General features: G+C 65.3%; 51 protein-coding genes and 1 pseudogene (1 of these 52 only partly in view). 12 read left to right on the top strand and 40 right to left on the bottom strand.

The genetic code is table 11. The features are described from left to right. Together AOZ53_RS04525 and AOZ53_RS04520 are read right to left on the bottom strand one after the other, a co-directional pair. Positions 1-671, bottom strand: partial view of an Ldh family oxidoreductase gene (locus AOZ53_RS04525; protein WP_054487190.1) — the 5' portion only. Its footprint begins 376 nt before the window's first position; 671 of the gene's 1,047 nt are visible here — the first part of the coding sequence; the start codon lies at positions 669-671; its stop codon lies off the left edge, out of view. A 33-nt stretch (positions 672-704) separates the two neighbouring features. Beyond that, positions 705-1,697 carry a Bug family tripartite tricarboxylate transporter substrate binding protein gene (locus AOZ53_RS04520; RefSeq protein WP_054486985.1) on the bottom strand — a complete coding sequence of 331 codons (993 nt, stop codon included), beginning with the start codon at positions 1,695-1,697 and terminating at the stop codon, positions 705-707. A 108-nt stretch (positions 1,698-1,805) separates the two neighbouring features. On the opposite strand from AOZ53_RS04520, the gene AOZ53_RS04515 reads away from it, so the two are divergent. Next, positions 1,806-2,705 carry a LysR family transcriptional regulator gene (locus AOZ53_RS04515; RefSeq protein WP_049054069.1) on the top strand — a complete coding sequence of 300 codons (900 nt, stop codon included), beginning with the start codon at positions 1,806-1,808 and terminating at the stop codon, positions 2,703-2,705. Positions 2,706-2,843: 138 nt separating this feature from the next. On the opposite strand, the gene AOZ53_RS33240 is transcribed toward AOZ53_RS04515, so the two are convergent. The 13 genes from AOZ53_RS33240 to AOZ53_RS04450 form a co-directional block, all read right to left on the bottom strand. Continuing rightward, positions 2,844-4,013 (bottom strand): CMD domain protein, encoded by a 1,170-nt coding sequence (locus tag AOZ53_RS33240; RefSeq protein WP_082385501.1) that lies wholly within the window; start codon positions 4,011-4,013, stop codon positions 2,844-2,846. 24 nt (positions 4,014-4,037) lie between these two features. Beyond that, positions 4,038-5,396: an acyl-CoA thioester hydrolase/BAAT C-terminal domain-containing protein gene (locus tag AOZ53_RS04505; RefSeq protein WP_054486983.1), complete on the bottom strand. Its 1,359-nt coding sequence runs from the start codon at positions 5,394-5,396 to the stop codon at positions 4,038-4,040. 10 nt (positions 5,397-5,406) lie between these two features. After that, the gene (locus tag AOZ53_RS04500) at positions 5,407-6,978 is read right to left on the bottom strand and encodes an ABC transporter substrate-binding protein (RefSeq protein ID WP_054486982.1); all 1,572 of its coding nucleotides are present in this window, start codon (positions 6,976-6,978) and stop codon (positions 5,407-5,409) included. 31 nt (positions 6,979-7,009) lie between these two features. Beyond that, positions 7,010-8,158, bottom strand: a complete 1,149-nt coding sequence (locus AOZ53_RS04495; protein ID WP_231690557.1) for an ABC transporter ATP-binding protein — start codon at positions 8,156-8,158, stop codon at positions 7,010-7,012. Further along, positions 8,155-9,177 (bottom strand): ABC transporter ATP-binding protein, encoded by a 1,023-nt coding sequence (locus AOZ53_RS04490; protein ID WP_054429738.1) that lies wholly within the window; start codon positions 9,175-9,177, stop codon positions 8,155-8,157. Before AOZ53_RS04490 ends, AOZ53_RS04495 begins: the two co-directional genes overlap by 4 nt. Then, a complete protein-coding gene (locus AOZ53_RS04485; RefSeq protein ID WP_054429737.1) occupies positions 9,174-10,076 on the bottom strand; it encodes an ABC transporter permease in 903 nt (300 codons plus the stop codon). Before AOZ53_RS04485 ends, AOZ53_RS04490 begins: the two co-directional genes overlap by 4 nt. 29 nt (positions 10,077-10,105) lie before the next feature. Continuing rightward, the gene (locus AOZ53_RS04480; RefSeq protein ID WP_054415963.1) at positions 10,106-11,080 is read right to left on the bottom strand and encodes an ABC transporter permease; all 975 of its coding nucleotides are present in this window, start codon (positions 11,078-11,080) and stop codon (positions 10,106-10,108) included. Continuing rightward, positions 11,077-12,552 carry a flavin-containing monooxygenase gene (locus tag AOZ53_RS04475; protein ID WP_054429736.1) on the bottom strand — a complete coding sequence of 492 codons (1,476 nt, stop codon included), beginning with the start codon at positions 12,550-12,552 and terminating at the stop codon, positions 11,077-11,079. The genes AOZ53_RS04480 and AOZ53_RS04475 overlap by 4 nt, the downstream gene beginning before the upstream one ends. Then, the gene (locus tag AOZ53_RS04470) at positions 12,549-13,517 is read right to left on the bottom strand and encodes a LysR family transcriptional regulator (protein ID WP_054429735.1); all 969 of its coding nucleotides are present in this window, start codon (positions 13,515-13,517) and stop codon (positions 12,549-12,551) included. Before AOZ53_RS04470 ends, AOZ53_RS04475 begins: the two co-directional genes overlap by 4 nt. Positions 13,518-13,805: 288 nt before the next feature. Continuing rightward, complete coding sequence (locus AOZ53_RS04465) at positions 13,806-14,159, bottom strand: hypothetical protein (RefSeq protein WP_054429734.1); 354 nt, start codon at positions 14,157-14,159, stop codon at positions 13,806-13,808. A gap of 154 nt (positions 14,160-14,313) precedes the next feature. Next, positions 14,314-15,039: an anti-sigma factor gene (locus AOZ53_RS04460; protein WP_054429733.1), complete on the bottom strand. Its 726-nt coding sequence runs from the start codon at positions 15,037-15,039 to the stop codon at positions 14,314-14,316. Next, positions 15,036-15,605 (bottom strand): sigma-70 family RNA polymerase sigma factor, encoded by a 570-nt coding sequence (locus AOZ53_RS04455; protein ID WP_054429732.1) that lies wholly within the window; start codon positions 15,603-15,605, stop codon positions 15,036-15,038. Before AOZ53_RS04455 ends, AOZ53_RS04460 begins: the two co-directional genes overlap by 4 nt. Before the next feature lie 98 nt (positions 15,606-15,703). Then, positions 15,704-16,252, bottom strand: a complete 549-nt coding sequence (locus tag AOZ53_RS04450) for a DUF3455 domain-containing protein (protein WP_054486980.1) — start codon at positions 16,250-16,252, stop codon at positions 15,704-15,706. 180 nt (positions 16,253-16,432) lie between these two features. Here AOZ53_RS04450 and AOZ53_RS04445 point away from each other — a divergent pair, with 180 nt between their 5' ends. After that, positions 16,433-17,134, top strand: a complete 702-nt coding sequence (locus AOZ53_RS04445; RefSeq protein WP_054486978.1) for a hypothetical protein — start codon at positions 16,433-16,435, stop codon at positions 17,132-17,134. A gap of 15 nt (positions 17,135-17,149) precedes the next feature. Here AOZ53_RS04445 and AOZ53_RS04440 read toward each other — a convergent pair whose 3' ends face one another. From AOZ53_RS04440 to AOZ53_RS04420, 5 genes are all read right to left on the bottom strand, one after another. After that, the gene (locus AOZ53_RS04440; RefSeq protein ID WP_231690556.1) at positions 17,150-17,476 is read right to left on the bottom strand and encodes a 7(1) septoil knot domain-containing protein; all 327 of its coding nucleotides are present in this window, start codon (positions 17,474-17,476) and stop codon (positions 17,150-17,152) included. A gap of 59 nt (positions 17,477-17,535) precedes the next feature. Further along, positions 17,536-18,042: a GNAT family N-acetyltransferase gene (locus AOZ53_RS04435; RefSeq protein WP_054479815.1), complete on the bottom strand. Its 507-nt coding sequence runs from the start codon at positions 18,040-18,042 to the stop codon at positions 17,536-17,538. Between the two features lie 61 nt (positions 18,043-18,103). Then, on the bottom strand, positions 18,104-19,627 hold the full coding sequence (locus tag AOZ53_RS04430; protein ID WP_054479812.1) for an amidase: 1,524 nt from the start codon (positions 19,625-19,627) through the stop codon (positions 18,104-18,106). Between the two features lie 11 nt (positions 19,628-19,638). Beyond that, positions 19,639-20,625, bottom strand: coding sequence for a Bug family tripartite tricarboxylate transporter substrate binding protein (locus AOZ53_RS04425; RefSeq protein WP_054479810.1), 987 nt, complete (start codon positions 20,623-20,625; stop codon positions 19,639-19,641). After that, on the bottom strand, positions 20,622-22,010 hold the full coding sequence (locus AOZ53_RS04420; RefSeq protein ID WP_054486975.1) for a D-serine ammonia-lyase: 1,389 nt from the start codon (positions 22,008-22,010) through the stop codon (positions 20,622-20,624). Before AOZ53_RS04420 ends, AOZ53_RS04425 begins: the two co-directional genes overlap by 4 nt. 121 nt (positions 22,011-22,131) lie before the next feature. On the opposite strand from AOZ53_RS04420, the gene AOZ53_RS04415 reads away from it, so the two are divergent. Further along, positions 22,132-23,061, top strand: coding sequence for a LysR family transcriptional regulator (locus tag AOZ53_RS04415; RefSeq protein ID WP_054479657.1), 930 nt, complete (start codon positions 22,132-22,134; stop codon positions 23,059-23,061). On the opposite strand, the gene AOZ53_RS04410 is transcribed toward AOZ53_RS04415, so the two are convergent. The 3 genes from AOZ53_RS04410 to AOZ53_RS04400 form a co-directional block, all read right to left on the bottom strand. Then, a complete protein-coding gene (locus tag AOZ53_RS04410) occupies positions 23,058-23,336 on the bottom strand; it encodes a hypothetical protein (RefSeq protein ID WP_082385499.1) in 279 nt (92 codons plus the stop codon). The two genes, AOZ53_RS04415 and AOZ53_RS04410, sit on opposite strands and share 4 nt — an antisense overlap. A 192-nt stretch (positions 23,337-23,528) precedes the next feature. Next, positions 23,529-23,738 carry a DUF7661 family protein gene (locus AOZ53_RS04405; RefSeq protein ID WP_054479655.1) on the bottom strand — a complete coding sequence of 70 codons (210 nt, stop codon included), beginning with the start codon at positions 23,736-23,738 and terminating at the stop codon, positions 23,529-23,531. Positions 23,739-23,805: 67 nt separating this feature from the next. Then, positions 23,806-24,222, bottom strand: coding sequence for a GNAT family N-acetyltransferase (locus AOZ53_RS04400; RefSeq protein WP_054429723.1), 417 nt, complete (start codon positions 24,220-24,222; stop codon positions 23,806-23,808). A 60-nt stretch (positions 24,223-24,282) separates the two neighbouring features. On the opposite strand from AOZ53_RS04400, the gene AOZ53_RS04395 reads away from it, so the two are divergent. Further along, entirely contained in the window at positions 24,283-24,522 is a 240-nt protein-coding gene (locus AOZ53_RS04395) for a hypothetical protein (protein ID WP_054429722.1), read from the top strand. Positions 24,523-24,729: 207 nt separating this feature from the next. Here AOZ53_RS04395 and AOZ53_RS04390 read toward each other — a convergent pair whose 3' ends face one another. Together AOZ53_RS04390 and AOZ53_RS04385 are read right to left on the bottom strand one after the other, a co-directional pair. Further along, positions 24,730-25,695 carry a 2-hydroxyacid dehydrogenase gene (locus AOZ53_RS04390; protein ID WP_054486973.1) on the bottom strand — a complete coding sequence of 322 codons (966 nt, stop codon included), beginning with the start codon at positions 25,693-25,695 and terminating at the stop codon, positions 24,730-24,732. 104 nt (positions 25,696-25,799) lie between these two features. Beyond that, positions 25,800-26,795 (bottom strand): tripartite tricarboxylate transporter substrate binding protein, encoded by a 996-nt coding sequence (locus tag AOZ53_RS04385; RefSeq protein ID WP_054486971.1) that lies wholly within the window; start codon positions 26,793-26,795, stop codon positions 25,800-25,802. A gap of 171 nt (positions 26,796-26,966) precedes the next feature. Here AOZ53_RS04385 and AOZ53_RS04380 point away from each other — a divergent pair, with 171 nt between their 5' ends. Beyond that, a complete protein-coding gene (locus AOZ53_RS04380) occupies positions 26,967-27,860 on the top strand; it encodes a LysR family transcriptional regulator (protein WP_054429719.1) in 894 nt (297 codons plus the stop codon). A 51-nt stretch (positions 27,861-27,911) separates the two neighbouring features. On the opposite strand, the gene AOZ53_RS04375 is transcribed toward AOZ53_RS04380, so the two are convergent. Then, on the bottom strand, positions 27,912-28,295 hold the full coding sequence (locus tag AOZ53_RS04375) for a DCC1-like thiol-disulfide oxidoreductase family protein (protein WP_054429718.1): 384 nt from the start codon (positions 28,293-28,295) through the stop codon (positions 27,912-27,914). A 75-nt stretch (positions 28,296-28,370) separates the two neighbouring features. Further along, positions 28,371-28,982, bottom strand: a complete 612-nt coding sequence (locus tag AOZ53_RS04370; protein ID WP_054479649.1) for a DUF2239 family protein — start codon at positions 28,980-28,982, stop codon at positions 28,371-28,373. A 224-nt stretch (positions 28,983-29,206) separates the two neighbouring features. On the opposite strand from AOZ53_RS04370, the gene guaB reads away from it, so the two are divergent. The 3 genes and pseudogenes from guaB to AOZ53_RS33235 form a co-directional block, all read left to right on the top strand. Continuing rightward, positions 29,207-30,667 (top strand): IMP dehydrogenase, encoded by a 1,461-nt coding sequence (gene guaB, locus AOZ53_RS04365; protein ID WP_049073345.1) that lies wholly within the window; start codon positions 29,207-29,209, stop codon positions 30,665-30,667. A gap of 120 nt (positions 30,668-30,787) precedes the next feature. Next, positions 30,788-32,380: a glutamine-hydrolyzing GMP synthase gene (guaA, locus tag AOZ53_RS04360; RefSeq protein WP_054486970.1), complete on the top strand. Its 1,593-nt coding sequence runs from the start codon at positions 30,788-30,790 to the stop codon at positions 32,378-32,380. Positions 32,381-32,544: 164 nt separating this feature from the next. Next, positions 32,545-32,871: pseudogene (locus AOZ53_RS33235) on the top strand (integrase); the annotation flags it as partial. A 5-nt stretch (positions 32,872-32,876) separates the two neighbouring features. On the opposite strand, the gene AOZ53_RS04355 reads toward AOZ53_RS33235, so the two are convergent. The 3 genes from AOZ53_RS04355 to AOZ53_RS04345 all read right to left on the bottom strand — a co-directional run bounded on the left by AOZ53_RS04355 (position 32,877) and on the right by AOZ53_RS04345 (position 38,676). Further along, positions 32,877-34,874, bottom strand: coding sequence for a UvrD-helicase domain-containing protein (locus AOZ53_RS04355; protein ID WP_054486968.1), 1,998 nt, complete (start codon positions 34,872-34,874; stop codon positions 32,877-32,879). Positions 34,875-34,879: 5 nt separating this feature from the next. Beyond that, positions 34,880-36,913: an ATP-dependent nuclease gene (locus tag AOZ53_RS04350; protein ID WP_054486966.1), complete on the bottom strand. Its 2,034-nt coding sequence runs from the start codon at positions 36,911-36,913 to the stop codon at positions 34,880-34,882. A gap of 338 nt (positions 36,914-37,251) precedes the next feature. After that, positions 37,252-38,676, bottom strand: a complete 1,425-nt coding sequence (locus AOZ53_RS04345; protein ID WP_054486964.1) for a hypothetical protein — start codon at positions 38,674-38,676, stop codon at positions 37,252-37,254. A gap of 292 nt (positions 38,677-38,968) precedes the next feature. Between AOZ53_RS04345 and AOZ53_RS34065 the strand changes: the two genes are divergently transcribed. Both AOZ53_RS34065 and AOZ53_RS04340 read left to right on the top strand, forming a co-directional pair. Further along, positions 38,969-39,172 (top strand): hypothetical protein, encoded by a 204-nt coding sequence (locus AOZ53_RS34065; protein WP_156333245.1) that lies wholly within the window; start codon positions 38,969-38,971, stop codon positions 39,170-39,172. After that, positions 39,169-40,698 (top strand): hypothetical protein, encoded by a 1,530-nt coding sequence (locus tag AOZ53_RS04340; RefSeq protein WP_156333243.1) that lies wholly within the window; start codon positions 39,169-39,171, stop codon positions 40,696-40,698. The genes AOZ53_RS34065 and AOZ53_RS04340 overlap by 4 nt, the downstream gene beginning before the upstream one ends. Positions 40,699-40,940: 242 nt before the next feature. Here AOZ53_RS04340 and AOZ53_RS04335 read toward each other — a convergent pair whose 3' ends face one another. The 4 genes from AOZ53_RS04335 to AOZ53_RS04320 all read right to left on the bottom strand — a co-directional run bounded on the left by AOZ53_RS04335 (position 40,941) and on the right by AOZ53_RS04320 (position 47,951). Continuing rightward, positions 40,941-42,458: a hypothetical protein gene (locus tag AOZ53_RS04335; protein WP_156333241.1), complete on the bottom strand. Its 1,518-nt coding sequence runs from the start codon at positions 42,456-42,458 to the stop codon at positions 40,941-40,943. Positions 42,459-42,658: 200 nt separating this feature from the next. Beyond that, positions 42,659-44,788, bottom strand: coding sequence for a TonB-dependent receptor (locus tag AOZ53_RS04330; RefSeq protein WP_054486959.1), 2,130 nt, complete (start codon positions 44,786-44,788; stop codon positions 42,659-42,661). Further along, on the bottom strand, positions 44,785-46,032 hold the full coding sequence (locus tag AOZ53_RS04325; RefSeq protein ID WP_054486957.1) for an MFS transporter: 1,248 nt from the start codon (positions 46,030-46,032) through the stop codon (positions 44,785-44,787). Before AOZ53_RS04325 ends, AOZ53_RS04330 begins: the two co-directional genes overlap by 4 nt. Beyond that, positions 46,029-47,951 (bottom strand): IucA/IucC family protein, encoded by a 1,923-nt coding sequence (locus AOZ53_RS04320; RefSeq protein ID WP_054486954.1) that lies wholly within the window; start codon positions 47,949-47,951, stop codon positions 46,029-46,031. Before AOZ53_RS04320 ends, AOZ53_RS04325 begins: the two co-directional genes overlap by 4 nt. Positions 47,952-48,271: 320 nt before the next feature. Here AOZ53_RS04320 and AOZ53_RS04315 point away from each other — a divergent pair, with 320 nt between their 5' ends. Continuing rightward, positions 48,272-48,880, top strand: coding sequence for a pentapeptide repeat-containing protein (locus AOZ53_RS04315; RefSeq protein WP_231690555.1), 609 nt, complete (start codon positions 48,272-48,274; stop codon positions 48,878-48,880). Between the two features lie 33 nt (positions 48,881-48,913). Here AOZ53_RS04315 and AOZ53_RS04310 read toward each other — a convergent pair whose 3' ends face one another. The 3 genes from AOZ53_RS04310 to AOZ53_RS34060 form a co-directional block, all read right to left on the bottom strand. After that, positions 48,914-49,474 carry an NADPH-dependent FMN reductase gene (locus AOZ53_RS04310; RefSeq protein ID WP_054434478.1) on the bottom strand — a complete coding sequence of 187 codons (561 nt, stop codon included), beginning with the start codon at positions 49,472-49,474 and terminating at the stop codon, positions 48,914-48,916. Positions 49,475-49,812: 338 nt separating this feature from the next. Next, on the bottom strand, positions 49,813-50,541 hold the full coding sequence (locus AOZ53_RS04305; protein ID WP_156333240.1) for a hypothetical protein: 729 nt from the start codon (positions 50,539-50,541) through the stop codon (positions 49,813-49,815). 173 nt (positions 50,542-50,714) lie between these two features. Beyond that, a complete protein-coding gene (locus AOZ53_RS34060) occupies positions 50,715-51,344 on the bottom strand; it encodes a hypothetical protein (protein WP_156333238.1) in 630 nt (209 codons plus the stop codon). A 530-nt stretch (positions 51,345-51,874) separates the two neighbouring features. Between AOZ53_RS34060 and AOZ53_RS04300 the strand changes: the two genes are divergently transcribed. After that, entirely contained in the window at positions 51,875-53,011 is a 1,137-nt protein-coding gene (locus AOZ53_RS04300) for a hypothetical protein (protein WP_054486950.1), read from the top strand. A 29-nt stretch (positions 53,012-53,040) separates the two neighbouring features. Here AOZ53_RS04300 and AOZ53_RS04295 read toward each other — a convergent pair whose 3' ends face one another. From AOZ53_RS04295 to AOZ53_RS34620, 3 genes are all read right to left on the bottom strand, one after another. After that, positions 53,041-54,024 (bottom strand): zinc-dependent alcohol dehydrogenase family protein, encoded by a 984-nt coding sequence (locus tag AOZ53_RS04295; protein ID WP_054486948.1) that lies wholly within the window; start codon positions 54,022-54,024, stop codon positions 53,041-53,043. Between the two features lie 193 nt (positions 54,025-54,217). Continuing rightward, positions 54,218-54,520, bottom strand: coding sequence for an ArsR/SmtB family transcription factor (locus AOZ53_RS04290; RefSeq protein WP_054434467.1), 303 nt, complete (start codon positions 54,518-54,520; stop codon positions 54,218-54,220). Positions 54,521-54,586: 66 nt separating this feature from the next. Further along, positions 54,587-55,327, bottom strand: a 741-nt coding sequence (locus AOZ53_RS34620) for an SMP-30/gluconolactonase/LRE family protein (RefSeq protein WP_054461241.1), incomplete at its 5' end; no start/stop codon positions are given.

The following is a 55,327-nucleotide window of genomic DNA, read 5'->3' as shown; positions in this document are numbered from 1 at the left end:
TCCAGCGCCTGCCTGGGATCGGTGGTGGGTTGGCCCTGGGCGTCGGTGGCCCAGGTGTCGGGGATGGCCTGGCCGGCCTTCAGGGCGTTGCGGATCTTGGCGCGGGCGACCACGCTCATGGCCATGTCGAGCAGGAAGTGGGCGCCGTCCGGGTTCGGCACGGCGAAGCCGATGGGGCTGTTGCCGACGCGCGCGTCGGTGCCGCCCCAGGGGGCGATGGTGGTGGTGGCGTTGCTGCCGATGATGCTGGCGTAGCCGGCCTCGGCGGCGATCAGGCCGTAGGGCGAGATCGGGCCGAAATGGTTGCTCTGGCGGGCGAACGCCAGGCCCACGCCGCATTCGCTGGCGGCCTGCATGGCGGCGCGCAGCGCGTGCATGCCGACCAGCGGGCCGACGCCGTTGTCGCCGTCGACCAGGCGCAGCGCGGGGGCGGGGCTGTCCACGCGGATGCGGGCCTGGCGGTTGATGCCGCCGACCTGCAGGCGCTCGCCATACGATTCGATGCGCGACAGGCCGTGGGTGGACAGGCCGAACAGATCGGCCAGCACCAGGATGTCGACCACGTCGACGGCGTCCTGGCGCGGCAGGCCCAGGCCTTCGAAGGCGCGCACGCCAAGCGCGCGCAGTTCGGTTTCCGGGACGAGGGAGGGGGAGCCAGCAGTGGCGGCCATGATCAGCAATCCTTGTGTGAAAAAAGAGGGGGCTTATTCGGCGGAAAGACGGGCGTCTTTCACCACCTGGCTCCAGCGGCGCTCTTCGGCGTCGATGAAGGCGGCGAATTCGGCCGGGCCGGCGCCGGAAGGCTCGGCGGCGTCATGGGCCAGGCGCTGGCGCACGGCGTCGGTCTGCAGGGCGCGCTGGGCGGCGGCCTGCAGGCGCGAGATCGCTTCCTGCGGCGTGCCGGCCGGGGCCAGCAGGCCGAACCACTGCGAGCTTTCGAAGCCGGGGTAGCCCTGCTCGGCCACGGTGGGCACGTCCGGCAGGATCGGCAGGCGCTGGGCCGAGCCGACGGCGACGATCTTGATCTTGCCGGCCTGCGCATGCGGCAGCAGGCCGGGGATGCCGGCCGCGGCGGCATCGATGTTGCCGGCCAGCAGGTCGGTGACCTGGGCGCCGGTGCCCTTGTACGGCACGTGCACCACGTCGATGGCGGCGGCGGTCTTGAGCATCTCGAAGGCCAGGTGGCCGGCGCTGCCGTTGCCGGCCGAGCCGTAGTTCAGGACGCCGGGCCTGGCGCGCGCCAGCGCCACGAATTCGGGCAGGGTGGCAGCGGGCACCTTGGCGCCCACGGCGAACACCATGGGCAGCTTGGCCAGCAGGATGATCGGGGCGAAGTCGCGGCGCGGGTCATACGACAGGTTGGGCATCATGGTCGGGTTCACCGCCAGGGTGCCGACGTGGCCCAGGATCAGCGTGTAGCCATCGGGCCGGGCGCGCGCCGCTTCCACCGTGGCGATGCTGCCCTGGCCGCCGCCCTTGTTCTCGACGATGACCTGCTGGCCCAGGTCGCGCGACATTTCCACCGCGACGGCGCGCGCCACCACGTCGGAACTGCCGCCCGGGCCGTAGGGCACCAGCAGGCGGATGGGGCGTTGCGGCCAGGCGTCGGCGTGGGCCGAGAAGGGGGCGGACGACAACAAGGGGGCGGCGGCCAGCGCCAGCGCGGTGCGCAGGCAGGCTCTCCGTAACGGCTTCATGGGCGGGTCTCCTGTTCGGGCCGCTATTGGTTGCGGCTGGGAGACATCGTGCCCCGCCCTCGGAATCGAGTAAAGTGCAAAAATTCGTTCAATTCTTGATGAAAACGCATGAATTTCGACCTTGCCGATTTGCGCGCCTTTCTGGCGGTGGCCGACCTGGGCAGTTTCCGCGCCGCGTCCGAGGCGCTGCACCTGTCGCAGTCGGCGCTGTCGCGCCGCGTGGACAAGCTGGAGGCGGCGCTGGGCGTGCAGTTGATGACGCGCACCACGCGCAAGGTCGAGCTGACCACCATCGGCCGCGGCTTTGTGCCGCGCGCCCGCAGCGTGCTGAATGAGCTGGAGAGCGCGCTGGTCGGCATCCGCGACGTGGCCGAGCGGCTATCGGGCATGGTGACGATTGCCTGCGTGCCGTCGGCGGTGGCGTATTTCCTGCCGGATGTGATCCGCGAATACCACGCCAGCTATCCGCGCATCCGCATCCGCATCATCGACGAGTCGTCCTCGCAGGTGCTGACGGCGGTGGCGCGCGGCGACGCGGACTTCGGGCTGACCTACATCGGCGCCAATGATGCGGAAATCGAGTTCAAGCCCTTGCTGGAAGAGCCGTTCGTGGCGGCGGTGAGCCGCAAGCATCCGCTGGCCAAACGCAAGTCGGTGGATTGGGCCGATCTGGAGGCGCATCCGTACATCACCCTGGCGCAGGGCAGCGGCAATCGTTTCCTGATGGACCAGGCGCTGGTGCACAGCGGCAGCCGGCCGCGCCATTTCTGCGAGGTGCAGCACGTGCCGGCGCTGGTCAGCATGGTGGAGGCGGGCCTGGGCGTGGGCGTAGTGCCGCGCCTGGCGATGCCGGATGAGGACCATGGCACGCTGGTCAGCGTGCCGCTGCGCAACCCCGCCGTGAGCCGCACGATCGGGCTGATCCATCCGCGCGGCAAGACCTTGAATCCGGTGGCGCGGCTGTTCTACGACCTGCTGGCGCAGCGGGTGGAGGCGCGGCAGAAGTAGGGGGGGCGCGGTTCAGCCGGCACGCCGCTGCGTCGTCAGCCGCCTGCGCAGAAGGGCGTCAACCGCGAGCCGAAAAGCAAACAGGCCGCGAAAACGCGGCCTGTCCAGGTACGACTCGGCGCGGTTCGCGCGCGATCGTCAGACCTGCACGACCACCGGCTCGCCCAGGTTCAACATCAACCGGTTGGCCCACGCGAAGATCGCGTCCGAATGCAGCAGGTCCAGCACTTCGCCGTCGCTCAGGCCCACGTCCTTCAACGCTTGGATGCTGGCCGCATCCACCGAGGCCGGCGCGTCGGTGATCTGGATCGAGAACTTGCCGATCGCCAGTTCGCGCGCGGTGGTGCCGGCGGTGGCCGGGTCTTCGAACACCTGCGCGATCACGTCATTGCGCTTGGCCAGTTGCTCGAAGCGCTGCGCGTGCACCGAGGCGCAGTAGACGCAGCCGTTGACGCGCGACACCACGGTCGCGCCCAGTTCACGCTCGGCGCGCGACAGGCCGCCGGGCGCGTACATGATGGCGTTGAACGCGGTGGAGCGCTGGCGCAGGATCTCGGGCTGGTGCACCAGGAACAGGTAGTAATCCGAGACCTTGGCCTTGGGGTGGCTTTCTTCCAGGACCGCGATCTGCTCGGGCGTGGCGCTGTCGACCTGGACCACGTCCAGCCACGCCTTCCACTCCAGCACTTCATTGGTGAAGCCGTGGGCCTTGATGACGTCGCCGGGTTCGGTGGCGGCGGTGTTGGCCGGGAAGGGCGCGGGCGGCGTGCTGGCCGCGGCGGGCTTGGCTGCCAGCGCCTGCATGGCCTGCAGGCCGGCGACCAGGCGCACCTGGTACGACAGGAACGCCACCAGTTGCGACAGCGTGACCACGGCAGGCGTGGAGACGCCGGCGGCCGGCAGGGTCTTGAGCGCGGCTTCGTCGCCTTCGACGGGCTTTTCGATCAGCTTGCGGGTGAATTCCAGGATCGCGGCCAGGCGCGGGTCGGCGGCGTCCGCCGGCTTGCCGGACTCGGCCACCTGGATGTCGGCGGCGCTGGCGCCGGCCTCGGCCAGGCGCTGGCGGTAGTGCGCGGCCAGCGCCGGCGACGGCGTCAGGCGCGCGGCGTACAGCGCGACCAGCAGGCGCTCGGCCAGCGTCAGGCCGGGCAGGGCCGGGTCGAACAGGGCGTCGTAGCTGCCCTGGGTGGCGGCGGCGACCTTGTCGCGCTGGTGGCGCACGGCGTAGGCGGCGCTGTCGGCCTTCAGGCCGACGAGCTGGTCCACCAGGTCGCGGGCGGCGTCATAGACGATGGGTGCTTGTGCCATGGGGAAAGTCTCCTTGGATGTCGTTCAACCGGCGTTGCCGGGCGTGGCGGCCGGGCCGGCCTGGGCGCGATCCGCGGACGGCGCGGCCTGGCCGCGCGCCTTGACCGCGGCGTCCAGGAACTTCAGCACGCCTTCCCAGGACTCCTGGTCGGCGCGCGCGTTGTCCTTGGGGTTGCCGCCGCTGGTGCTGATCTTGCCGGACACGGGGTGGGCGTAGACCAGCTGGGTGGTGGGCACGTAGGGGAACAGGATCGAGTGGCCGCCGTTCTCGTAGTCCAGCCATTGGACGGGATACGGATGCCGCACCTCGGCCAGCTTGTCCCGCACCATCTTCGAGTACAGGCTGGACGGCCACGAGCCGTCGTCGGTGGCGGACAGCAGCATCACCGGACCCTGGATGTCCTCGACCTTGATGCGGGCGCGGGCCACGGCGTCGGGGTCCTGCAGCGCGGTGAGGATGGCCTTTTCATGACGATGCGGCGAGGGGCCTTCGTCGAACGGCGCCCAGGTGGCGGTGCGGTTGTTTTCCCAGACGTGCGGCAGGGGCTTGCCGCCCAGCAGCCAGGTCGGGCCTTCGCGGCCGATCTTGGGGTCGCAGGCGTTCTGGCCGCTGTGGACCACGGCGCCGGGCACGTAGGCCACGACCGCCGAGACTTCGGTGGGGAAGGTGGCGCCCAGCAGCAGCACCAGTTCGCCGCCGCGCGACTGACCACTGATGGCGACGAAGTCGTGCTTGGGCTGGACCTTCTTGCGCAGCCAGCGCAGGCCGGTCTGGAAGTACTCCAGCGGCGTGTTGGAGATGTAGTCCGACAGGCCCGGCGCCTTGAAGTAGGCCAGCGCGAAGGCGGCGTAGCCGCGCGACGCGTACAGCGCGGCGCGCGGTTCGTTGATGCCGCCGCCCGAGCCGTTCAGGATCAGCACGGCGGGATGCGAGCCGGGCGTGGCGCCGGGCGGCAGGTAGAGCGTGCCGACCAGGCCTTCCTCGCGCACTTCCTGGCGGGTGACGCCGTCGGCAGCCAGACGCTGGGTGAAGCGGGCGATGCTCTGCGCGCCGGCGGCGCGCGCCACGACTTCGGTGACCAGCGCCTCGGTGACCGGGTGGTTGAAGTGCTCGCGGCTGGGCGAGTCCACGGGTGACTGCGACCAGATCAGGCCCATGGGCGAGACGCCGCCGTAGTCGCCGGAGACGGGCGCGTCGCGGCTCAGGTCGACCACGCCGTCCTCGCCCGCGACGAAGGCGGCCTGGCTTTGCCAGAGCACGCCGTTGCGGCGGGTGAGGGCGGTGATCTCCACCGTCTGGCCGGGCGCGACGTGCTCCACCCGGATCTGGCGGGGCACGTCGATGAGCGCGTCGGCGGGTTGGATGCTCAGGGTAGGAACCATGATGCGTGCCTTATTTGCCGGAGTCCTTGGTGACCATCATGGCGGCGGTGCGGTCGCTGGTCATCGGGGTGACCTTCAGGCCCTTCTTGGTGGCCCAGATGTTCTTGTAGTGGTACAGCGGAATGATGCCGACGTCGTCGGACACGATCTTGACCGAGTCGCGCAGGATGGCTTCACGCTTGGCCACGTCGAATTCCGAGGTGGACTGGTCCAGCGCGGCGTCGACCTTGGCGTTGCTGTAGTGGCCCCAGTTGGAGGCGCCCAGGCCCTTCTTGGCGTCGACGGTGGCCAGGATGTTGACCAGCGCGTAGCTGGCTTCGCCCGTGCCGTTGCCCCAGGCCAGCATGCTGACCGCGAATTCGTTCTTGTTGGCGCGGCCCGAGTACACGGCCCACGGCACTACTTCCACTTGCGTCTTGACGCCGATGCGGGTCCAGAACTGCGCCACCGCCTGGGCCGTTTCCGGGCCTTGCGGGTAGCGGTCGTTGGGCACGTGCATGGTCAGCTTGAAGCCGTCGGGGAAACCGGCTTCGGCCAGCAGCTTCTTGGCCTTTTCGACGTCATTGGGGATGTCCTTGACGTCGGGGTTGTAGCCGAAGGTGCCCTTGGGCATCCACTGGTTGGCTTCGGTGGCGGCGCCCTGCAGGATGCGGTCGGCGATGGCCTTGCGGTTGATCGCCAGGTTCAGCGCCTGGCGCACGCGCACGTCCAGCAGCGGGTTCTTGTCCAGCGGCTTGCCGTTGTTGTCGGTGATGTACTGGTTGGGCGCGGGGTTGAAGCTGGGCTGCAGGATCATGACGCGCAGGCCGTCGTACGGATAGACCGAGATGTTGGCGGCCTTCTGCAGCTTGGCCAGGTCGGACACCGACACCTTGTCAATCACGTCGACGTCGCCGGCCAGCAGCGCGGCGGTGCGGGCGGCGGCGTTGTTGATGTAGCGGTAGTTGACCTTGTCCCAGGTGGCCTTCTCGCCCCAGTAGCCGTCGTTGCGTTCCATGATGACGCGGTCGCCGGGAGTGTAGGACACGAACTTGTAGGGGCCGGTGCCGACCATGGCCTTGCCCGAGTTGTAGTCTTCGGTGGTGGACTTCTCGCCGACGTGCTTGCTGACCACGTGCACCGACGCCAGGTTCAGCGGCAGGTCGGGGTTGGGGGCCTTGGTCTTGACGATCAGGGTCAGCGGGTCCTTGGCGGTCATCGTGTCGATGGTGCGCAGGTAGCCGGCGTAGGTGGCCACGCTGCCGGGCACGGCGCGGGCGCGGGTGTACGAGTAGATCAGGTCGTCGGCGGTGAACGGCGTGCCGTCCTGCCACTTGACGCCTTCGCGCAGCTTGAATTCCCAGGTGGTGCTGTCCAGCGGCTTCCAGCTCACGGCCAGGCCGGGCTGCAGCTTGTTCCACTTGTTCTCGATCAGCAGGTCCCAGAAGTGCAGGGCCACCGAGCGGTCGCCGGCGTGGTTGTTCAGTTGCGGGTCGAGCGAGGACAGCGGATCGGCAAAGCCGATCGACAGGTTGTCGGCCGAGGCCGCGGCGGACGCGCCCAGGATGGCGGCGGTCAGGGTCGAGAGAATCAGGCGTTTCATGTTCGGGGTCCTTGGTGAGGGGGAACTTCTTTCAGGCCATGTCGTTCAGGTGACAGGCGCTCAGGTGGTTGATGGCGATTCCCTTCAGGGTGGGAACCTCGGTTTTGCAGCGCGCCATCGCATGCGGACAGCGCGGGTGGAAGTGGCAGCCGCCGGGCGGGTTCAGCGGGCTGGGAATCTCTCCCTTGATGGCGGTGAAGGTCTTGTGGCGCGATTTCAGGTTGGGGATCTCGGCCAGCAGCGCCTGGGTGTACGGATGGTTGGGGCGGCGGAAGACCTCGTCCACCGGCGCCGTCTCGACCACGCGGCCCAGGTACATGATGACCACGCGGTCCGACAGGTGCTCGACCACGCCCAGGTCGTGGCTGATGAACAGGTACGTCAGGTTGAGCTGTTCGCGCAGGTCCATGAACAGATTCAGGATCTGCGCCTGGATCGACACGTCCAGCGCGGCCACGGCCTCGTCGCACACCAGCATCGACGGCTGCACCGCCAGGGCGCGGGCGATGCCGATGCGCTGGCGCTGGCCGCCGCTGAACTGGTGCGGATAGCGCTGGCGCAGGGCCGGGTCGAGGCCGGCGCGTTGCAGCTGGGCGCTGACGTAGTCGTCGAAGTCGCCGTTGCCGACCAGGCCGTGGATGCGGGCGGCCTCGCCGACGATCTCGTCCACGCGCAGGCGGGGGTTCAGGCTGGCGTACGGGTCCTGGAAGATCATCTGCACCTTCAGGCGCGCGGCGTGGGCCTGGGCCGGCGTCATGTCGGCGGGGCGCAGGCCGTTGATCAGCACCTCGCCGCCGGACGGCGTCAGCAGGCCGGCCGCGATGCGGCCCAGCGTGGACTTGCCGCAGCCGGACTCGCCGACCAGGCCGACCACTTCGCCGGGGCGCACCACCAGGTCCACATGATCGACGGCGCGGGTGATGGCGGGCGGCTTGGACAGGCCCAGGCGCTGCAGGGCGCGGCCGGCGGCGCCGACGGGGCGTTCGCCAAAGCGCTTGCTGACTTGGCGCAGGTCGATGAGCGGGGTGGCGTTGCCGGCCGTGCGCGCGGCGGCGTCTCCGGCCCCGGCGTCGAGCGCGGCGGGATGGGCAGCGGCGTGCGCGCCATCGCCGGTTGCAATGCCCGAAGGCGGCGCCGCGTGGGCGCCGTCGCGGGTGTCCGGAATCGTCGTCTGGCTCATGCCGTCACCTCGCCCAGTTGGCGCGACGGATGAAAGCAGCGCACCTGATGGCCGGGCAGCACGTCGGTGATGGCGGGCTGCTGGCCGCATTGCGCCGTGGCGCGCGCGCAGCGCGCCGCGAAGGCACAGCCGGCGGGCAGGGTGAGCAGGTTGGGTGTCATGCCGGGAATCTGGCGCAGGCGTTGGCCGCGCTGGTTGTTGCTGGGCAGGCTGTCGATCAGGCCCACCGTGTAGGGATGCTGCGGACGGTCGAGCACGTCGTCGACCTTGCCGTGTTCGACGATGCGGCCGGCGTACATCACCGCCACGTCGTCGGCCAGGCCCGCCACCACCGACAGGTCGTGGGTGATCCAGATGAGGCTGGTGCCGTGTTGCTGCGCCAGCTTCTGCACTTCGGACAGGATCTGCGCCTGGATGGTGACGTCCAGCGCCGTGGTCGGCTCGTCGGCGATGATGAGGTCGGGCCGGTGCAGCATGGCGATGGCGATCGCCACGCGCTGGCGCATGCCGCCGGACAACTGGTGCGGATACGCCAGCAGCCGTTCTTCCGGGCTGGGAATGCCCATCATGCCGAGCGTGTCGCGGGCCAGCTCGCGCGCCTGCGACTTGCTCATGTTGTTGTGGGCGCGCACCGTTTCGATCATCTGCACGTCGACCCGCAGCACCGGGTTCAACGTCATCATCGGATCCTGGAAGATCATGGCGATGCGGTTGCCCTGCAGCTTGCGCAGTTCGCGCGGTGCCAGCTGGGTCAGGTCGCGGCCCTGGAACAGCACCTGGCCGCCGACCACGCGGCCGGGGGCGTCCACCAGGCCCATGATCGAAAAGCCGGTGACGGATTTGCCCGAGCCGGACTCGCCGACCAGGCCCAGGATCTTGCCGCGCTCCAGCGTGAAGGACACGTCGTCCACGGCGGGCAGGGTGCCGGCGCGGGTGAAGAAGTGGGTGCGCAGGTTGCGCACTTCCAGGGTCGGCACGTTGGCGGCGGCCGGCGCCGCGACGGGACGGGCGGCGCTCATTTGTGGGTCCTCGGGTTCAGCACGTCGCGCAGGCGGTCGCCCACCAGGTTGATGGCGACGATGGTGACCAGCAGCGCGATGCCGGGGTAGAAACTGATCCAGTATTCGCCGGACAGCATGTATTGGAAGCCGTTGGAGATCAGCAGCCCCAGCGACGGTTCGGTCACGGGCACGCCCAGGCCCAGGAAGCTCAGCGTGGCTTCGAGCGTGATGGCGCGCGCGATCTGCAGGGTGCCGATGACGATCAGCGGCGGCAGGCAGTTGGGCAGGATGTGCTTGAGCATGATCCGCCAGTTCGGGATGTCCAGGCAGCGCGCCGCCTCGACGTACTCGCGGCGACGCTCGACCAGGGCCTGGCCGCGCGCGGTGCGGGCGTAGTAGGCCCATTCCAGGATCACCAGCGTCAGCACCACGTTGCCCACGCCCTTGCCCAGGTAGGCCAGGATCATCATGGCCACCAGGATCGACGGGAACGACAGGATCAGGTCCACCAGCCGCATGATCAGCGCATCGACCTTGCCGCCGGCGTAGGCCGCCAGCAGGCCCAGCAGCGTGCCGATGATGCCGGCGATCAGCGCCGAGCCCACGCCCACCATCAGGCTGATGCGCAGGCCGTACAGGATGCCCGACAGCAGGTCGCGGCCCTGGCCGTCGGTGCCGAGCCAGTAGTGGAAGGTGTTCAGGCCGTTCATCGTGCCCGGCGCCAGGCGCGCGTCCAGCACGTCGATCTGCAGCAGGTCGTAGGGGTTCTGCGGCGAGATCCACGGCGCCAGGATGGCGGCCAGGATCAGCAGGGTGGCGATCACCAGCCCGAACACCGCCGTCTTGGACGACAGGAATTCCAGCAGGTTGCGGCGCCAGGGCGATTCGCGCTTGAGCGCAGGGGCGGCGGTTTGCATGGCATTTGCCTGGGGAGTGTTCGGAGCGCTCATGCCGAGGCCTCCAGCCGCACCCGCGGGTCCAGCACTTTGTACAGGATGTCGACGATCAGGTTGAGCGTCACGAACAGGCACACCACCACGATCAGGTAGGCCACGATCACCGGGCGGTCCAGCGCGTTCAGGCTGTCCAGGATCAGCTTGCCGGCGCCGGGCCAGGCGAAGATGCTTTCGGTGATGACGGCGAAGGCGATGGTCGAGCCCAGCTCCAGGCCCAGCACCGTCACCAGCGGGATCATGGTGTTGCGCAGCACGTGCACACAGACCACCCGGAACGGCGACAGGCCCTTGGCGCGGGCGAACTTGACGAAGTCCAGCGGCATCACGTCGCGCACGCCGGCGCGGGTCAGGCGGATCACCAGCGAGATCTTGAACAGCGACAGGTTCAGCGCCGGCAGGATCAGGTGGCGCCAGCCGTCGGCCGTCAGCCACGACCACTGGAAGCCCAGGAATTCCACCGTCTGGCCGCGGCCGCTGGCCGGCAGCCAGCCCAGCGACACGCTGAAGGTCATGATCAGCATCAGCGCGACCCAGAAGGTCGGCAGCGAAAAGCCGACGATGCTGCCCGCCATCACCAGCTTGGAGAAGCGGCTGTCGGGATACAGCCCGGCCAGCAGGCCCAGCGGCAGCCCGATGATCACCGCCAGCAGCAGCGCGGCGATGGCCAGTTCGAGGGTCGCCGGCAGGCGCTGGATCACCAGTTCGACGGCGGGGATGTTGTAGACGAAGCTGTTGCCCAGGTTGCCGTGCAGCGCCCCGTTCAGAAAGCCCAGGTACTGTTGCCACAGGGGCTTGTCCAGCCCCAGTTCGGCGATGATGCGGGCGCGGTCGACCTGGTCGACGTCCTGGCCGATCAGGATGTCGACGGGGTTGCCGATGGCGTGCAGCCCGACGAAGACGATCAGCGTCATCAGGAACACGACCACCGCGGCTTGCGCCACGCGGCGGAGCAGCCAGCCGGTCATTGCGCGGTCTCCGCTTGCCGGGCCGCGCCGGGCGCCGGGGCCGGCGTCCATTCGTCGCCGAACACCTCGGGTTCCGCGAACGCTTCCATGTTGGCGTAGTGCGTCGCCACGTCCTCGCGGTAGAACAGGCCGGCGATGCCTTGCGCCAGGCGCTTGGCGCCTTCGCTGATGGCCGGGATGTCGCCCGACACGGTGCCGTGCGTCAGCGCGGCCGGGTACGAGAAGCAGTGCACCCGGTCCAGGCCGGGACAGGCGCCCGGGGTTTTTTCCTGCAGCTCGAAGGCCGCGCCCAGGTCGGGCGAGTCATGCAGTTCCTGGTCTTGCTCGCCAGCGGCGGGGGTGTAGCGGTCGCCCCAGGCGCGCACGTGCGGCGCCAGCGCGGCGAATTCCGGACGCACGGTCCAGTCGATGCGGAAGCCGGTCGAGAACACCAGGAAGTCCAGCGTGAAGACGCCCTTGGGCGTGGTGACGCGGATTGCGTCATCCACCAGCGCCAGGTCCTGCACGCCACAGCCCAGGTTGAAGCGGGCGTTCGGGTGGCGCGACACGCGCAGCGTGCTGCCGCGCGGCGGCGGCACCTGGGCGGCGTTGATGTAGTGGCGGATCTTCCACTTCCAGTCGTCGGGCAGGTTCAGGTGGCCGTGGGTCAGGCCGGGGTTGCCGGCGCCCTTGCCCTTGTTGATGCGCGGGATGTCGTTGCGGCGGATCAGCAGGTCGACGCTGGCCGCGCCCGCTTCCAGGGCGGTGGCGGCGCTGTCCATGGCCGACGCGCCCGCGCCCACCACGCCGACGCGCTTGCCGGCCAGGGTGGCGTAGTCCAGCACGTCCGACGAGTGGGCCCAGCGGTTGCGCGGCAGCTTGCGCGCGAAGTCCGGTACGTAGGCGCCGCCCAGGCCGTCGCGGCCGGTGGCCAGCACCACGCGGCGCGCCAGCACGGTCTGGCGGCCGGCGGGCGATTCGATGTCCAGCTGCACCAGCTGGTCGGCGCGCGGCAGCACGGCCAGCACGCGATGCTGGTTGCGCACGTCCAGGTTCAGCACGCGGCGGTACCAGCGCAGGTAGTCCATCCACTGCAGGCGCGGGATCTTGTCCAGCGCGTCCCAGGCTTCGCCGCCGAACTGCGCCTCGAACCAGGCGCGGAAGGTCAGGGCGGGCAGGCCCAGCGCCGGACCCGTCAACTGCTTGGGCGAGCGCAGGGTTTCCATGCGCGCGGTGGTGGCCCACGGGCCTTCATAGCCTTCGGGCGACTGGTCGAAGATCGGCGCGATGATGCCCAGGTGCGTCAGCGAGGCCGCCGCGGCCAGACCGGCCATGCCGCCGCCGATGATGGCCACGTCCAGCACCGGCTGGCCGTCGACCAGGCGCGGCGTGACCCAGGGCTTGGCGGGGATTTCCAGCCAGGACAAATCCTGGCGCAGGCGCGCTTCCAGCGCGGCCAGGCCTTGCGGGGCGGGAGCGAGGGGTTGGTTCATGCGGGCGTATCCGTAAGAGGGGCGTCATCGCCGTAGATCGACTGCAGCAGCGCGCCGTGCTGGCAGGCGTCGTGCAGCACGAAGCCGGGCAGCAACTGCGCGGCGGCCTGCGCCAGGGCATCGGCCATGGCCTGGCAGGCCGGCGTCAGGGGCTGCGACTGCGAGGTGATGACCCCGAAGAAAAAGGGAATGTCCAGGTCGATCGGGCGGATCGCCACGCCCGCCATCGGCGCGCCGTAGGCGGTAATGGGTTCCAGCACCGACACGCCCAGGCCGGCGCGCACGGCGGCCAGGGCGTTGACGGACGAATTGGTTTCGATGGCGCCGGCGGCATGGCCCAGCGCCGCGTCCAGCCGGCGGCGCAGACGGTAGGGATTGGCCATGGTGATGACGCGGCGCCCGGCCAGCTCGGCCACTGGCACCACCTCATGGCGCGCGGCCGGATCGTTTTCGGGCAGCGCCACCACACAGGGCGCCTGGCCGATCCAGTGCACGGTCAGGCCGCGATGCTCCAGCGGCAGGCTGGTCGCGCCCAGTTGAGCCGCGCCGCTCAGGACGGCGTGCACCACGCGCTCGGGCGAGGCGCTGCGCAATTCGATGCGGGGGGCGAGGTTGGCGTGCGGCTCGATGCGCTTGAGCGCGTCCGGCACCAGCCCGGCGGCCAGCGCCGAGGTGGCCGCCAGCAGCAGCGGCTGGGTCTGGCCGCGGGCGATTTCCTCGGCCCGGTCGCGGATCTGGCGCAGGCTGGACAAGGCGCGTTCGACGTCGTCGTAGAGCAGGAAGCCCTGCTCGGTCGGCGTCACGCGCGGCCCGCTGCGGGCGAACAGGGCATAGCCGATCTCGGCCTCCAGTTCCTGCAGCAGGCGGCTGATCGCGGGTTGCGAGCGGCCAAGCAGACGCCCGGCAGCGGTGACGCTGCCCGTGGACATGACGGCCGCGAAGGCCTCGAGTTGACGAAGTTCCATCTGTCTTGCTTTATGCCAAGGACGAATTCTTGCGTATCGAGTATGCGCTCGGCAAATAATTAAAGGGCATAAGCAAATTCCCTAATCGGGATTTCCTTATGCCCTTTCATTACTTCGCGTTATTTCAATGACTTACGGGATTACCCGTGGGTCAGCCGTCGCAAGCGGGGGACTTTTGGGGGATTTCTCGTTGGCGTCTCGCCCGCATACTGATCCGACATGCTGCCGGCGCCGTGGATAAAGCCTCCAGCGAAATGGAGCAGGCTCGCATGGCTCGAACAGTCTTTCTCAACTCTTGAACACGTCTGCTTTGCCCAACGGCGCATTGGCCTCTGTGGGGGCAGGCAGCAGCTCGAAGTTTCGACCGAAGGCATGAACGCCGCAGCTGTCGACGGTGCCTGCGGGATCCCACTGTCCGTTCCTGGTCACAATGATCGCTTCACCCATGAGTGCGACTCGGAGGGCGAAGACCCAGAACGTGAATTCTGATTGCCTGATCATCCCGTATTGGACCTGGCCCATGGTGACGGACTGCGGCGGTGGTATCAGGCCAAGCGTCCATTTCAGGGCGATGCCAACGGGCCAGAGGCGCGCACGAACGCTTGTGGGTTTGAAGTACAGGAGCTTGACGCGGGTTGCCATGGCATACCCCTCTATCGTGTGTAACGCACGGTCAGCCTATCAAAGCGCATGGCCACCAAATACACAGGAAAACCCTGAAACTGCACCGCGGATTCGAAGGTCAAGCGCGGTCCGTTCCGCAAGAGGTCAGTCCGCCGGCACGATAGCGCCGGAATTACATCACCTTTACCGCTCGGCCGATGAACTGGATCGGGCCGGTCGGTTTGCCGATGGGCGAGCCGGTGGCCGGCTCCAGCGTCAATTCAAACAATTGGTTGGGTTCCAGCGGGGGCAGCTTGTCCAGCGGGATGCGCACGGGTTCGCCCGGCTTGACCAGGCCCAGCGACACCGGGCCGGCCCAACTGTCGGCCTTGGTCCAGAACTCCAGCGCGCGATCGGCCGGAACTTGCACCGCCGCGATCGGCACCAGTTGCACCTCGCGCTGGCCGGCCTGGGCCTGCACGACCCAGCCGGGCGTCTGCGACTGGGGGGCGACCAGTACCACCATGTATTGCACCGGGCCGGGCGTTTGCGCGGGACGCAAGGCCAGGGCGCCGGCCAGGACCAGCGCGGCGGCCACGCCGCTGGCGGCCGCGCCGCGCCAGAAGAACAGGCTGTCCCACCAGGCCGGACGCCGCGGCCGGCCGGCCTGGCGGGCAGCGTGTTGGCGATACAGCGTTGTCTCGATGCGCGGCCACAGCCCGGGCGACGGCTCGACCGGCGCGGCCAGATCCGTCAGTGGCAGCAGGCGCTCTTCCCAGCGGTCGACGGCGGCGCGCAGCGCGGCATCGTGCGGCAGCCGGGCCTCGACGTCGCGGCGGCGCGCGCCGGGCAAGGTGCCCAGCACGTATTCGCCGGCCAATTCGTCCAGGCCGTCGGGGGTGTCAGGCAAGGCGCTCATGCCAGGCATTCCTTCAGCGCTTTCAGGCTGCGCTTGATCCAGGCTTTGACGGTGCCCAGCGGCGCGCCCAGGCGCTGTGCGATTTCGCTGTGCGACAGGCCTTCGACGTAGGCATGCAGCACGCAGTTGCGGCGCACGGGCTCCAGTTGTTCCAGACAGGGGCCGATACGGCCGGCGCTGTCGCGCCAGTCGAAAGCGTCGCGGGTGTCATGCCAGGCGTCGATCGCGTCGCGAGCATCCAGCGCGGCGGCGGTATCGTCGTCCACCGCGGTTTCGTGGCGCTCGTCCCGCACGGCGTTCAGCGCCAGGTTGCGGGCCACGCGATAGAGCCAGCCGCGGGCCGAGCCGCGCGCGGCGTCGAAGCTGTCAGCCCGGTTCCAGATATTGACGAAGGCGTCGTGCACGATGTCCTCGGCCCGGGCGCGGTCGCGCACGATGCGCTGGGCCACGCCCAGCAACCGCGGCCCTTCTTGGCGATACAGCGCTTCCAGCGCCGTGCGGCGCCCCGCGGCGCACTGCGCGAGGGCCGCTTCGTAATCGAAATCCGGAACAGGTCGGTTCGGCATGCAGGCGGGGGCAGTGGCGGTGGGCGTGGACCCGGGCAAGGGCCGGGCGGCGGCGGATGCAGGCATGTTACCGGACTCCCGCCGCCGCCCGCTGGGTGTCAGTCCGCCTTCCAGAAGAGGTAGTCGGCCTGGTAGGACACCTGACTGCGCTGGCCGGCCGTGGTGCACGGCGTCTGGGGCGCCACGCCGCCCTTGAGCGCCGTGCGCTGGATGTAGGCGACGCCAGTCAGGGCGCCGGCGCCCACGGCGGGATTGGCCTTGACCAATTGATAGGGCAGGTTGCCCGCGCCGGCCGGCGCCACGGCGACTTGCGTACCGGTCAGCTTGGAGCCGTCCGCGGCCTCCCAGGTGGCGGGCGGGCCGTAGTAGGTGCCGACCTGCTTGCCCTGGCGGTCTTTCAGGACCGCCTTCGGGCCGGCGAACGCCCATTCCAGCTGCTCCTTGGCGTCGGCCTTGGCGCGGCATTCATAGGTGATGTCGCCGGTCCCGACGGTTTCCCAGGCCACTTTGTGGCCGGCGGGTACCTGGACGGCGGCGGGCAGGGCGTCTTGCGATGCCGCCATGGCAGGGGCGGCTTGCAGCAGGCCGCAAGCGGCCAGCAGGGCGGCAGCGAAATGGCCGGTGGCGGGGAAGGGGCGAGTCGTCATGAGCGGTCTCCTGCGGAAGAGGAATCTGCGGGTACGGCGCACGGAATGTGCGCCGTTGCAGGTACTACACGCGAGAGCCGTTATTGGATGCAGGCCGAGGAGATTATTTTCTTTTTTTGACCCGAATGGCATTGCCTGGCGGCGCTATATAGAATTGGGTCCGAATAACGCCGCTTGTCCATGCCTACACCTACACCAACACTGAACGCCGGGCGCGCCACGCCGTTGGCCGCCGGCCGGCGCGGCGCCGCGAGTGATCGCGCGCGCCTGTTGCGCCCGCTGGCGGCGTTGCTGTGCCTCGGCTTGAGCGCCTGCATCAATGTCCGGCCGATGCAGCCCCCGCCGCCGCTGTACGCCCTGTGGGCCAAGCCCGGGGTCGATCAGCAGGGGGTGCGCGGCGCGTTGCTCGACTGCGGCTTTCCCAGCGCCAGCCATGTCGACGGCGCGACCATCACCAACAACGACTATGCGCGGGGTGAGCAGTGCATGCTCGGCAAGGGCTTTGCCTACCAGGAGCGCCACACCTACTGCGACACCCATCCCCATCTGGCGGCCTGCCCGGCAACCGACGACGCCGCGGCGGCGGAGTCACGGCAACGTCCGCCCGCCTATGAACAATGGACCCGGCCGGACGCCGACGCGCAGCGCGTGCAGCAAGCCATGCGGGCGTGCGGCTACGCCTCGGTGATCGAGCCGGGCGACGACATGCTGCTCAACGACATCGCCGCCGCGCAGCTGTGCATGCTCGACCAGGGCTTCCGGCTGACGCTGCCGGCCAACGCGCTGCTGTGCAGGAATCCGCCCATGCTGGCGGCCTGCCGCGGCCGCGTGATCGACACCGCCCATTGCTGCGCGCCGCCCCGGGCCGCCGGCCAGCGCTGACGCGGCGGCCCGGCGTCAGTCCGTGCCGGGAAACGCCTCCACCCACTTGACGGTCACGTCGGGGAACGCGTCCACCAACTGGACCGTGAAGTCGGGAAAGGCATCGACGATCTTCCATTCGCCGCAACTGTTGGGGAAGGCGCCGACCTGCTTTACGCGGATGTCGGCGAAGGCATCGACGATCTTGACCTTGATGTCGGGAAAGGCGGTGACGAACTTGACCGACCCGCGCAGCGGAATGCCTTTGTAGGTGCAGCGGCTTTTGTCGACATCACCGGCCTGGGCGGTGAAAGCGGCGCCCAGCAGGGCGCAGGCGAGAAGGGCGCAAGGCAATGCGCGCATGGGGAATGTCCTTGAATGCCGGGCCATGCCGGCTGGCCGAGGGAAGACGTGCCGCCGGATTATGCCAGCGGCGTCCGCAACCTTGCCATGCTGTATACGTCCGCGTAGCGCCCATCGCGGATGGCGTAGTCGCGCAGCTGGCCCTCGACCTCGAAGCCATGCTTGCGGTACAGCCCGACGGCGGCCTCGTTGTCGCAATAGACCATCAGCTCGACCCGGCGCAGGTTCATCCAGTCGTCCGCGACCCGCAGCAGCTCGCTCAGCAGCCGGCTGCCGATGCCCTGGCCCTGCCAGGCGCGGGCCACGCCCATGCCGATGGCGCCCGAATGGCTGCGCCGCACGCGCGCAGCCTGCTCCAGGCTGGCGCTGCCGACGACCTCGCCCAGGTGGGTGGCGACCAGCGCCAGCAGGCGCTCGTTGTCCGGGGCGAGCAGCCTGCGCCAGCGCTCGGGCGGCTGGTAGGGCATCTGCAGCACCTGGCGGGCGACGTCGGGATCGTTGTGGAGCGCGGCCATGCCGGGCAAGTGATGCTCGGCGAGGCGTTCGATGAGGATGGGGGAGGTCATGGGGGGCGGCGGCAAGGGGGGATCGGGCAACGCCAATGATAGCGCCGGCCCAGCCCCGGCCTCACACCGCCGACACGCTCCCCGCCGCGCCGCCCGATGCCGTGCCCGGCGGCGCCGTCACGATCGACGTCAACGCCGGCTCCGCCGCCTTCAGCCCCGCCAGGTCCGGCCGCGGCCGTTGCAGTTCGGCGATGCCCGCGAACGCCGACTCCATCCCCTGCGCCGCCGCCAGCACCTCGCGATCCCCGCGGAACCGGCCCACGATCTGCAAGCCGAACGGCATGCCTTGGTGATCCCGCCCGCAAGGCAGCGTCAGCGCCGGATGCGTGGTCAGCGTGATCACATACGTCAGCGCCAGCCAGCGGTAATAGTTCTCCTGGCGCTTGCCGTTGATGGCCTCGGCATACAGCTGCGTCCACGGGAACGGCGACACCGGCGTGGTGGGCGACAGGATCAGGTCGTAGTCGTCGAAGGCGCGCTGGAAGCGCTTGATCAGCCGGGTCTGCTCGGCCTGCGCCCAGGCGCAATCCTTCAGGCTCATGGCCGCGCCCATCTCGAAATTGGCGCGGGTGTTGGGGCCGAGGCTGGCCGGGTCTTTCTCGTAGGCGTCGCGCATGCCGGCCACGAAGGCCTCGGCGCGCAGCACGTCGAAGCAGCGGTGGGCCTCGCCGAAGTCGATGTCGATGGGATCGCAGGCCGCGAACAGATGGCGCATGGCCGCGATCTTGGCGCGGAAGGTGGCGCGGATGCCGTCGTCCACGTCGCACAGCCCGAAGTCTTCGCTGTAGGCCACGCGCAGCCGGCCCAGGTCGGCGACGCCAGGCGCCAGGAACTGCAGCGGATCGAGCGGATAGCTGAGCGGGTCGCCGGCGTCGGGCCCGGCGCTGGCGGCCATCTGCAGGCAGGCGTCGGCCACGGTGCGGCCCATCGGGCCGACCACCGAGATCGGCGTCCAGCCCAGCGGCTTGCGCACGCTCGGCACCACGCCGGGCGACGGCCGGAAGCCGACCACGCCGCACTTGGCGGCGGGGATGCGCAGCGAGCCGCCGGTGTCCGACCCGGTGCAAAGCGGGAACAGGTCGCTGGCCAGCGCGGCGGCCGAGCCGCCCGACGAGCCGCCGGCGTTAAGGTTCGGGTTGAAGGGATTGCCGGTCGCGCCCCACACGGTGTTGCGCGAGTTGGCGCCCGCGCCCATCTCGGGCACGTTGGTCTTGGCGGCCACGATGGCGCCGGCGCGGCGCAGGCGCGCCACCAGCGTCACGTCCTCGGCCGGCACGTGGTCGCGGTAGATCGGCGAACCGTAGGTGGTGAGCAGGCCGGCGGTGGGCTCCAGGTCCTTGACGCCCAGCGGCAGGCCGTGCAGCAGGCCCAGCGTGTCGCCGGCCATCACCGCCTGTTCGGCGGCGCGCGCCTCGATGCGGGCGCGGTCGAAAGCGGTGGCGGTGACGGCGTTGATATAGGGGTTGACCGCCGCGATGCGCGCGATGCACGCCTCCAGCAGTTCGACCGGCGAGAGCTGGCGCGCGCCAATCAGGCGCCGCAGCTCCACGGCCGACAATGAAACCAGGGAATCGTCCAGGGTCATGACAGCATCCTTCATTCGATCTTGATGTTGGCGCGCTGCGCGACATCGCGCATCTGCGGCAGTTCCTTCTGGATCAGCGCTTCGCCCTCGGCGGCGCTGGAGAAGGCCGCCTCGAAGCCTTGCGCCTCCAGGCTCTTGCGCACGTCGGGCGAGTCGACCGTGGCGCGCAAGGCGGTTTCGAGTTTTTTCTTGACGTCCGCCGGCAGGCCGCGCGGGGCGGTGAACATCAGCCAGGTGTCCATGGCCACCGACGGATAGCCCTGCTCGGCGAAGGTCGGCACGTCGGGCAGGAAGGCCGAGCGGGCCGGGGCCGACACCGCCAGCACCCGCACCTTGCCCAGCTTGCTCTGCGGCAACGCGGCGGCCACCGTGTCGACCGAGAACGGGATCTGGCCGCCGATCAGGTCGGTCATGGCCGGCGCGCTGCCCTTGTAGGGCACGTGGATCATCTTGATGCCGGCGGCGGCCAGGAACGCCTCGCCGACGAAGTGCGCGGTGGTGCCGGCGCCGAACGAGCCGTAGGCGGGCGGTTCCTTCTCGCGCGCCTTGGCGTAGGCCACCAGTTCCTTCAGGTCCTTGACCGGCACCTGCGGGTTGGCCAGCAGCGCCAGGCCGGTGCGGCCGACGATGCCGAGCGGCTCGAAGCTCTTGACCGGGTCGTACGGCAGCTTGGCCTGGATCGCCGGGTTGACCGTGAAGGTGGTGCCGGAGCTGACCAGCAGCGTGTAGCCGTCGGGCGCGGCCTTGGCGACGTAGCCGGCGCCGATCGCGGTGCCCGCGCCGGCGCGGTTTTCCACCACCACGGTCTGGCCCAGTTCCTGGCCGAGCTTTTGCGCGATGACGCGGCCCAGCACGTCGGTCGCGCCGCCGGGCGGGAAGGGCACGACCAGGGTGATGGGACGGGTCGGGTAGCCGGCCTGGGCGCTGGCCGGGGCGGGCGCGGCGAGGGCGCCCGCGAGGGTGACACCAAGGGCAATCAAGGCAGTCTTCATGGTCATGCTCGACGAGAGTGGTGGAGGGACGGCGCGCCGGTCGGCGCCTGGGGGGCGGCCGCGAGTCGTTGCCCGCGGCTCAGGAATCGGTCGTACTCCTCGGCCGGCACGTACAGCCCGCCCGTGGTCCAGGCCAGGTGCGTGGCGCGCGCCAGATGCGGCCGCAGGCCGCGCTGGCGCAGCCATTGCTGCCCGGCCAGGCTGCCCAACAGTTGGCGCGGACCGGAAAAACCGGCCGCCGCCGACGGCTCGATGCGCAGGCCTTCGCTGTCGTGCAGCCGCGCCAGGTCGCCGTAGAGCGTGTCATCGGCCACCGTGTAGACGCCGGCCAGCGACTGGCCGACGGCGGCATACGCCAGGTCGGAGGCGCGCGGCACCGCCAGGCCGTCGGCCTCGGTCTGGTTGGTCAGGCCGATGTCGTAGACCGACGGCGGCACCGGCACGCCGGGCAATTGGCCATGGCCGGCCATCATGCGCAGCAAGAAGCAGGGCGACTGCACCGGTTCGGCAAAGAAGCAGTGCGCGTGCGCGCCATACAGCAATGACAGGCCGAACGCGATGCCACCCGGCGCGCCGCCCACGCCGCAGGGCAGGTAGACGAACAGCGGATGCTCGGCATCGACCACGATGCCGGCCTGCGCGATCTGTTCGCGCAGCCGCAGCGCAGCCGCCGCGTAGCCCAGGAACAGCGAGGCCGAGCGTTCGTCGTCGACGAAGTAGCCGTGCGCATCGGCCTGGACCTGGCGGCGGCCGGCGGCCACGGCCTTTTCATAGTCGCCGGGGTGTTCCACCACCTCGACGCCCCGGGCGCGCAGGCGCGCCTTCTTCCATTCCTTGGCGTCGGCCGACATGTGCACGGCGGCGCGAAAACCCAACGCCGAAGCGATCACGCCGATCGACAGGCCCAGGTTGCCGGTCGAGCCCACGGCCACCTGGTATTGCGCGAAACAGGCGCGCGCGGCGGGCGCGCCGAGCTTGCGGTAGTCATCGCCGGGCGCGACCAGGCCATGCGCCAGGGCCAGCTTCTCGGTGAACTCCAGCACTTCGTGAATGCCGCCGCGGGCCTTGATGGAGCCGGCCACCGGCAGGGCGTGGTCGGCCTTGATCCACAGTCGCCCCGACGCCGCCGGCAGCCCCAGCGCCTGCTGCATGGCGGCGGCGTCGCGCAGCGGCGATTCGATCACGCCCGCGGCGGCCTCCAGTTCCGGGAACAACTGCGCCAGCAGCGGGGCAAAGCGCGCGAAGCGGTCATGCGCCGCTTGCACATCGGCCAGGGTGAAGGCGACGCCGGCGCCGGTCGCGGCGTTGTCTGGGCGCGTCCACAGCAGCGGTCGCGCCGCGCGCAACGCCTGCAAGGAAAAAGCGGAAACCGAAGCGTGGGACGGGATCATGACTGCGCGCCAAAGGGGTGATGTCATCGAACGGTCACATCCTAGGCGGGGGTCATGCATTGCGGCAATATGAATTGCTAGAATCGTTCATTGCGTTTTTCGCAAACCAAGGGCAAACCCGATGAACCCACAAATCCTGCAGGAAATGGCCGTGCGCTACTTCCTGGAAGTGGCGCGCTGCGGCTCGGTCAGCGTCGCGGCGGAGCGGCTGGACGTGGCGCCGTCGGCGGTCAGCCGCCAGATCGCCCGGCTCGAACGCGAACTGGGCACCTTGCTGTTCGAGCGCCGCTCGCGCGGCATGGCGCTCAACGCCGCCGGCGAACTGCTGGCCGCCCACGCCAAGCGCGCGCAGCAGGACGTGGACCGCGTGGCCGGCGAAATCATGGGACTGCGAGGCTTGCGCCAGGGACTGGTGCGGGTGGTGTGCACCGAGGGCTTCGTGCATGACTTCCTGCCGGCAGCCATCGCGGATTTCCGTCAGCAGTACGCGGGCATCCGCTTCACGCTGGACGTGTGCTCGCAACGCGAGGTGCCGGCCCGGGTGCGCGATGGCGCGGCCGACGTCGGCGTGACGCTCAGCCTGACCTCGCATCGCGACGTGCGGGTTGAACTGCGCATGCCCGCGCCGGTGCGGGCCGTGGTGGCGACCGATCACCCGCTGGCCGGCCTGCCCGAGGTGTCGCTGGCGCAGTTGATGGCCTATCCGCTGGCCTTGCCCGATGCCGACTCCACCTTGCGGCAGTTGATCGACATCAGTTGCAGCCGCCAGCAGTTGCAGTGCGAGCCGGCCTTCTCCAGCCGCAGCGTCGACGCGCTGGTGGCTTTTGCCGGCGCCGGGGGCGGGGTGGCGTTCTGCGGCGAACTGGCGATCCGCTATCGCCTGCGCGGACGGCAGGTGGTGGCCGTGCCGCTACGCGACCGCGAAATGAACGAACGCCACTTCGAAGTGCAGACCCTGGCCGGGCGCGTCCTGCCGGAGGCCGCCAAGGCGTTCATCGCCAGCTTGCGCGCGCAACTGCGCGCGGACGGCGACGCGCTGCCGGCGTCCTAGCGTTCCGTCGTGAACTGGCCGGCCTGGCGCGTGGCCAGCCAGGCGCGGCCCTTGGGTGTCAAGGTGGCCACGGGGGCGTCGCCGCCAGGGCGGCGGGCCAGGTCCACCAGGCCGTTGCTGGTGGCGTCTTCCCAGGCGGACAGGCGCGGACACGAGGTGCGCCAGGCCTCCATGATGTCGGCGTAGGTGCGCGGCTGCTCGGCAACCCAGATCAGGAACTGCGTCAGGTTGCCCAATTGCGAGGCGCTGGCCTCGATGGCGGGGGTGTTGGACACGGCGGGCTCCTGGAGCGATCGGCCGGCTTTCACGATACTCCCGCGCCAGGGCCGCGGCCAGTGGCGGGCGTTCAGCGGTCCGTCCAGCGTCCTGCTTCAGTGGCCTATTCAGCAGCCTGTTCAGGGGCCCTTTCAGCACCGCATTCAGCGGCTCGTTTCAGCGCCAGCCCGGCGGCTGGCGTCGCGGCGCGCTCAGGCGAGCCGCGCCACGATGTCGCCCGGCCGCGCCATCTCGTGATACAGGTCGTCCAGGTAGGCCGCCAGTTCGTCTTCCGTGACATCCGCCGGAATCACGATCTCTTCGGCGCGCACGCGCTTGCCCGCGACGGACTGGTACACGGCCCATTGGCCGGCCTCGCGCACGATATCCAGCTGCAGGCGGCGGTAGATGTCGAATCTCATGATCGGTGGCAACGGGATCGAGGGGGCGGGGACCGCGGCGCCTCGGCGCGCGCCGCGTTGGGGACAGTCACTGGCTGATGAGTTTCTTCATCGACGGCGCGGGATGCAGCGTGTACTGCTCGCGCTCATAGAACGGGATCGCGTCGGGCCGGGCATCCAGGAACACCGCGCCCATGCCGCGGGCGCGCGCATCGGCCTCGGCGTAGGCCATCAGCGCGCGGCCGGCGCCGCTGCCGCGCACCGCTTCGTCGACCACCAGATCGTCGACATGCAGATGCGGACCGCGCGCCAGCGTGTGCACCGGCCGCATGCCCATCACGCCGATCAGCTTGCCGTCGCGGTAAGCCCCGACCAGTTCGTAGCCGCTGTGCGATTGCCGGCGCACCCGCTGCAGGAATTCCGCCTCGTCCAGCGCGCGCAACTGCTTGATCAGGGGAAAGGCTTGCGCCCAGGCGGACGGCTCGATTCGGCTGAGGGTCAACATGGTGTCTCCGGAAAGTTTTGGCGGCAGGCTACCATGGCCTATTGCCAACAAGGAGACATCATGGACGTGGTGGACGGATTTCAGATCACGCGCGGCGCGGTCCAGGTACAGGACGGCTATCTGCCGATGATCGAGGCGCAGGGGCTGTCGGCCGATGGCCGCACGCTGCGCGGGGCGGTGCCCGTGACGGAATACGGAGTGTTCGACGACCAGGAAGAGGCCATCAACGCCGGCTGGACCATCCGCGTGCGCGCCATCACCGTCGAGGACGACGGGTTGTCGATACGGATCGACCAATAGGCTCGCCGAACGCGATCCTGGACAAAAAAAATCCGGCCCGAAGGCCGGAAAAAACTTACAACAACAAGCACAACAGCTCGCCGGCACGAGCCAGTGCGGTGAGAAATTTATCAGATATGCGATAAATTGAAAGGCGCCGTGTCCATGCAATGGACAAAAAGGGCCGGATCGCGGGTTTTCCCGAGACGTCGAGGGCGCCCCGCCGCGTCAGATCACGCGCGTCACCGCGACGCCATTGCGGAACCAGCCATCCAGGTTCGCCAGCATCAGGTCCGCCATCGCCCGCCGCGTTTCGTGGGTGCCGCTGGCGATGTGCGGCAGCATCACCACGTTGTCCATGGCATTGAGCGCGGCGGGTGTGGCCGGCTCGTGTTCGAACACGTCCAGGCCCGCGCCGGCGATGCGGCCGGCCTGCAGGGCCTCGACCAGCGCGGCCTCGTCCACCACCGTGCCGCGCGCGATGTTGATCAGCCAGCCTTGCGGACCCAGCGCTTTCAGTACCTCGGCGTCGACCAGGTGCCGCGTGGCGCCGCCGCCCGGCACCGCCAGCACCAGGAAATCGCACTCCGCGGCCAGCGCCGTGACGCTGGGGCGGTAGCGGTAATGCGCCGGCGCGTCCGGCCGTGGCTTGCGGTTGGTGTACAGGATGGGCATGTCGAACGCTTCCGCGCGCCGCGCGATCTGCAGCCCGATATTGCCCAGCCCGACGATGCCGCATCGCTTGCCGCTCATGCGGGCGCCCAGGCCGAAGCCTTCCTGCGGCCAGCGGCCGGCGCGCACGAAGCGGTCGGCCTCGGCGATGCGGCGCGAGGCCGCCAGCATCAAGGCCAGCGCCGTGTCCGCCACGCAGGCGTCGAGCACGCCCGGCGTGTTGGTGACCAGTACCTGGCGCGCCTGCGCCGCCGCCAGATCGATGGAGTCGTAGCCGACGCCGAAACTGAAGACCCCCTCCAGCGCCGGCAGCGCCTCGATCAGCTCGCGCGTGGCGCCGAAGCGGCCGCTGGTGGCGATGCCGCGGATGGCCGGGCCGTGCTCGCGCAGCAGCGCGGCTTGGTCGGGGCTTTGCCACCAGCGGTGCACGCGGTAGCGCGACTCCAGCTCGGCGGTCAGCTCGGGCAGCAGGGGGCCGACCATCAGCAGGTCGGTGGTGGGGGAAGCTTGGGGAACGGTCATGGAGTGGGCGCTACGTTTGCTGCGGCGATGCCGGGGAGGGCGGAACCGCTGTTGAGGAAGAGAGGATCGGCGGCGCCGGTTCGCGGACCGGCGCCGCCAGGTTGTCATTGCACCTGGATATGGCGTGTCTTGATGATCTGCCCGTAACGCTCGCGCTCGCTGGCCGCCAGCGTTTCCAGCTGCCTGGGCGTGGAGCCATGCGCCACCGCGCCCTGCGATTCGAGCTTGGCCTTCATCGCCGGATCATTGGTGATGTTGCGGATCGCGGCCGACAGCTTGTCGATCACCGCCTGCGGCGTGCCCGCGGGCGCCAGCACTGCCGTCCACGACCCGGTCTGCGCATTCTTGACGCCGGCCTCGTCGATGGTCGGCACGTTCGGCAGGGCGGGCGAGCGCGTGGCGCCGGTCACCGCCAGCGCGCGCAGCTTGCCGGAGTTGACGTAGGGAATGGTCTCCAGCACCGACGCGAACAGCATGTCGACGCGGCCGGCCATCAGGTCGGTCATGGCGGGGCCGCCGCCCTTGTAGGGCACGTGCATCAGGTCGACCCCGGTGGCCTGCTGGAAGATCTCGCCCGACAGGTGCGGCGCGCCGCCGGTGCCCGAACTGGCATAGGTGTGCTTGCCGGGCTGCGCGCGCGCCAGCGCCACCAGTTCCGGCACGTCCTTGGCCGGCAGGCTGGCGGGCACCACCAGCACGAACGGCAGGTCCGAGAACAGCGACACCGGCGCGAAGGCCTTGGCCGGGTCGGAATGCAGCTTGTAGATCCAGGGATTGATGGCCAGCATGCCGGAATTGGCGAACAGCAGCGTGTAGCCGTCGGCGTTGGCGCGCGCCACCAGATCGGCGGCGATCTGGCCGCCGGCGCCCGGACGGTTGTCCACCACCACCGACGCGGCCAGCTTGTCGCCCAGCGCGGCCGCCAGCAGGCGCGCCGAGATGTCGGTGCCGCCGCCGGGGGCGAACGGCACGATCAGGTTGATCGGGCGTTCCGGGTACGGCGCGGCCCGCGCGGCGGCGGGCAGGATGGCACACGTGGCCAGGGCCAGCGCGGCGGCGATGAGCCGCCGGCGCGGGCGGTGGGTGGGGCTTGTCTCCATGGCTTTCTCTTTGTAGTGAGCGGCTCGGGCCGCGGGGAAAACGATGCTGCGATGACACTCCTTCCGGCCCGGCCGGTCAGGCGCCTGGCGTTGCGGCCGAGTATAGGAATGCCAGCCGATGGATGACTGTTCGAGCTATAAATAGCATTGATCAATTCAAGGATTGGATCGATGGAATTCCGCCAGCTCGAATGTTTCATCGCCGTGGCCGAGGAACTGCACTTCGGCCGCGCCGCCGCGCGGCTGTGCATGACGCAGCCGCCGCTGTCGCGCCAGATCCAGTTGCTGGAGCAGGACCTGGGCGTGACGCTGTTCGAGCGCAGCAGCCGCCAGGTGGAACTGAGCGCGGCCGGCCGCCGCTTCCTGCGCGACGCGCGCCACCTGCTGGAATACTCGGCGCGCGCCGCCGCCACCGCGCGGCGCACCTCCGGCGGCGACGCCGGCCACATCACCCTGGGCTTCACGGCGGTGGCGTCGTACCGGCTGATGCCCTCGCTCATCATGCGGGCGCGCAAGCGGCTGCCGGGCGTGGAGATCCAGTTGCGCGAAACCGTCAGCACCGACCTGTCGCGCCTGCTGGTGGCGCGCGAGCTGGACGCGATCCTGGCGCGCAGCGTGCCGCAGCAGGCCGGCATCGCGTCGCGCCTGATCGAGCGCGAACCGCTGGTGCTGGCGCTGCCCGCCGGCTCACCGCTGTGCGAGCAGGCGGTGGTGCCGCTGCGATTGCTGCAAGGCCAGCCGTTCGTGCTGTATTCGCCGCGCGAGGGCAAGTATTTCTACGACCGCATCGTCGGCGCCTTCGGCCTGGCCGACGTGCAGCCCGACTATGTGCAGCGCGCCAGCCAGACGCATACCTTGCTGGCGCTGGTGCGGGCAGGGCTGGGGGTGGGCATCGTGCCCGACTCGGCGCGGGAATTGCGCCTGGAGGGAGTGGAGTTCCGCTCGCTGGGCCAGCGCGACCTGTATGCGGACATGTACCTGGCCTGGCAAGCGCAGCACGACAACCCGGCGCTGGGCGCATTCCTGGAGCAGGTGGCGGAAGTGCGGGCGGCGTCGGCCGCTTGAACCGGCGCCGGCGAAACCGGCTGGGGGCGTAATTGACGAGAGCCCTGGCCCTCAGGCCGGCATCTTCTTCTTGCCCAGCAGCGCCAGCGTCAGCGCGCGGCCGCGCCGCATGAAGGGATACAGCGCCGCCGACAGGCACGGCCGGCGGAACACGGCGGCGTTGATCTGGTTGAACAGGTCGCTGTCGGAACTGATGAGCGCCAGCCGGTTGACGCAATCGGCGCCCCAATAGACCTGGCCATCCAGCCGCAGCAGCATGCCTTCGTTCAGGTCATAGCCCTGCTTGCGGAAATGCGCCACCAGATCGGGATGCTGGCGCATGTCGAGCAATTCAATGGGGCCGACGGCCTTGCGCAGCCGCATCATCCGCACGTAGTTCGAGCAGAAGGGGCAGTCGCCGTCGTACAGCAGGAAGTTCTGGTGGCCGGTTTCCATGTAGAAGAGCTTAGCAGGGGCCGCGGCCGGGCGCAGCAATATCGGCCGGCCGGGTCCGCCGCCGCCTCGCACCGCTCAGGCCGCCGCCTCCGCCCACGCCAGCGCCAGGGCGTAGTCGCGCACATCCCGCGGCCATGGCGCGACCTGGCGCGCAAAGCCTTCGCGATCCTCGGCGTATAGCGCCCGCGTGGCTTCCTCGAAGCCCGGCAGGTTGCCGCCCATGCTCGACATGAAGTGGTACGCCGCCTCCTGCCGCTGGCGCCGCTGGTCGCGCGCCTCGTTGTCGCGGCGCGCCTGCTCCACCAGCTTGCGCAGCGCCACCGACGCGCCGCCCGGCTGCGCCGCCAGCCAGTCCCAATGGCGCGGCAGCAGCGTCACTTCGCGCGGCACCACGCCCAGCTTGGGCCGGCCGCGGCCGCGCGGGGCGGCCTCGACGGAGTCCGCTTCATCAGGCGCTGCGGCGGCGGCCGCCGGCGGCTGATAGCGCTTGCGGATCTCGGCCTCGCCGCCGCGCAGGTCCAGGTCGACCTGCTTGCCGCTCTGGTCGTCGAACACCAGGATGGCGGCGTCGGCGCGCGCGGCCTGGGCCTGCTTGACCGACAGCGCCACGTCCGCGAGCGCGCCCCGCGCCAGCAGGCGGTGGCCGTCGAACGCGGTATGGGTGGAGGGAAGGGCAGTCTGCGTCATGAGGAATGCGAAGGATATTCGCCCGGATGAATTTGATGATCCGCATTGTGGGCATTGCCCGGGGTCTTGTCAATATAATCCGGGTAAAAATAGTGGTGCAAGGAATAGTGCAAGGTCGCAACGCCTATTGAAAAAAGTCGCAAAAATCATGCGCCGACCTAGGGTCAACACCTAGTCAAAACACGTCAGCGGCGTATAATCTTGCTTTGCGCCCGGAGTTACCCATGCGTCTCGTTCAAAAAGCGCTCACCTTCGACGATGTGTTGTTGGTGCCTGCGTATTCCGAGGTGTTGCCGCGCGACACCTCCCTGGCCACGCGCCTCACTCGCAACATCTCCCTCAATATCCCCCTTGTGTCCGCCGCAATGGACACGGTCACCGAATCCCGCCTGGCGATCGCCATGGCCCAGGAAGGTGGCATCGGGATCATCCACAAGAATCTGTCCGCCGACGCCCAGGCCCGTGAAGTCGCCCGCGTCAAGCGCCACGAATTCGGCATCGTGATCGATCCGGTCACCGTCACCCCCCAGATGAAAGTGCGCGACGCCATTGCGTTGCAGCGCCAGCATGGCATCTCGGGCCTGCCGGTGGTGGAAGGGCGCAAGCTGGTCGGCATCGTCACCAACCGCGACCTGCGCTTCGAAGAGAACCTGGACCAGCCCCTGCGCAACATCATGACGCCGCAGGAACGCCTGGTCACCATGAAGGAAGGCGCCACGCTGGACGAGGCGCAGGCCCTGATGCACAAGCATCGCCTGGAACGCGTGCTCATCGTCAACGACGGTTTCGAGCTGCGCGGCCTGGCCACCGTCAAGGACATCGTCAAGAACACCGAGCACCCGCTGGCCAGCAAGGATGCCCAGGGCCAGCTGCGCGTCGGCGCCGCGGTCGGCGTCGGTGGCAACACCGAAGAGCGCGTTGAAAAGCTGGTCGCCGCCGGCGTCGACGTGCTGATCGTCGACACCGCCCACGGCCACTCCAAGGGCGTGCTGGAAGGCGTGCGCTGGGTCAAGCAGAACTACCCCAAGGTCGAAGTCATCGGCGGCAACATCGCCACCGCCGCCGCCGCGCGCGCGCTGGTCGAGTACGGCGCTGACGGCGTCAAGGTCGGTATCGGCCCCGGCTCGATCTGCACCACCCGCATCGTCGCCGGCGTCGGCGTGCCGCAGATCCACGCGATCTCCGAAGTCGCCAAGGCGCTGGAAGGCACGGGCGTGCCGCTGATCGCCGACGGCGGCATCCGCTACTCGGGCGACGTCGCCAAGGCCCTGGCCGCCGGCGCGTTCTCCTGCATGATGGGCGGCATGTTCGCCGGCACCGAAGAAGCGCCGGGCGAAGTGGTGCTGTTCCAGGGCCGTTCGTACAAGTCGTATCGCGGCATGGGCAGCCTGGGCGCCATGACGGAAGGCTCGGCCGACCGCTACTTCCAGGACCCGGCCAACAATGCCGACAAGCTGGTCCCCGAAGGCATCGAAGGCCGCGTCCCCTACAAGGGCAGCGTGCTCGCCATCATCTACCAACTGGTCGGCGGCATCCGCGCCTCCATGGGCTACTGCGGCGCCGCCACCATCGACGACATGCGCACCAAGGCCGAATTCGTGGAAATCACCTCCGCCGGTGTCCGCGAGTCCCACGTGCACGACGTACAGATCACCAAGGAAGCGCCCAACTACCGCGCCGACTGATCCCCGTACAGTCAACTACAATGTCATGCATCGCGCACCGGCAGAACCGCAAAATCAGTCAGCGGGTCTGCCGGTGCGGTTTTATTTACTGCGGTTTCATTCATTACCGGTAGAGTCTCCATGCACCAGCGCATCCTCATTCTCGACTACGGTTCGCAAGTCACCCAACTGATCGCCCGCCGCGTCCGCGAAGCCGGCGTCTACTCCGAAGTGCATCCCGGCGACGTCGACGATGCCTTCATCCGCGACCAGATGGCGCAGGGCCTGAAGGGCATCATCTTGTCCGGCAGCCACGCATCGGCCTACGAAGAAGGCTCCATGCGCGTGCCGCACGCCGTGTTCGAGCTGGGCGTGCCCGTGCTGGGCATCTGTTATGGCATGCAGTCCATGGCGCAACAGCTGGGCGGCGTGGTCAGCTTCTCCGACCACCGCGAATTCGGCTACGCCGAAGTCCGCGCCCACGGCCACACCAAGCTGCTGGAAGGCCTGGAAGACTTCGCCACCGCCGACGGCCACGGCATGCTCAAGGTCTGGATGAGCCACGGCGACAAGGTCACCGAGCTGCCCCCGGGCTTCAAGCTGATGGCCTCCACGCCGTCCTGCCCCATCGCCGGCATGGCCGACGAAGATCGCCGCTTCTACGCGGTGCAGTTCCACCCCGAAGTCACGCACACCGTGCAAGGCAAGGCCATGCTGGCCCGCTTCGTCAACGAGATCTGCGAATGCCAGGGCGACTGGAACATGCCCGACTACGTCGCCGAAGCCGTCGCCCGCATCCGCGAGCAGGTCGGCCAAGACGAAGTCATCCTCGGCCTGTCCGGCGGCGTCGACTCGTCGGTGGCCGCGGCCCTGATCCACAAGGCCATCGGCGACCAGCTGACCTGCGTCTTCGTCGACCACGGCCTCTTGCGCCTGGACGAAGGCAAGCAGGTCATGCAGACCTTTGCCGAGAACATGGGCGTCAAGATCATCCACGTCGACGCCACCGCCCAGTTCATGGGCAAGCTGTCCGGCGTGGCCGACCCCGAAGCCAAGCGCAAGATCATCGGCCGCGAATTCGTCGAAGTGTTCCAGGAACAAGCCGGCAAGCAGAAGAGCGCCAAGTGGCTGGCCCAGGGCACCATCTACCCCGACGTCATCGAATCGGCCGGCGCCAAGACCGGCAAGGCCACCTCGATCAAGTCGCACCACAACGTCGGCGGCCTGCCGGACACGTTGAACCTGCAGCTGCTGGAACCCCTGCGCGAACTGTTCAAGGACGAAGTCCGCGAACTCGGCGTGGCCCTCGGCCTGCCGCCGCAGATGGTCTACCGCCATCCGTTCCCGGGCCCGGGCCTGGGCGTGCGCATCCTGGGCGAAGTCAAGCACGAGTACGCCGAGCTGCTGCGCCGTGCGGATGCGATCTTCATCGAAGAGCTGCGCAACACCAAGGACGAGGCCAGCGGCCTGACCTGGTACGAGCTGACCTCGCAGGCGTTCGCCGTGTTCCTGCCGGTGAAGTCGGTGGGGGTGATGGGGGATGGCCGTACGTATGAATACGTCGTGGCCCTGCGTGCTGTGCAGACGTTTGACTTCATGACGGCTGATTGGGCGCCGCTGCCGCATCCGTTGCTGGCTCGGGTTTCCTCGCGGATTATTAATGAAGTGCGGGGGATCAACCGGGTGGTGTATGACGTGTCGAGCAAGCCGCCTGCGACGATTGAGTGGGAGTGATCCTGCGGTCTGGCACTGGGCTGCACCAAAACATATCTAAGCCCGCGAAAATGCGGGCTTTTTTTGTGTCTCTTTGTCTACCACGGTTTGCCAGCCGCAGTCAGCGCATTTTTATGGCACTGACTGACCCCGATACCATGTTTGGTGCCTGATACCATGCCACCATAGTGGAAGAGGACTTGCAGGCGCTGATAGATACCATCGTGGAGTGGGGCGCGCTGGCAACGGCCGCCCACGCCCGAGAGATGGCGTTGCAAGTCTATCGGTGGGTCATCGAGCGCGGCTAGAAGGTCGAGAATCCGGCAGAGTTGGTCCGCCCGACGACCATCGCCAAATTCGAGCCGCGCGACCGGGCTCTGGCACCCGATGAAGTTGGCCTAGTGCCCCAGTACATGGAGCGTATCGGCACGACGCCATGCATATGGGCAGCGGCCACGCTGCTGCTGGCGATGGTGCGCAAGAGTGAATTGACCAACGCGACTTGTAGCGAGAATTTCTAGGGCTCTGCACCGTCGCAGCAATCGATGATTGTCCAACCCCGCCTTGCGAGGAGATCAAGTTCTTTGTCGACGAACGCATCTTTGCGCATCGCCAAACACAGGAGGTGAGTCGGCCGCGTCATCGCCACATAATGGAGCTTCATTCGGCCAAGCATGCGCGTACCTTCGAATACTGTCTTGCCCTTCTTGTTGACCGTCGAGCCACCTGTCTTCGCTCCGAGCAGCCAGGGTTTTAGTTCGCTCAGATGATGATCGAAATAGAAACTGTCGAGCACGAGCGTCGCGGTGTGCGTCTCACCCTTGACCGAATGAATTGACCCTAGCCGGACCCGGACCTGCGGGGCATCGCTTGGATAGGCCAAGAGGTTGTCGTTCCGAGCGAGGATCGGCGCTTTGCCTTCTTGCGGTGGGTTGGTCTGCGGCCAGGCGAGAAAGGCAGCGACATCAGCGCCAAGCACAGCAGAGCCGCTTAGCAGTTTGACGGTCGACTCGACGAGCGGGAACGCCGCCGCGTTCCAATTGGCCTGTGTGATTTCTCCACGGCTTGTCAGGATCATCTCTTGCAGCGCGAGATAGTTTGCGCGCGCTTCGGTCTCGGCCAGTAGATCGACCACCCGGCGATGGGGTGATTTTCGTGCGATCCTGCCGTGCGTGCCGCCTGCCAACTCGCTTGCCGCCAGCAACGCTGAGGCTGTCGCGTTGACCAGCTTGTCGCTGTTGCCGCTGCCTGCCGTCTCGAACCTTGCGCGCGCCAGGTATTGCGCGAAGCTGTTCGGTGCCGTTTCCTTGCGTGCACAGTTGGGATCATAGCTCGGCGCGTAGTGACCCATCGCGTGGGGCACCCGGCCATTCTCATCAAGTTCGTGCACACCGGCGACGGCGGTGAACACTCCGCACTCCAGAGCCGCCGCGTCGAACGAGTCAATCAGATGTGCGCAATAGCGGGGGAGCACCAATTGCACCGTAGCATCGTCGAATAGGAAGATTGCGGATGCCTTGGGATCGGTATCTATGCGGGGTGGTGGGCCGGCACCAATCAGTGCTTGTGGCGTGACGCCGAGGCCCTTCACCTCATCGGCAAGCCCTTGGGCAAAGCGATAGCTGCGGGGCATCGCGTGGACGACAGCGCCGGGGAAAGGATCGGTGTTCGCACCCTCGAGTCCGGGGCGCGCATAGATCGCTTGGTTGGAATCGCCAAAGCGCTGCCGCCGTGACGGCGAATCGCCAGCGCAGAAAATGCGGTGCAGCAGCGCCGACTGTTCCTCGCTATTGTCCTGAGCCTCGTCGACGAACACCAGCGGGAAACGCTGACGCAGATCCATCGCCGTCTCTGGACGCTTGTCGAGGAGCTGATTGGCCCACACGAACATCTCGTCGAAGCAGAAATAACCTTGCTCGCTGCCCGCACGGCGCGCATCGACCAGCGCCTGATAGGTTGGCGTATGCGGTCCAAATTTGCCAGTCTTACCGCCAGAGTAGTCGGGCTGCGTGTAGATCAGGCATGTTTCCGTTAGCCGGTTCTGCTGCAATGCCCAGCGTGTATTGTCCGGGACCATGCCCCAGCGCTTCATAAGGGCGATCTGCGTGTCGATGCAGCGCACCTCTATACCCTTCGAGCGCAGCCAGGGCAGCGCAAGATACTCGTTCACGAACGAATGGATTGTTCCAACAAAGTGCGGATAGTGGGCAAGCGCGATACCGGCGGCAGAATTGCTCAGTTTGGTGCTGATCTCGTTACGTGCTGCATTGGTGTGCGAAAGCACGCAAATACCTTGCTGGCGATGCGGCCAGCGCATTGCCAGCACCGCCAGTTTGGCGACCAGCAAGGTCGTCTTCCCGCTGCCCGGACATGCCTCGAAATCGACCGTGTCGAGATTGAGCATCGCCTTTAGTCGGCTGTCATCACCGTCGACCGGTGCGAAACCGTCAGGTCCCAGCCCCATCAACGCGGCCGCCCAAGCAACGTCCTGTTCGCGGATGAGATCGTCGAACATCGTGGTCAGGCCGCCGTCACTGGTTCGCCCGCTGGGGCTGCGGCCGGTGCGTCGAATGGCGCGGTCACATGCGCGATCGCTGCAACGGCATAGGGTGGGAGGAGATTGCGCAAGGTGCTGGCGTCGAGTTCACCAGCCTTGACATCCTTCTCCAGCAGCTCAGCCAGATACTGCGCGGCGATCGCCTTCGACGCCCCGTCGACCTCGAACAGCGCATAGACATGCGACCCGAGCGTCTCTTGATCGGGTGCGGCTTCCGCAATGGCCTGATAGGCAACGTCGGCGGCAGCGATGACATCGGCTTGGACGGCTGTTCCGGTATTGAGCCGGTCGTCCGCCAGCGCGAGAGATGCGGCTCGAAACACATGCTTGCCGAGACCGTGGAACGCGAGATCATATTCGAGCGTCCATTCGTTTGCGACGAAGGTGTCGACCTTCTGACCCGAAGCTTTGGCACGGCGATCGGTGCGGCGCTGCTCCAATGCGTCGTCGGGGAAATCCGCCTTGACGCGCCATTGCCGCTTCGAGGGTGGCCTAACTGGCACTGGCTGGCCTGCTTCGAGCTTGCCGACGATCCATGGCGCCACGTCAGGCATCACATCCATATCGGTGACGCATGCAACCGGAATGTTGATCGCACCGTCCTTCGCGGGATCTTCGCGCATGAAGATCCGCGCATAGCGGCCAAGGCCGACGCCGCCAACATTGACCACCGACACGCCGTGGTGATGGAAATCTCGGTCGAGCAGCTTTGCGATCACGGGCAGCAGGACATTCTCGGCATCGCCTTCGACAATCAACACTGCCCGCGCAAAAAAAAGATTTGCCTTGGTCACGTCGAGGAAGCGCTCGAGGAAGCGATAGTCCGATGGGCTTAGCTTAGTGTTGCCCTGGCATAGCGGAAAAGCGCGCCCACCTTCGATCAGCGCCAAATTGTCTAGATGCAGATCCGAGGCGAGGTTAGGGCTATGCGTCGTGACGATGATCTGAATGCGCTGGCCATCGGCGCGTTCCTTTTTGGCCTGCTCCTGCAAGAAGGACATGAGACGAAGTTGGCGCTGTGGATGGAGATGCGCCTCGGGCTCTTCAATTAGCAGCAGCGGAAAGCCGTCGCTTTCGGCGGCGAGCAGCAGCAGCTCGCAGGCCATGAACAGCAAATTGTTCGATCCCAGCCCTCGGCTATGGGCGCTCTCCGCATCGGCCGACCCGGTCAAGGCAAGCTCGAGTTTTTCCAGTAGTTGCCGTAGCCGAAGATTGTCTTCCTGTGTGCCTGAGACACCGATCCGAGCCAGCAGCAAGTCGTTGGCGAACGACAGCGGCGCGAGATAGTCCTCGTTGAGGCGCTTGCGCGCCTGCTTGATGCCTTCGCTTTCGCCGAACAAATGGCTGGCATAGTCACCGAGCCCGAGCACGCTCAGCGTTTTTGGGTCGGCTGGCGGATCTGCATGTCGGTCGAACCCGATGCCGGTGTCGCGAATCTCCTTGGTGTGCTGGAGTATTTGTGACAGCCGCGATCCGCGACCTGCACTCATGGCGCGCTCCGCGTCGCGTAAGGGCCGTAGATAGGTCGCGGTCAGCAGCGACCGCGCTCCGAGATCCAGCAATGGCCCGTCTCCCTTGGCGCCGGTGCGCCATTCAGGCGGGAGCACACGGCGTGAGCTTCCTTCCTTGGTGTTGCGCTTTGCCATCCAGGTGATGATGAGCGCTGTCTGGACCGCGCCACCGATCGTTTCATAGGTGAGGAATTCCGAGAAGGCGCCGCGATCGGCCGTGGTAAGTCCACGAAATGTCAGGCGGATCACTATCTGATCTGCGCGCTCAGCGCCCGGCGCGGCTTGGTGGAAATCAGCCGGATCAATGCGTAGCACATCCTGGTCGCGGGTGCCGAGCACCAGGCGGAGTGCGTCGATTACTGCCGTTTTGCCCGCATCGTTCTGGCCGACCAATGCGGTAAGCCCAGGATTTAGCGGCAACGTAAAGGCACTCTCGGCGGAACCAAACAGCCGAAAGTTCTCGATTCGAATTTCTGCGATATACACTCAACGTTCCCTCCACTGCCGTCGAGTTTAGCAAGCAAATCGAGGTCAAGAAACTGACGTATTCTTCTTTCCACCGAAGCGATAGAATTTTTCGTTCCTCTTCAAAATCACCTCTCTGTCCTTTTTTATTGGCTCTTGGGTCAAAGGCGCGCTTCGCGCGTCAATCCGAGCGGTGAAACGATGTCAACCTAATTGGCCAACTAATAGGGTGAAGCAATCAGCATTGCGGGGCACCATCAGGCAGAATCGTAAGGTTTGAAATTCTCGATGCCCACGGAGCTATTATCCTTTCCTTTTGGTGCTGGGCGCGTTGGCGATCCGAGTGCACGCGGGCAACGTTATCGCGTGCGGCTCCGATTAGCGACGGGTCGCTGCTGCTTCGCCTGTTGACGCTGCAGCGCTCGACGCTGCTGTCGGCTCATGCCTTCAAACGCAGGATCGGGAGGGAAGCCGCTTGCGTGAATAGGTGTGGCTTTCAATTCTAGGGGCTTTTGCAGGACTTCGAAATTCTCGCGATTCATGCGCAAGTTTTCGATTAATTCCGGTGTCCACTCTTGCTGCGGATAGGCAACGAGATCCTCCGAGTCGCCCGTATCGGAGATCGCCATCACAGCAATTCCAGTACAGAGTTTCAGATCACGGTCGTCGTGTAAGGCCGCGAGACAGTATGTCTGTAACATAGTTGTTCTGACACGGCGATAATCTTCCTGCGCCATTGTGTTGGCACCGGCGAGAACAAGAAAGACATAGGCTACCTTTTCGCCCGTAGACCGATCATGTGTCACGGCGATGCGGGCAAGCCGTCCCATCTTCTGCGCTTCGAGTGCTTCCCGCGCACCGATGATCGCCTCAGCGAGCACTCGCCGTTGCAAACGGTCTTCTCTCGCCATAATCCGCAGCGCCCGTTCCGCAAGTTCGACGGTGGGATCGGTGTCTAGGATTCGGAATTGCGTGTCGTTCAGGACGCCGTGGGTGAAAAGGCCTATCAGTCTGTCCCACTCATACGAGATTCGGTTCGCCGTCCATCTTCTTTGATACTCCGGGGAGCGGACGAGATAGGCATATTCGCCCTGCACAAATGCTATCGCCGTGTCCCCATCCACGTTGGCATCCTTCACATCCGAAATCATAGGGAACCGATGCTCCCCGTTCGGCTCCATCATCAACAGATAGTTTGCCACTAGCTCCGCTTCACTCGGTGAAAGCGATAGCTTTCCCGATCGAATGAGATCTGCACGCGCATTGAGGTATCTCGTGAAGTCGGTAATTGTGTCGAATTCCGACATGACGATATCAAGGGTTGCCATGTTGAACACATGGACGAAAGGACCACCGGGATCGACATCGCCAATGCAGAAAGGCTGATGATGCGGCAGGGTGAAGTCAACATGATCCCTCCCGCAAAGATGCGGCATGATCATGAACGTACCATCCGGGTCATTGAAGTAGGCTGAAGCAGCTTGCTCTCCGCCGGAGGCAATGCAGATGCCATGGACGCGCCTTTGCCCGATCGGCGGCAACTTCAGCGGGATGGGGTGTTCGCATTTGCCATCCGAGAATATCGTTTGCGGATTCGTTTTTAGCCAGCGCTCCGCCTTGCGAATCTGCTCGGCGGATTCTCCGATCGCGCGGCTGTACCAGCGTTTCCATGCGAGTTCAAAAGGGGCATCCGGCCACGCGATATGCTTGTCACTAAACATCAGCACATCGTCACCGCAGATGACGAGAAGGTCACATAGCTCCTTACCTGCCTTCTTGAACACATTGGGCCATGACCAGAGGTTGAGGAACGTATCATCAGCCAGCTTAGCTAGATACTGCTCGGTGGGCGTGAGGCCTAGGGCTTTCTTTATGGGTGGAATGGTGGTTACCTAGCGCGGTTACTGAAACAGTTGGTATTATTATCCAGCAGGGCTTGCACGGCGCAAGACTGACCGCTTCGTACTCACTCCTTTTCTTTTACCCAGAAGGACCAAAGGCGAAAGCGATGCCTTTATATTTGGGACTAGGGCAGGATGTGTTTAGTGGCGGCAGATATAAAACGGAGGTGAGCCTATGCCGGTACTGCCCGGTCACAAGATGGTCGGAACCTATGTTCCCGCCGCGCTTGCCGAGCGGTTCGAGGCGTGGGCACGACCGAACGGCGGCAAAGCTGTGGCCCTGTGGCGCTTGATCGCGGCGGCCATAGCAGAAGAGCCGGAAGGCCTGCACCGTGCAAGACTTGGCCGGTCGGCCCTCACCGCCGTGGATGATCGATGACAGCAGCGCTTACGCCGGAAGAACTCGGAGACGCGGGAGAGGATTGGTTTCGGACGCTGTGCTCTCAGGCACGATTGACTGCCAACAAGAGCGACCGTGATCGGACCGGCTGGGATTTTCGCGTCGAGTTTCCGATCGCCGCAGCGGCTGGGATGACCCTTGATCAAAGATTGCCCCGCGCGTGCCAAATCCAAATCAAGACCACCGCTGGCGAACGCGGCAGTCGGGTCGTCGCAAAGTTGTCCGCGATTGAACGCCTGGCAAAAGATGTGGCTCCTGCTGCAGTTGTCGTGATGCGAATGCGGTCCGATGGCTCCCCTATCACCGGCTATATGATTCACCTTATCGGCGACGAACTTGCTCGCGTCCTACGGAGTCTGCGACGCGCGGAGGCTGAGGGGCGAAAGGACATCAATCGGATGTCCATTTCATTCGACTATCGCAGGGGCAGGAGTTTCGAACTCACGGCGGAGGGACTCGGTCAGGCCTTGTCGGAGGTGTGTGAGGAAGATGTCGCTGCCTACGCTGAGCGAAAACGGAACCAACTCGCGAATCTTGGCTACGAGGGTGGCGGTATCGAAGCCGAAGCCTTGATGTGGGTCGAAAGCAAGGATCACCTGATCAAAGTACTCTCTGGCTTGGCTCCGATGAAGCCCCTGCAGATGCGAGCATTCGATCGGCGTTTCGGCATTCGTGTACCGTATCAAGGAGCATTACTCGATGGCATCGAGGAGTTCCCGATCGAGCTGCCCGGCGTGGGGCCTTGCGAGATAGTTATTCGTAACGGGCCACGAAGGCCGGCCGCTTTGTTTCTGTGTGAGGCGTCTGTTCCCCCGCCGATTGATGGCGCGCCGCTGCTCGTGATCCGACACGATGCGCTTACCGTGCTGTTCAAGGAGGGCCGGCTTGAGCTTCAGAGCAACGGCGCGCTCAGTGGAGACGAGCGCGACCTCGAAGCCTGGATCTTACTGCTCCGCGGTCTGAGCTACCTTGCCAGCGGGACGGCAACGATCGAACTTGGGTGGCGGGGGATCCGTATGCCTCCGGTCGTCATTCCCGAAGGGGGGCTGACTGGTCCCCATATTGACGAGCTTCCATGGCTGCTCGAGTTCGTAGAGCGCTGGCGCGAAACGCTTAGCCTTGCCGGCGTCATACCAGGGTTGGCCTTTTTGCTCGATGACATCTGGAAGGCGCGCGCCGCCCAAATGGCTCTCGATATGATGTTCAGCCGGGAGCCACGCGCCCGTTTCGAGTTCGACGTGATTGAAGGGGCCGAGGGAGAGCAATCGCTTAATGCGCTCTATTTCAACTCGGTGACGTTCGCCGGTTCGACGATCACCTTCGCGGTCAAAGTCACGCTCTCGCGCGAGAGCGCATCCTCGATGGCCTTTGCCTCATCCCGGTTCGATATGCTCGATATCCGGCCCGGTGTCACCGACCTAAGCGCCTACGGGGCTGAGCTTGCGGCGGGGAACGGCATTGCAGTTGTGATCGACCCGAGCAATCTTACGGTCGATGACCGATAGTCAGGATCGGGTGCCGATCACGGCTACGGATTGCGAGAATGAAATTCACTCATCCGTATGTAATATTTTTAATGACATCGAGCCATTAATAATGGCTAGCCAATTAAAAAATAATAATTTTTATTTATTTCTAATAACAGAATGGAAGTGATCCTGCTTCGCTTTTTGAACGGTAAATGAAAAAGGCGCTTCGGTGCCTTTTTCATTGCTCCATGATGCCGCGACTTCATATGCAAAGGATGTCAGGCTTGGCCCGTGTCAGGGGCATCCCCGAATGCTCTTGGAACAGAAAGGTTCAGGGACTTCTCCAGCCATTGGGTATAGACCGTTCGATTAAATCCTATTTGCGAGGGCTGTGCGAAATCGCCTAAGCTTATTGGAGCCTGCCGCATTGCCGCCGCTACCTGTGCATCCAATTTGTTGAGCACTTTTTCCCAACCTAGGATGGCACACAGTTCGTTCCAGCCACGTTCGCCAGAATGACGTCCGCCGTGTCGATCCAGCTCCTCTAACTCCTTGCCGTTCAGGTCCAAGAGGATCTTCTGGAAGTTGGTATCGAGGTGCTTCTCCCGCTGCAGCCGCTTCCCGTTTCTCATTACTTGTACGCCGAAGGGGACTGTCGTGATGCCCACCGGGCAATATGCGACCAGCCTAGCAAGAATGTCGCGATAGGTGCCGTCGCAAGCGCGGGAAATTTGCCCAATCGTCACACTGCATGCGGTAGTGAAAACCTGGGAAGCAGAGCGCTGTTCGGTGTCAAGGGGATCAGTGATCTTGTCCTCCAGCCATTTCACCGCTCGTCCGGCGTCCCAGAAAGACCAAATTGCCGCGACGGTGCGAAGGGTCGTTTGATGACCGTCGCCAAAGTCGGTTCTGGCTGCAGCGAAGTTCGGCATAACCTCCGCAAGTTCAAGGTTGGTTGGGTCTGCCCCCGGCAAATGAGCGAATGCGTGGGGTAGAAGTCGGATGAAATCGACCAGAGCGTCACAGAAGAACACGCAGTAAAGATCAGAGGTCAATGCATCATTGGCTTCCTCCGCCATCTCACGCTTCACTTCATCTATTGCCGTGATATTCGACGGCATCGTTCGGGTGCCACCGTAAGGACCCTTCAACAGAAACCGTGCCTTCTCATGCTTGACGTCCTCGGCCTTGTAATAATTGACCGGGACGACAAAGCGCCGAAACAGGTTGCCCATGCTTTTGGGGAAGTAGCGCGCAGCAAGTAGCCAACCACGAGGCTCGTTGACGGAGATCAGGCGCCACTCGATGTCCGAGCTGTTGAATATGAGGAAATCGAAATCCTTGTGATTTGTCCGTGTCTCTTCTAGATGGCGCCGTAGGCCAGCCGACGCGATAGTCGAGTAGAAGCCGATGAAGAATTTGGCACCACTGGCGTCGAGCCGCCCCTTGGCATTGGGCTCGTCTTTGTCTGTGTTGACAGAATTTCCCGAGCTCGCTTTGTGTTTGCAGCTAATGAGCAGGCGGCCTTTTACTGTAGGAGATAGCTCACCCTCGACCAACAGGTCTCGGCCACCGTCCTGTCCCCTGGCTATGGCCTGAATGATCTTGCATCCACAGACATGCTGGAAGAATTCGCTGGCGAACTTCTCGAATGCATCCAAATCCGCAGAAATTCTTGGCGTTACCCCGGATCCGTTGGAGGCCCCAGGGCTGCCCATCGCTATCCCCTTTTCTTTCTTACTATGAGGTTTGCCGTGGTATGCCTCAGGAATTTCCTTGAAGTCGAGTATCGCCATTTCTTGTCGCTGTTTGTTTTCTTATGAACGCACATGCAGAATTACATGGTCGCTACCATTTAAGCACGGCTCATGTGCGTTATGGCCGCCCGGCGCCTTTTCTGCCGTTATGCAGCGGCGGGAAGGAATATCCGTTTTCAGGCGAAAGGTGGTCCGTCCATCGCAACCTGGTATCGCTGGCCGGAATCGACACTCCAGCCTCACCAATCCACGCTATAACTCACCGCCACAGTCCTCCCCTGAGCCCGCGGCCAAGGCGCCCGCGCATTCGCCTGCATGAACACCGAGTAATAATCCCGATTCGTCAGGTTATAGACCCCCACATCCACTCGCCCCTTGGGCAACTCCACCGAAGCCAACAGATCCAGCAACGTATACCCCACGGTCTCGCGCCCATTCTTATCCCGAGCCGCCGCGTCATACCCACCAACCCGCACCCCCTGCAGCCGCACGCTATACGACCCAGGCGCATAACTGACATAAGCCGTGAACTTTGGCGGCGCGATCCGGGTTGCCGGCAGCGCGATCCAGCTCCCATTCTGCTTGGTCGCACCCTTGGTATACGCATAACTGCCACCCACCTTCCAAGCGCGAGCGACATTGACATCCAGGCTCGCCTCGACCCCGCTCACGCGCTCCTTTTGGTTGATCAGTCGCAGTACCCGATCCTTCGCGTCGTAGAACTGCGTCACATCCGAGTTGTTTCGATAGGCCGTGAGGCTGGCCTGCACCACCTCCCACGCACCGCGCCAACCGATCTCATAGCTGTCGACCTTCAATGCCTGCGAGTTCAGCTGCTGGATGTCGTAGTCGCTGCGCACGTCGCGCAGGAAGCGCTGGATATCGGGCAGGGTGAAGCCCTGGCTGAAGTTGATGAACACGTCCTGGGCATCGCTCAGGTGGCGAACCACCCCGAGGTTGTAGAGCGTGGCGTTGTACTTGAGCTTGCCGCCCGGGAGGATGTTGCCCACGCCGGTGGCCTGGATGTCGCCATAGGCGACGCTGTCCTTGACGTTGCTGTCAATCCATTGGCGACGAACGCCCGCGCGCAGGGTCCAATCCTGCATTTCCCAGGCGGATTGCAGGAAGAGGGCGCGGGTCTGGGTGGTCATGTCAGGCCCCAGTTCGAGCGTGCGGCCAGTGGGGGTGTAGACCAGTCCCTTCACGGTGTATTGCCTGCCATCCTGGGTCAACTGCTCGCGTTCGTAGTCGCCGCCGTAGGTCAGCGTTCCCTGGATGCCGCTGAAGCTGGGTAACTGGCTTTCCATGGCAAGGCGCAGTCCGTAGACCGTCGCGCGGCTGTCGGTGGCGGTGATGCCTGCCTTCTTCCTGGGGCGATCAGGATAGAAAAGCGCCTCGTTGTAGCGCCAGTAGCTTTCGGCTTGGAGCCGTTGGCCGAAGAAGGCACGGTCTGTGTAGTTGAGGTTGATGGCGCGATTGAGCGTCTTGGGTTGATCGTCCAGGTCCAGACCGGATACGGCGCGGGCTTCTCCAGCAACCGCCTGGAAACCGTAGTCGGAACGCTGCTTGTCCTGGAACTCCTGCAGGCCCAGGGTCAAGCGGCGGTCTGGGGTGAAGTCGAAGCCGAAGCGCGCCGTCAGGTCATGGTTGCGGGTGTCCATTTCACTGCCCTGCGAGGTGTCCTGTGGGATGCGTTGGCCCAGGGCATCGAATTGCCCGCCGCGTTTGACGAAGTCTCCGGACAGGTACCAGTCGAATGCGCCCTTGCGCCCGGTGGCGCTCTGGAACAGTTCGTAGGCCATGCCGTCGCCGTGGAAGTCCTTGTCGGCGGTGATGCCGACCCGGCTGCTGAAGGCCAGGTCCTGCCCATTGTTGCGCTTGGTGATGATGTTGATCATGCCGCCGGTGGCGCCGGCGCCATAGAGGCTGCTGGCGCCGGAGACCACTTCCACGCGCTCGATGCTCTCGGGCGCGATGCTGTTGAGCTGGCGGTAGTTGTCGCGGCTGGCGTTTTGCGGCACGCCGTCGATCAGGACCAGGACGTTGCGTCCGCGCAGGCTCTGGCCGTAGTTGGTCATGGTGCCGCTGCTGGGAGCCAGGCCAGGCACCAGGGTCGCCAGGACGTCGGCGACCTTGCGGCCGGCGCCGGATTGGCGCTTTATTTCTTCGGCTTCGATGACCTGCACTGAGCCGGGGATGCTGGCGATGCTGGCTTCGCCGCGTGTGGCGGTGACCGTGACGGTGGGGAGGGTGGTGGCTTCCTCGGCATGGGACGGGCTGATACCCAGCGTCCACATCGAGGCGGAAACGAGCACGAGCGGGAGTCGATTGACGCGGAAAGGCGCGATGCCGGCGATAAGGGATTTCATGGTGGGTCCTTGATTTCCGAGGAGGATGGCGTGGCGGGTGGGTCAGGGGGAGTAGGGAGTGGCTGCTGGCAACCGGGTAGCCGGCGCAGGAAGCGCACGCTCAACGCGGCGATGACATAGAGCGGTGCGACCAGCCAAAAGCCCCAATGCAGGCTGGCCCATGACATGGCGCCGGCACCCAAGGCGAACCCAGCCAGGGCTCCGGCTTTGGCGGCGCTGTTGCCCAGGCCCAGGCCGATCGCGCGATAGGCGTTGGGAGCGGTATGTCCGATCAGGACGTAGGCCAGAGGCAGGAGCGCGCCTTGCCATAGGCCCCACAGCAGGCGTGTGGCGATGAACGTGATGGTGTCGTGAGCCAGCGCCATCAGGCAGAGCGTGAGCGCGCTGGCCCAGGAGGCGACTTCCAGGCAGCGCCAGCCGCGGTGGACGGGCTGGGGTGTGCATAGGCGTGCCCACCATGGGGCGGACAGGGCCAGCGTCAAGGCGCTTGCGGCGTAGCTTGCGCCGCTGAGCCAGGAGGGCGCGTGCAGCACTTCGTTCAGATACAGCGCGAAGAACGGTTGCGGCATCATCTTTGCCGCCTGGATGAGGGTGATCACCACTAGCGGGGCCAGCAACCAGGTGTGCGCGGTGGTGCGTCCGGTGGTCCCGGTGCCCATTGGTGCGGCCGGCTCTGGCGTGTCCTTGGGCAGACTCAGGACGGGAACCATGCAGGCCAGGCAGATCAGCCCGGCGATGAGGCAGAGCCAGGGGAATCCGTAGAGGTCCATCAATAGGCCGCCGCAGACGGGGCCCAGCATGGAGCCGATGGCGGTAGCCGATTGCAGGCGGGCGAGAACCTGTCCGCGATTCGCGCCAGACGAGCCGGCGGTGGCATAGGCCTGCGCCGCGGCGATGAAGCCGGCCAAGGCGCCCTGCAGCACCCGGATGCCGATCAGCAGCCAGACGTTTGTGGTGAGGGCCGCTAGCCATTGGCACGCGCCAAGCGCCAGCAGTGCCCGGATCAGCATGGGGCGGTGTCCGCGACGCGCGCCCAGCGCGCTCCAGAAGGGCGTGGCGACAATGGCCGACAACGCGGGCCCGATGTAGATCAGCGCCGCCAGCCACGACAATTGATCTAGTCGATCTGGGGGCAGCAATGCCCGCAGGCGCAGCGGCCAGAATGGGCCGCTCATTTCCATCGCGCCCATCGCAAAGGCCTGGATCAGCACCAGCCGGGAGAGCTGTCGGCGATCGAAATTCATGCATTGCCGATCCACGCGCGTAGCGGGTTGTCCATTTGGCCGGTGATGTCGTTCTGGGTCTGGGCCAAGCGCATGCGCAGGAAGCTCTTGGCGGGCCAGGGGCGTTCGAGAAACGCGGCGCGTTCGGATCGCCAGCGGTCGGGGGCGGTCCGTGAGCGGACATGATCGAAGCGTTCGGCGACCTGCCGGGCGAGCACGGACCAGAGCGCTTGCTCATCCAGTTCCGGCCAATGGCGCTGGCACAGCAGGGCAAGTTCGCCGAGATGGCACATGAAGCCAGCGTGCAGCAGCTTGGCGCGTACGAAGTCGGGGTCGTCAAAGAGCGTCAGCGTGGGGTCGTGGATCTCCAGCGTGAGACCCTGCCGGACCAGGCTGGGACGGTGGATGCGCAGATCGCCGAAGTCGCGGATCAGCAGCCGGGAGGGTTGACCCGCCTCGTCCATGACCATGAAGCTGTTCTGTTGATGGGCTTCGAAGGCGATGCCGTAGATCAGGTATAGGTCGAGCAGGCCGGGTAGGGCCGTGGCGACATAGTCCTGGAAGAACCTCAGTGCCGACTGATGGTCGCTTGCACCTTGCGCGATCGCGACCCATTGGCGTAGCAAGGGGGCGTTGGTGTGGTCTTCTACGAACAAGCTGCCCACGGGTATCGCCATCTGACCGCGTTGCAATCGACTTGTCGGGTTGTCTCGATAGAGAACGCCTAGGTGGCGCGCGCGCTCGTCGTTGGCCGGTTCCAACAAGACATGGATACCGTGCCGCTCGGGCACGAAGTCCCAAGACCGAGCCAGTTGCGGTTCGCGTTGCCGGATGGCCGCCAGTAAACGGCTGATGCGTGGCCCCATCCTTGCGGACCTGGGCGTGAGCGTGCGTTGCACGCTCGTCAGGCGCAACGCGACGGGCAGCTTTACCATGGGCGTATGCCGCGGATCGGCGCCATCCGTCCACAACGTACGGAAGGACATGCCCGGCCGGCCTGCGATCGCCGTGTCGTCTAGCAGGATGAATTGACCCTGTTCGATCTCGGCGGCGAATGTTTCCCGGAGGGTGGAAAGCTGAAAGGGATGCACCGGCAGGGGAAGGAAGTCTGCCGGCTCGCGGCCCAATGCGCGTAGCGCCGAATCCCAGGTAAGCGCTTCGTATGGGAAAGCCCCGCGCCACCAAGTCGGATAGGCAGGTTCCGACATCGACTCGGTATGCGCGATCCCTCGGTGTAGCGCGGCAAGCGGAAGACGCATGTGCGCTTCGAATTCCGGAGCGCAGTCAATGACTTCCCGGGTGTCCATGCCGAGCTTGGCTTTGTACCCGGGGTGCCATGGATGGCCGAGGGTTCCCCACTGTTCCAGCAGCTGCGTGGGGTTGCGGGGCGCGTCAGGTGATCGCAGCCATTGCAACAGGCTGTCGGTGTGCGCGTCGCGAGCCTGCTTCCACAATCGCGCGTTCCAATTGTCATGAAAAGCCAGGCACAGGCTGTCGTTGCGGAAGCTATCGTCGAGTTCGCGTTTCAGCTGTTCGACCACCTCGACGCCGGGAATGGGGTCCAGCAAGGGAACCAATTGTTCGATCAGGTCCGAGGGAAGTTCCAGTTCTTGTGCTGGATTCGGAGAGCGGTGAAGCAGGATCGGACCGTCCAGGTGCCAGCTGGCCATGGGCCCAGGCCGCAGGCTGCCAAAGGCGAGGTAAGCGCCATCGTCGTCGAGCGGCAGGATGCTTCGCCCATGCGCTTGTTGGATGCGCCCGGGCGGTATCAGCCTCTCTCGCAGCAAGGCTTGCATCAGACGCTGAAATGCGCGTTCACGCACGCGGGGAAGTACGGCAATCAGGTCGACCTGGTTAATGCCATTGCGTTGAAACGCTTCGGTCTGAAGCGCCTGCGTCCACACGGCATGCAGGCGTCCGGTGCTGCTGGAAAGCTCCATACACGGCCTCGTTGAAGGGTCACGTTGCCGCAGAAGGGAGAGCTATGAATCGGCTCGACAACGTCGGGGTTTACCGTTGCGGGTCGTGCCGACGCGCCATCCGGTTGAAGCTCGATTCTTGTTGAGAACGGGGGGTGTTTATGGCAAGAGTCGTCTGACTCTTGTCCCAGGCGCCTTTAAATCGGACGAAGGCGACCTGTGGTCAACAGGTATGGCAACAGAGGGCTGGGAGCGATGAGTGGGTCGCGCAGGGGGACCTGGCAACTAACTACACTAGTGCCCACGGAAAATTCAATCCATGGCGCTCGAGGAGGGGGGTAATGCAGGCAAAAGACGCACGTGCCAGATGGCAGGCAGAGCAGTTGCAGCAGGCCGGAAGGCGTCTTCTCGATGCCGCCAAGTCCATGAGGATGGGTTCTATGCCGGAATCGCCGTTCGGACGCACTGATGAGGGCTTTGAGGACTATCGAGGGATTACGCTCGCTGAAGCGGTCCGCTACCTGAGCATCGAAAGGGTCGATCTCTCCGACGCCGTGTTCAAGGACGGGGCCAGCATCAATGAGTCCGAGGCAAAGGGATGCAAGTTTGAGCGCATCGATATGCGTAACGTGTTTGTGCGAAGGAAATTCGATTCGTGCAGCTTTGTCGGCGCGAAGCTCAATGGGGCGCGGTTGGGCGGGGAATTCATTGGCTGTGACTTCTCGCGTTCGAATCTATCCAGGTCCTTTGCGACGGACTGCAAGTTCGTTGATTGCAAATTCGCCGGGGCAAATCTCTCGGGCATTCATTTCATCAGTTGTGTATTCGATGGGTGTGACTTCACGGGAGTGAAGGTCATGTCTGGATCAGTTGCGAGGAGCAGGTTTGTGGGCGGTATTGCCCTGGAGCAGCTGCAAGGCTGTATCACGGATGGGGTCGTGATTCGTTAGGGCCAAACGCCCCAGCGGGGCCGTCACCCCTGCTTATTGCATCAGCCGGGCCAACTCAGTCAATGCCCGTTCGACGTCGGAAGCAAATTCTGCGAAATCCGTGGTCGGATTCAAGGGGCCGTCATGCCGGATAACCTCGTCCGACAGGGTGATCGCCGGTGCTGTCGTGACAACACGCATCTTCAATGCCTCGGCTACCTGTCGCAGTTGATTGGCGCATTTGGTTCCGCCGTGTCCTCCGTATGTCACGATGGCCGTTGGCTTCGTCCGCCATTCGTCATAGAGGTGATCGATCGCGTTCTTTAGCGCGGCGGGGTAGCCCCAGTTGTACTGCGGTGTGACAAAGACCACGGCGTCGCAGGCTGAGATTTTCTCGCTCCATGCGTGCGTGTGGGGCTGGGCATACGGTGCGCCCAGGGCAGGCAATCCCGGCTCGTCGTCCATGGGCAGGTGCCAGGCTTTCAGGTCTACGATCTCGTAGGTCGAGTCCGTGCAAGTCCCGCCAATATCGGCGACCCATTGTGCGATCCTGGGGCAATTTCTTCCTGCCCGTGTGCTGCCCATGATAACGAGCACCAATGTTGATTGGCTCATCGCTTATCCTTTAGTTTGTTGAAGTCAACTTCGTTGCGGACCGTGCCGGTGCCATCAACGGAACGAAGCACAGTGCCGATAGCCCGACTGCGCCCATGAAGACGAAAGCGTCGGCATAAGCGAGCGTTTTGGCTTGCTGTGCGGCCAGCCGTTTGTGCGAGTAGCGCTTCGGCCATGCTACGCGCTTGCGTGGCTTGCGCCCCTCGCTGAATAAGTGCAGCGGTCACGGACGTCATCTGGCCCTAACCGCGAATTTGTCCAGGATCTCCGACAAATTTAGAGAACCACTTCGAAGACATGACCATGAGTCCTGCGATCCGAAATCGCAGTGGGTCCCTTTAACCCCGCGGGCTTGGGATGCCCGTTGATTGCAGACCTTTGATGACCCTCAGCGCCGACGATAAGGCATAGTGTTGTTGTGAGAAGTCATATGAGCGGCCGCCATCAACGGAAAGATTCAAATAATATCCGCGCTGATGCACGTCAGGGACTTTGACGCTCATGGAAAATGAATCCCCAATCATCGCGGGATAACGAGAGAAGAACTCTCCGATTCGCGCACGAACCTTGGGGCCGATTCTGACCTCAGGATCAAGCAACGATTCCACTTCGATTTGGAACAATTCAACGCCCGCTCGCACGAGGGCGTCCATATGCGAAGCTCTGTCCAGCAGCGAAAGATCGTCCTTGAGCAAGAAAAGTCCGTTGGCAATTTTGCCCACATCCAGTCTCGACAGCGCATCCAGCTGCGCCAGGCTCAATTCGGTTTTTGCCGGATCCACAACCGTGAACTCCAGATAGCGAGGCTTCAACTCTGCAATGATCTGCCTGCAAAACCCAATGTCATCGACGCCGCCAACCGGATGGACGGCATGCGCGCAATCGAGCACGCTGCCGAGGCGCCTGCACTGATCCAGGTCCAGCGCGCTCGCGCAGGATGAACGCGCCACGACAAAGCCTGCGATGTCGATCGAACCCAGTTTTTCAGCCTCGGAAATCGACCTTATTTGATTGACTTTTATCACATCCACTCCTGCCAGATCGGCCATAGCCATGTCGATGTTCAATCCCGCCAACCTATCGATGCCGCCTCTCCCTTGAGCGCAGCCATGAATGACGAAACATCGAGGCCCTTGAATTCATACTTGTTCAAGGACGCTTCAACATAGTCGAAGAAATGGCTGGCCACGATGGATCTCTGCTGCGCCTAGCTGTAGCCGCCTGGCAACTGGGCGTCCTGCTATTTGAACTGGATCCCTTTGATAGCCAGCATGGGTGAAAGCAGGCACGTGAACGTGACTGCGGCAAGGTCCGGTCCTGACGACTTGTAGAAAGCGGTTCCCTCTACCGCGATGTCGTATCGTTCCGCTTTCGTTCCCGCGATCGAGGCGCCTGAGCGATAGCGAGGTCCATCAATGCCAATTTCCACAACCGTGGAGTAAACGCTATGGTCGAAATCGGGACGGTTGATCTTCGCGGGGGCGGCATCCACGCAAACCTTGGCCGCCATTGACTGGCCTTTGGGCGTATTGATTCCCGGCTTGAACTGTTGCGGGCGAATCAAACGCCAATTGTTGCCCTCGGGGCTATATGAGGCAGGTTCGTACTTCCCAGTGCCTTTGCGAAGATAGCATTCGACCAGTTGCGGACTGATTCCATCTATTGCGATGAAAGTTGAATCTGGATTGAATGAGCGCGCGCTTTTGAGGTAGCGGGAGTCAATTTCAAACGGCACCGTCTTGCCGTTGGCGCGGGATGCGCAAAGCTCCTCTTTTTGTGGGTCATTGCCAATAGCGTCGTTCCGTATCATCTCGGCTTGGGCAAGGCATGAAAAAAACAGCAATCCAAAACCCAGTGGCAACCAGCGCACTCAATGTCTCCAGGTTGATCCGCACGACGTGGGATTGGGCGAAAATACTATAGCTATTTCAAACTTCAATCAATTCGTTTGATATTGCAGTGCCTGCGCCGCCATGGGAGCTGTTGTCCCCGCGCCGTAGTAACCCGTTCGCCGAACGGGATAGCAAGCGGGGTCTTTTCTTCATCGGCCTATCCGTGATCTTCAGCTCTCATGACATGCCTCGCATGCAAAATCCCGGACAGGCCCTGAAAAGGCGCGGTTTTGGCACGATCTTCGACCACACCGCCACGTCGCCCTCGGGGCATTTACATCAGTTAATGACTCGGTACAGAACGCAAGAGTCATTGGTCGGAATAGCCCGCCCCTTGCGGTACGATCAGCGCTCCTACCGCGTCCCCCTTTTGCGATACAACCTTTCGAGCTATCACGGGCGCTGCCAAAAGCAGCTGTCGTTCCTTCGAAGGCCAACGCTTTGTCGTTCAACGGCAAGCCTGGTATCCATCCCCACGCTGAACAAATCACGAAAACGGAGAAACCGAATGCACGTAAAGGCTCTTGCACTGTGTTTGATGGCAGGCTTCGCCACTTCCGCCGCGGCCCAAGACAGCACCCAAACCCTGCAACAAGCCTTGAAGCAGATTCCCCAGGTCGTCCTCTCCGCGCCGGCGGCGATGCAGGTGATTTTCCTGGACGTGCAAGCCTGGCGATCGCTGGAAAAAACCGGCCCTTCCGCGGACGGCATGCGCCGCCTGTCCATTGCGCAACCGATCCGTCCGCTCGAATCCATCGGGTTTGGCCTGGAGCCGTGGTCGGCCAACGCCAAGGTCCCGTTCGACGAGGTCTCCTATTTCGCCGGATTTGGCCAGGCGCCCTCGAATATCAGCTATTGGGGATTGAAGGACAAGAAGGCCGTCGGGACATTGGTTGCCAGCCTGAAGCAGGGCGATTTCGCCGCGGTCGACGGCGATGCGCCGGGCCTCATCGCCAATGACGGCGAAGGCAAGATGAACATGCAGAAGGCCAATCAGAAGGATCCCTGGCGCGGCATGATGGGCCAGGCCAGCTTTGTGCTGCCGCTCGATACCGCGTTGATCCAGGCGTCTTCGGCAACGGGCATGAAGATACTGGCCCAGCCCACGCCGTCGGTGGCGGATAGCGAAGTCGTGGCCGCCTCGCTTGCCGGCCTGAAGGAGGGCGTGCCCGCGGACCGAGGCCGGATCGTGCAGGCCGCGGTCATCTCGCCCATCATGGGTCTGGCCGCCGTGGATCCCGCGAAGGTGTTGTTGTCGACCAATGGCGATGCGGATATCGCCAAGCAGAATCTCAAGGCTGCCGTCGAGGCGAATGGCCGGGGCATTCCGCCTTATTTCTCGGGGGTTCTGGCCGATGCCCAGATCAACAATCTGCCCGCGATCGTGATTTCCCTGGCTTACGCCGATTGCGCCACGGCCAAGCAGGCCGTGGATGGGGTCAGCGCCGCCTGGAAGGAAAGCATGGCTGGTGCGAAGGATGCCAAGGTTGCCGGCACGACGGTCCAGGCCGGCAAGCTGTGCGCAGCGGTGGTGAGAGTGACTGCGCCGAAGGCGGAGAACGCCGGCAATCCGGTGCTGGCCGAGGTGATGAATCGCTATATGCGGCGCGAATTCACCGTCCTGCAGATTGGCGCGGCGCGCTGAGCGCAGTCACGGGATCGGGATGGCGCGGTTTATGCGCTCGCCCGATCCGCCAATTCCCCCACCGCAATCGCAATCTTCCCCCGCAGCCCATTATTCGCGCTCTCCAGCCGCGCATGCGCCGCCGGAATATCGGCAAGCGAATACACCGCGCCCACGTGCGGCCGCAGCTGGCCACGTTCCACCAAGGCGCTCAGCTCATCCAGCTTGCCGCGATTCTGCCGCGTGAACACGAAGTGGAAGCTGGCGTTCTTGCCCCACGCCTGGATCAGGTTCTGCGGCTGGGCGATATCGACAATTGAGACCACGCGCCCCAGCTGCGCCAGCACGTCGGGGCTGCGCGATAGCGTGTTGCCGCCGATGGTGTCGAACACCACGTCGACGCCGCGCCCGCCGGTCTCGCGCAGGATCGCGTCGACATAGTCTTCCTTTTCGTAGTCGATGGTGACGTCGGCGCCCAGGCCGCGCACGAATTCGGCATTGTCGTCGCGTACGGTGGTGAAGACCCGGGCGCCGATGGCCTTGGCGAGCTGGATCGCCACATGGCCGACGCCGCCGGCGCCGCCATGCACCAGGATGCTCTCGCCGACGCGCAGTCCGGCGCGCACGACCAGGGCTTCCCACGCCGTGCCGCCGACCAGGGTCAGGCTGGCCGCTTCCAGATGGCTGAGCGAGGCCGGTTTCTTGCCGACGAGACTCTCGGCGGCCACGTGGTATTCGGCGTAGCTGCCGGGGCCGTCGAAGATCTGCGGGGTGTACCAGACTTCATCGCCGGGCGCGAAGGCGGTCACGCCCGGTCCGACGGCTTCGACCACGCCGGAGACGTCGTGGCCGGTGATGGCGGGCAGGGGCACCAGGTCGGGGTAGTCGCCCCGGCGGACCTGATAGTCGAGCGGGTTGATGGAGGTCGCGTGGACACGGACCAGGACCTGGCCCGGTTGCGGAGCGGGCTTGGGGACGTCGTGCAGTTCAAAGGATTCAGGGCCGCCGAAGGCGGTGAGTACGAGGGCTTTCATTGAGTGGTTCCTTATTTCGGTAAAACGGGATATCGGGAAATTTCGATATCATGGGGCAAAAAAAGTGAGAGGCAGGGCAAAGAGAAAAGAGGGGAGCAACGAAGGGGCGCGCGGGTGCAAAAGCAAAGCGGGCAGTGCAAGACAGCCGCGCAAACCGGCGGGGACGGGGACGCCAGTCCCAGGCCACAACAACCTACAGCTCTTTGCCGATGATCTCGGCCAGGGCGCTGATGGTGGCTTCGTTGCGCTTGTAGTACGTCCACGAGCCGATGCGCGTGGCTTCGACCAGGCCGGCGCGTTGCAGCGTGGCGAGGTAGTCGGACACCGTGGACTGCGACAGCCCGACGCCTTCCTGGATGCTGCTGACGCAGACGCCGACCGTATGCACATCCCCCTCGTCCTGCGGCGGGAAGCTGTTCGCGGGGTCCTTCAACCCCTTCAGGATTTCAAGGCGCGTGCGATTCGAGAGGGCTTTGAAGACGTCGAGCAGGTCCATGGGAAGGCATGATATCGGAAATTCGCGATATGTCAATGCCGAAAATTCCCTGGGGGCACGTCGCTCTTAACGCGCCAACCGGTAGATACGGCCGTCCGAGCCTGAGAGGGAGGTGACGTAGATGTCTGGCGACTCGGCCGAAACGGCCAGATTCGAGTGGTGCTCGCCGGGTATGTCGCGCGCTTGCAGCAACGCTCCTGTTCGGTCCAGCACCCAATAGCCGCCACCGTTGAACAGGGCGATGTACATCAATCCATCCGGTCCGATGCGAACGCCATCCGGCGTGTGCCGCCCCTTGGACGAAGGCGGCGCCAGGGCGTCGAGCCGCGCGAACAGGCCAGGGCGACTCAAGGCGCCGCCGGGGGCGGTCTGGTATCGCAGGATGCTGTCCGTGCCGCTCTCGCCGACGTACAAGGTCTGTTCATCGGTAGAGAGCGCGATGCCGTTTGCGTTGTCCAGGCCGCTGGCGACTTCATCGGCGACATCGCTCGACCGAGGCAGGAAGAAGACTTTACCTTGGCCCGGTCGTTCTCCCGACGCCGTGAAATAGAGATCGCCCTGGCGGTTTGCGGTCAGGTCGTTGGGACGGTTGAATCGTTCCCCCGATCGCGCCTGGCTGACGGTGCCCAGCGGCTTGCCCTCGATGGAGAGGTTCTCGATCACGCCGCCGTCGTAGCAGGCCACCCACAGCGTGCCGTTGGCAGCGGCCAGTCCGTTGGCGCCGCAGCCGGGCAGGGTGGCGATCACCTGGTTGCCCGTGGCGTCTAGCTTGTTCACCGTCGAAGCCTGGTAGTCCACGAAATACAA

It is taken from the genome of Achromobacter sp. 2789STDY5608621, from assembly GCF_001299375.1.
Classification (GTDB): domain Bacteria; phylum Pseudomonadota; class Gammaproteobacteria; order Burkholderiales; family Burkholderiaceae_B; genus Achromobacter; species Achromobacter insuavis.
This window is presented reverse-complemented; position numbering and strand designations above follow the sequence as displayed.

Excerpts from the sequence above, each read along its gene's own strand:
- AOZ53_RS04495 (WP_231690557.1), bottom strand. The coding sequence starts at position 8,158 with ATGAGCCAGACGACGATTCCGGACACCCGCGACGGCGCCCACGCGGCG.
- AOZ53_RS04335 (WP_156333241.1), bottom strand. The coding sequence starts at position 42,458 with ATGGCGATACTCGACTTCAAGGAAATTCCTGAGGCATACCACGGCAAA.
- AOZ53_RS04385 (WP_054486971.1), bottom strand. The coding sequence starts at position 26,795 with ATGGAGACAAGCCCCACCCACCGCCCGCGCCGGCGGCTCATCGCCGCC.
- AOZ53_RS04290 (WP_054434467.1), bottom strand. The coding sequence starts at position 54,520 with ATGGACCTGCTCGACGTCTTCAAAGCCCTCTCGAATCGCACGCGCCTT.
- AOZ53_RS04500 (WP_054486982.1), bottom strand. The coding sequence starts at position 6,978 with ATGAAACGCCTGATTCTCTCGACCCTGACCGCCGCCATCCTGGGCGCG.
- AOZ53_RS04370 (WP_054479649.1), bottom strand. The coding sequence starts at position 28,982 with ATGACGCAGACTGCCCTTCCCTCCACCCATACCGCGTTCGACGGCCAC.
- AOZ53_RS04295 (WP_054486948.1), bottom strand. The coding sequence starts at position 54,024 with ATGAAAGCCCTCGTACTCACCGCCTTCGGCGGCCCTGAATCCTTTGAA.
- AOZ53_RS34065 (WP_156333245.1), top strand. The coding sequence starts at position 38,969 with ATGCCGGTACTGCCCGGTCACAAGATGGTCGGAACCTATGTTCCCGCC.
- AOZ53_RS04490 (WP_054429738.1), bottom strand. The coding sequence starts at position 9,177 with ATGAGCGCCGCCCGTCCCGTCGCGGCGCCGGCCGCCGCCAACGTGCCG.
- AOZ53_RS04430 (WP_054479812.1), bottom strand. The coding sequence starts at position 19,627 with ATGACCCTGGACGATTCCCTGGTTTCATTGTCGGCCGTGGAGCTGCGG.
- AOZ53_RS04380 (WP_054429719.1), top strand. The coding sequence starts at position 26,967 with ATGGAATTCCGCCAGCTCGAATGTTTCATCGCCGTGGCCGAGGAACTG.
- AOZ53_RS04375 (WP_054429718.1), bottom strand. The coding sequence starts at position 28,295 with ATGGAAACCGGCCACCAGAACTTCCTGCTGTACGACGGCGACTGCCCC.
- AOZ53_RS04400 (WP_054429723.1), bottom strand. The coding sequence starts at position 24,222 with ATGTTGACCCTCAGCCGAATCGAGCCGTCCGCCTGGGCGCAAGCCTTT.
- AOZ53_RS04440 (WP_231690556.1), bottom strand. The coding sequence starts at position 17,476 with ATGCGCGCATTGCCTTGCGCCCTTCTCGCCTGCGCCCTGCTGGGCGCC.
- AOZ53_RS33240 (WP_082385501.1), bottom strand. The coding sequence starts at position 4,013 with ATGGCACAAGCACCCATCGTCTATGACGCCGCCCGCGACCTGGTGGAC.
- AOZ53_RS04470 (WP_054429735.1), bottom strand. The coding sequence starts at position 13,517 with ATGGAACTTCGTCAACTCGAGGCCTTCGCGGCCGTCATGTCCACGGGC.
- guaB (WP_049073345.1), top strand. The coding sequence starts at position 29,207 with ATGCGTCTCGTTCAAAAAGCGCTCACCTTCGACGATGTGTTGTTGGTG.
- AOZ53_RS04520 (WP_054486985.1), bottom strand. The coding sequence starts at position 1,697 with ATGAAGCCGTTACGGAGAGCCTGCCTGCGCACCGCGCTGGCGCTGGCC.
- AOZ53_RS04420 (WP_054486975.1), bottom strand. The coding sequence starts at position 22,010 with ATGATCCCGTCCCACGCTTCGGTTTCCGCTTTTTCCTTGCAGGCGTTG.
- AOZ53_RS04425 (WP_054479810.1), bottom strand. The coding sequence starts at position 20,625 with ATGACCATGAAGACTGCCTTGATTGCCCTTGGTGTCACCCTCGCGGGC.
- AOZ53_RS04435 (WP_054479815.1), bottom strand. The coding sequence starts at position 18,042 with ATGACCTCCCCCATCCTCATCGAACGCCTCGCCGAGCATCACTTGCCC.
- AOZ53_RS04450 (WP_054486980.1), bottom strand. The coding sequence starts at position 16,252 with ATGACGACTCGCCCCTTCCCCGCCACCGGCCATTTCGCTGCCGCCCTG.
- guaA (WP_054486970.1), top strand. The coding sequence starts at position 30,788 with ATGCACCAGCGCATCCTCATTCTCGACTACGGTTCGCAAGTCACCCAA.
- AOZ53_RS04415 (WP_054479657.1), top strand. The coding sequence starts at position 22,132 with ATGAACCCACAAATCCTGCAGGAAATGGCCGTGCGCTACTTCCTGGAA.
- AOZ53_RS04355 (WP_054486968.1), bottom strand. The coding sequence starts at position 34,874 with ATGTTCGACGATCTCATCCGCGAACAGGACGTTGCTTGGGCGGCCGCG.
- AOZ53_RS04480 (WP_054415963.1), bottom strand. The coding sequence starts at position 11,080 with ATGACCGGCTGGCTGCTCCGCCGCGTGGCGCAAGCCGCGGTGGTCGTG.
- AOZ53_RS04340 (WP_156333243.1), top strand. The coding sequence starts at position 39,169 with ATGACAGCAGCGCTTACGCCGGAAGAACTCGGAGACGCGGGAGAGGAT.
- AOZ53_RS04310 (WP_054434478.1), bottom strand. The coding sequence starts at position 49,474 with ATGAGCCAATCAACATTGGTGCTCGTTATCATGGGCAGCACACGGGCA.
- AOZ53_RS04515 (WP_049054069.1), top strand. The coding sequence starts at position 1,806 with ATGAATTTCGACCTTGCCGATTTGCGCGCCTTTCTGGCGGTGGCCGAC.
- AOZ53_RS04485 (WP_054429737.1), bottom strand. The coding sequence starts at position 10,076 with ATGCAAACCGCCGCCCCTGCGCTCAAGCGCGAATCGCCCTGGCGCCGC.
- AOZ53_RS04455 (WP_054429732.1), bottom strand. The coding sequence starts at position 15,605 with ATGCCGAACCGACCTGTTCCGGATTTCGATTACGAAGCGGCCCTCGCG.
- AOZ53_RS04405 (WP_054479655.1), bottom strand. The coding sequence starts at position 23,738 with ATGAGATTCGACATCTACCGCCGCCTGCAGCTGGATATCGTGCGCGAG.
- AOZ53_RS04325 (WP_054486957.1), bottom strand. The coding sequence starts at position 46,032 with ATGAATTTCGATCGCCGACAGCTCTCCCGGCTGGTGCTGATCCAGGCC.
- AOZ53_RS04320 (WP_054486954.1), bottom strand. The coding sequence starts at position 47,951 with ATGGAGCTTTCCAGCAGCACCGGACGCCTGCATGCCGTGTGGACGCAG.
- AOZ53_RS04465 (WP_054429734.1), bottom strand. The coding sequence starts at position 14,159 with ATGGCAACCCGCGTCAAGCTCCTGTACTTCAAACCCACAAGCGTTCGT.
- AOZ53_RS04395 (WP_054429722.1), top strand. The coding sequence starts at position 24,283 with ATGGACGTGGTGGACGGATTTCAGATCACGCGCGGCGCGGTCCAGGTA.
- AOZ53_RS04445 (WP_054486978.1), top strand. The coding sequence starts at position 16,433 with ATGCCTACACCTACACCAACACTGAACGCCGGGCGCGCCACGCCGTTG.
- AOZ53_RS04390 (WP_054486973.1), bottom strand. The coding sequence starts at position 25,695 with ATGACCGTTCCCCAAGCTTCCCCCACCACCGACCTGCTGATGGTCGGC.
- AOZ53_RS04330 (WP_054486959.1), bottom strand. The coding sequence starts at position 44,788 with ATGAAATCCCTTATCGCCGGCATCGCGCCTTTCCGCGTCAATCGACTC.
- AOZ53_RS04300 (WP_054486950.1), top strand. The coding sequence starts at position 51,875 with ATGCACGTAAAGGCTCTTGCACTGTGTTTGATGGCAGGCTTCGCCACT.
- AOZ53_RS04315 (WP_231690555.1), top strand. The coding sequence starts at position 48,272 with ATGCAGGCAAAAGACGCACGTGCCAGATGGCAGGCAGAGCAGTTGCAG.
- AOZ53_RS04475 (WP_054429736.1), bottom strand. The coding sequence starts at position 12,552 with ATGAACCAACCCCTCGCTCCCGCCCCGCAAGGCCTGGCCGCGCTGGAA.
- AOZ53_RS04505 (WP_054486983.1), bottom strand. The coding sequence starts at position 5,396 with ATGGTTCCTACCCTGAGCATCCAACCCGCCGACGCGCTCATCGACGTG.
- AOZ53_RS04460 (WP_054429733.1), bottom strand. The coding sequence starts at position 15,039 with ATGAGCGCCTTGCCTGACACCCCCGACGGCCTGGACGAATTGGCCGGC.